Raw genomic sequence first — 57,671 nt, forward strand, 5'->3', positions numbered from 1 at the left:
GCTCTTCCGATCTTTGGGGCGCGAAGCGGCCCCAGTCAAATCGCCGCGTTTATCCAGATACACCACGGGAGCAGGTTTTGGGGCTGCTTCGCAGCCCAACGCGGGGCAAGCCCGCTCGCCACAACAAAGCCCGCTTGCCATAAGAAGCTCGCTCGTCACGACAACACCACTCGCCACAACAAGCAGTGCTTCGTTGCCATGATCAATCGTGCAGCGCCTTGGCTGCCGTGAGTAAGCCCTGGAACTTTCGGTAGCGCGCTTGCAGCACCGCTTGCTGCCTGGCATCGGGCAAATACCGCTTCTTCACAGGCAAGCCCGACCGCAACAACGCATCCCCCTCCCCGATCGCCAAAAACCCCAGCTTCGCCGCGCCAATGCATGCACTCAACTCACTGCCTTGCAGCGTAAAGATCTCCCGCTGCAGGATATTGGCCAGCAACTGCGCCCAGTATTCACTGCGAGCTCCGCCGCCCACCAGAGCGCACGCATCTATGTCGGCACCGGCAGATTGCACGGCTCGCAAAGCGTCGAGCAGGCCAAAACCCACCCCTTCCATCACCGCATACCCAAGCATCGCCGGGGTGCAGTCATGGCCCAGGTTCATGAAACCGCCACGCAGTAAGGGATCGTTATGCGGTGTACGTTCGCCTGCGAGGTACGGCAAAAACAATGGTGTATCCAACGGCACGGGCTGTGCGATCGGTAGTTGTGCTTGCACCTGATCCAGCAACGTCTGCTCGTCCGGCTGGCCGGTCAGCCGCGTGACCCAGCGCAGGCAACTGGCGCCGGCCAGCATGGCGCCCATGGTGTACCAGCGGTTGGGCAACGTGTGGCAAAAGCTGTGCACGGCGCTGGCGGGATTGCCGGCGGCATGGTCGGTGATCGCGACGATGGCCGCGCTGGTGCCCAAGGTGATAAAGCCGTCACCGGCATTGATTGCCCCGATTCCTACGGCAGCCACTGGATTATCGCCACCGCCGCCCGCGATCACCACGTCCGTCGACAGCCCCAGGCCGGATGCGGTCAGACAAGCACTCGCGGTCCCGCCTTCAATCAACCTGGGCATCTGCTGCGGCGCAAGGCCGGTGGCACGCAGCATCGGGCTGAACCATTCACGGTGTGCCACATCCAGCCACAACGTACCCGCGGCATCGGACATGTCGCTGATGCGCTCGCCCGTCAGGCGCAGGCGCAGGTAATCCTTGGGTGACAGCACACACTCAATCGCCTTGAACACCTCGGGCTCATGGTGCTGCAACCACAGCAGTTTCGGCGCCGTCAGCCCCGCCATGGGCAGGCTGCCGGTCACCCCGGAAAATTCCGCGCCCAGTTGCTCGGCCTCGGCGACAGCGCGCGAGTCGTCCCACAGGATCGCCGGGTACAACACGCAGTTGTCGGCGCCCAACAGCACCACACCGTGCATCTGGCCGGACAACCCGATACAAGCGACCCGGGCAAACGCAGCATGCCCGCGCAATTGCGCCAGCGCCTGCAGACATGCCTGCCACCAGTCTTGCGGCGCCTGCTCCGACCAGCCGCTGTGGCGCCGCGATACACTCAAGCGCACGCCGGCGTGAGCCAGCACCGTGCCATCAAGGTCCATGAGGATAGCCTTGAGTTCCGAGGTGCCGAGGTCGATGCCGAGGGAAACAGGAGTGTTCATACGCACTTTTCCAAAAATCAAATACAGCCACAGGAATGACGCAATTGCAGGGCAGGTGCCAGGCGTACGCTCTGGGGGGGCGCGCCGGGACAAGCCATGCGTTGCAACAGCAGGCCGACGGCACGCGCGCCGAGGGCCTGGACCGGTTGAGCGATCAGGGTCAGGCGCGGCTCGAAAAAATCCGCCCAGTCAAAATCGTCAAACCCGACTAGGGCCATCTGCCCCGGCACGGCGATGTGCGCGTCACGCAAGGCGTGCATGGCGCCCAGGGTCATCAGGTTGTTGCCGGCCATGATCGCGGTGGGCGGCGCAGCCAAACCCAGCAACCGCAGCGTGGCCTCCCGCGCCGGCTCAGTGTTGGAACCGCCACCCACCAGCAGGTGCGGATCAAACGCCAGCCCCGCCGCCTGCAACGCGGCGCGATATCCCTCCACCCGCTCATCGGTGGTACTGAACCCCTCGCGCCCGGCGATAAAGCCGATCCGGCGGTGACCATGAGCGATCAAGTGTTCAACAAGCGCCTGGGTGGGCTGTATGTTTTCCACCCCGACCTGGTCAAACGCCGCGCTCATCATGCGGTCCACAAGCACCGCTGGAATCTCGTTGGCCCGCAGGTACTCCAGCGCCTTTGAGCCATTCGACGGCGCCAGCACAATCCCGTCGACCCGCCGATGATGCAGCGCCGTGACCACCCGCAGCTCCTGCTCCGGGTCGTCATGGGTGTCGACAAACAGCATCATGTAGCCGTGTCTGGCGCACTCGGTTTCTATCGCGTGCACGGTTTCGCTGAAGTAATGGTTGGACAGCGCCGAGATCGCCACGCCAATCGTGCTGGTGCTCGACCGCGCCAGCGAGCGCGCCAGGGTGTTGGGGATGTAGCCCAGCGCCTGGATCGCCTGCTGCACCGCCTGCACCGTCGCCGGGCTGACCTTGCGGGTGCCGTTCAGCACATGGGACACCGTCGATGTCGATACCCCCGCCTTGCTTGCCACGTCGTCCATGGTGACCACGGCGCTGTCCTCTCAACCAATCAACGTTTGCTCGACCAGCCGCTGTACGTACCGACGTTGTCACGGGTGATCAGTTTCGGCGTGAGCAGGGTCACCGCTTCGGCCGGGGCCTTGTCGTTGAGAAGGTCATTGCCCACATTCACGGCGGTCTGCGCCATGGCCCACGGGTCCTGGCTGGCGGACGCCTGGATCTGCGTATCGGTCTTGAGTGCGTTCTCGATATCCGGCGCGCCGTCCACCGACGTGATGATGATGCCGCTGCGCTTGAGCTGCTTGGCCGCCAGGTCACTGCCGATGGCTTGCGGGTCGTTGATCGCGAACAGGCCGTCGATTTTCGGGAAGCGCGTGAGGTAACCCTGCATGGCGTTCAAGCCGCCTTCACGGGAGCCCTTGGCGTCCTGGTCATCGGACAGCACCTTGATGTCCGGCGCAGCGGCCAATGCCGCCTTGCAGCCCTTGACGCGATCGGTCACGGCGGTGACCTGCGGGCCGTTCTGGATGATCACGTTGCCCTTGCCCGCCAGCTTGTCCACCAGGTACTGGCAGGCCAGCTTGCCGGCTTCGACGTTGTCAGTCTGCACCGTGGCGTTCACCCCCTTGGCGTCCACATCCACGGCAACCACCACAATGCCGGCGTCACGGGCTTTCTTGATCGCAGAGGCCATGGCGGACGGGTCGACGGCGTTGATCAAAATCAGGTCGACCTTGGACGAGATGAAGTTGTCTATCTGCGAGAACTGCTTGCTCAAGTCATAGTCGGCCGATACCGAGGTGACCTTGACGTTGGGGTTCAACTCCTTGGCCCGCGCCGTGGCGCCGTCGGCCAGGGTCACGAAATACGGGTTGCCCAGCGAACCCATGCTGATACCGAGGGCCTTGAGCTCGCGCGCTTCGACGGCCTGGGACATCAAGGCAGCCAGGGCCATAACGGGGAAAATGCGTTTGACGTTCATGCGGTTCTCTCTCTTGTGATTGTTGTAGGAGTGAATCAGGTCCGCGCACCGGACTGGCGATAGCGATCCAGCGCCACCGCGCCAATGATCACGATGCCCTTGATGATGTACTGCCAGATATCCGATACCCCCAGCAGCACCAGGCCGTTGGTCAGCACCGCTATGATCAGCGCACCGATCAGCGTGCCGCCGATAGTGCCGACACCGCCGGTAAAGCTGGTGCCGCCAAGGATGACGGCGGCAATCGCATCCAGCTCATAGGATTGGCCCAGCTGCAGGCCGTTGGCGGCGAACAGGCGCGAAGCGCTCATCACCGCGCCCAGCCCGGCCAACGCGCCGGACATGGCGTAGACAAACAGCAGCACCTTCCACACCTTGATCCCCGACAGCCGCGCCGCTTCCGGGTTGCCGCCCACCGAATAGATCTGCACACCCATGACCGTGCGGCGCAGGATGAACCACGACAGCGCAACCACCGCCACCGCAATCACCACCAGCCACGGCACGCCAAGGATCGAGTCATTGCCGATAAAGGCAAACGGCAACTCAGGGTTGAATACGGTTTTGTCGTCCGCCAACAGGCGTGCCAGGCCGCGCATGGCTGTCAGCGCACCCAGGGTGACGATAAACGGCGGCAAGCGCATGAAGGCAATCAACCCACCATTGACCAGCCCCAACAGCAAGCCGAAGCCGATACCGGCGGCAATCCCGAACATGCCGAACTGCGGCGACATCGAGGCTTGTAACGCCACCACCGCCGACGCGGCAAGGATCGCCCCCACCGACAGGTCGATGCCCGCCGTGAGGATCACAAAGGTCATCCCCGCCGCCAGCACCACGTTCACCGACGCCTGCTGGGTGATGATCGACAGGTTCTGCATCGTCAGGAAATTCTCGCTGGCCAGGGCAAAGCCCACCAGCAGCAGGATCAGCACCGGCAACATGCCGACTGTGCGCATCAATTCACGTGCGCGTTCTGCTTTACCGATTGTCGCTACATTCAACTCAGCCATGGGCAACCACCTGATCGCCACCGGTGGCGAGGTCAATAATGCGTTCCTGGGAAATAGCGTGGCCTGAGGCCCCGCCGACTTCAGCGACCAGCTGGCCTTCGCGCATGATCAACACGCGGTCGCAGGTGCCGATGATCTCCGGCAACTCGCTGGAGATCACCACAATGCCGACACCGGCCTGGGCCAATTGATTGATGATGCGGTAGATCTCGGACTTGGAACCGATGTCCACGCCGCGCGTGGGCTCGTCGAGGATCAGCACATGGGGCTTGACCTCCAGCAGCCGGGCCAACAACACCTTCTGCTGGTTGCCACCGGACAGTGCGCCGACATTGACCTTGCCCGACGCCACGCGGATCGACAGTGACTTGATCGCATCCGTGGCGCGCTGCGCGGCATGGCCGCGATCCAGCACACCGCCGGCATGCGCATCGGGCACACAGGCGCAGACATTGATGTTGTCCGCCACGCTCATGTCCAGGAACAGGCCCTGGGCCTTGCGATCTTCGGTGAGGTAAACCACGCCGGCGCGAATTGCGTCCGCCGGGGTGCGCAGTTGGGTGACGGTCTTGCCGACCACCTCCAGGGTGCCCGAGGTGCGTGGGTCGGCGGCGAAGATCAGCCGTGCCAGCTCGGTGCGCCCTGCTCCGACCAGGCCGGCAATGCCCAGCACTTCGCCGGCGTGCAGGTCGAAACTGCAGTTGCGCACGCGCTTGCCATCGGCCATGTCGCGCACTCGCATCACCACGTTACCGGGGTTGTACGCAGCGTGTTCTTTCTTATAGAACCCCGACAGGTCGCGGCCCACCATCATCTTGACCAGCACCTCGGCCGACAGCGCTTCGCGGGTCAGTTCGCCGATGTACTGGCCGTCACGCAGCACCGAGACACGATCCGCCAGCTCGTAGATCTCGGCCATGCGGTGGCTGATATAAATGATTGCCAACCCTTGGCCGCGCAGCTGTTTGATCAGCGCGAACAAGCGGTCGGTCTCGCGGGATGACAACGGCGTGGTCGGCTCGTCCATCACCAGGACCTTGGCGTGGGCATGCAAGGCGCGGGCGATTTCCACCAGTTGGCGCTCGGCAATCGACAGGCTGCTGACCCGCGTCGCCGGGGTGAACTGCGCGCCAAGGCGTTGCAGCACTTCGATGCACCCCGCTTCCATGCCCTTGCGGTCGATGGTCCAGCCACGCCGCAGTTCACGGCCCAGGTAAATGTTCTCGGCCACGCTCAGGTTGGGGCACAGGCTCAGTTCCTGATAGATCACGGCGATGCCGAGGGCTTTGGCGGTAGCGGGGTCGAAGGTGGCGACAGGTTCACCGGCAATGCGGATTTCACCGCCGGGGTCGGCTTGGTAGGCGCCGGAGAGGATTTTCATCAGGGTAGATTTGCCGGCGCCGTTCTCCCCCATCAAGGCGTGGATTTCGCCGGGGTAGACCTTCAGGCCGACATTCTTGAGCACGCGCAAACCGTTGAACGTTTTGCTGATGCCCTGCATTTCAAGCAAGGGTTCAAGGCTCATGCATGAGCTCCTGGAATTATTATTTTTGTCGTCAGTGGGCCGACTCTAATTCAGATACATTTGCTTACGCAAGCGCTTGCCTTGAGGTTTTTCCCTTAGAAGAAACGTTTCATCAACCTACTTTATTGATTAAACACAGAAAGCATCGAATTGACCGTTTGTCTGCTATTGTCCACGCATGTCATCTCATACTCGTTGTCGCCAGGCGATCTTCAGTGAGCATGCTCTGCGTCATCGCAGGTAACGATGGCGGGTCTGAATATCATGCAAGGACGAAGCGATGGACACACCGCTACCCGAACAACCGCAATCGCGCGCGGAAAAAATCGTCGAGTTCAAGCGCCAGAAAACCCTGCTCAAGACCGGCGCCCTGCAAGACGCGATCTTCAACAGCGCCTACTTCTCCAGCATCGCCACCGACGAAAAAGGCGTGATCCAGATCTTCAACGTCGGCGCCGAACGCATGCTGGGCTATGCCGCCGCCGATGTGGTCAACCGCATCACCCCTGCCGACATCTCCGACCCCATCGAACTGGTTACCCGCGCCGCCGCCCTGAGCCAGGAGCTCGACACGCCGATCACGCCGGGCTTTGAAGCGCTGGTGTTCAAGGCCTCGCGGGGGATCGAAGACATCTACGAGTTGACCTATATCCGCAAGGACGGCAGTCGCCTGTCGGCCATGGTCTCGGTGACGGCGTTGCGCAACCGCCACGACACCATCATCGGCTACCTGCTGATCGGTACCGACAACACCGCGCGCAAGCAGGAAGAAGCCGAACGCAAAGGGTTCGAACGCGCCCTGGAAGAAAAGAATCTGGAGCTGGAGCACGCCAGCCACATGAAGTCCGAGTTTCTCGCCACCATGTCCCACGAATTGCGCACGCCGCTGAACGCGGTGATCGGCTTTTCCGAGGCGCTCAAGGACGGGTTGGTCGGCGAGATGAGCGAGACCCAGCGTGAATACATCGGCGACATCTTCACCAGTGGCCAGCACTTGCTGTCGCTGATCAACGACATCCTCGACCTGTCCAAGGTCGAGGCCGGGATGATGGAACTGGAGCTGGAAAGCGTCGAGCTGGCGGGCCTGTTGGCCAACAGCCTGCTGATCGTGCGCGAAAAGGCGGCGTTGCAGAGCATTCAGTTGAAGCTGCAAAGCCCTGAAGACCTCGGCCATCTGGAACTCGACCTGCGCAAGACCAAGCAGATCGTCTACAACCTGCTCGCCAACGCCGTCAAGTTCAGCGAACACGGCAGCTCGGTGACGTTGACGGTGCGCCAGGTAGCGCGCGAGCAGGTCGGGCAGATTTCCGGCGACTGGCCGGTATACAACTTCGCCTTGCCGGCGAGTGTGCATCAACAATTCCTCGAACTGAGCGTCAGCGACACCGGCATAGGCATCGCCGAAGACGACATGGGCAAGCTGTTCAAGGCGTTCAGCCAGATCGACAGCAGCCTGGCGCGCAAATTTGAAGGCACGGGCCTGGGGCTGGCAATGGTCAAGCAACTGACCGACCTGCACGGCGGCAGTGTCGCGGTGGCCAGCCGCGAAGGTTGCGGCGCGCGGTTTGTCGTGTGGCTGCCGCTGCATCGCACCCCGGAGGCCCCATGGCCGAGATCCTGATCGTCGAAGACAATGCAGCCAACATGCGCCTGGCGCGTTTGTTGCTGGTCAATGCCGGGCATACGGTGTTGTGGGCGGCCGATGCCGAGACCGGACTGACCCTGGCCCGCGCGCAGCAACCGGCCCTGATCCTCATGGATATCCAGCTGCCCGGCATGGACGGCCTGGCCGCCACCGCACTGCTCAAGCAAGACCCGCTGACCGCGCACATCCCGGTGATCGCCCTGACGGCCATGGCGATGAAAGAAGACCGCGAAAAGACCCGGCTGGCCGGGTGCGACGCCTACATCATCAAGCCGCTGCGTTACAAAGAGCTGTACCAGGTGATCGACACCTTGCTGCAGCCCGACAGACCCCTCACGTGAGTCCGCTCCATGGCTAGCCAACCCGCAACGTTGTTGATCGTTGATGATGACCCCCAGGTGCGCAAGCTCCTGGAAACGCTGCTGCAACACGAAGGCTACCTGACCCTGAGCGCCGGCAGCGGTGAAGAAGCCCTGCAGAGCGTGGCGAAACAGCCACCGGACCTGATCCTGCTGGACGTGATGATGTCGGGCATGGACGGCTACGAAGTGGCCAGCCGGCTCAAAGGCGATGAAGCCACGGCGGGCATACCGATCATCATGCTGTCGGCGCTCAGTGAATCGAGCGCACGGGTGAGTGGGCTCGAAACCGGTGCCGAGGAGTTCATCAGCAAGCCGGTGGAACGGGTCGAGCTATGGCTGCGCGTGCGTAACCTGCTGCGGCTCAAGGCACGCGGCGATCTGGCCGCCAACACGCCTGGCCCGGCGCCACGGCAAACCGGTATGAACGTGCATGACCTGGCTCGCCAGGACCTGGAAAACGCCTTGCGCCAGGCCGTCGAGCGCAGTGAGTTCAGCGTGCACTACCAGCCCAAGGTCGAGGTTGCCAGCGGCCGCATCTGCGCCCTGGAAGCGCTGCTGCGCTGGGAGCGGCCCAATTATGGCGCGGTGTCTCCGGCCGTGTTTGTGCCGATACTGGAAAGCCTTGGCCTGATCGTGCCCGTGGGACGCTGGGTCATCGACACGGTCTGCCAACAGATCGCCGAATGGCAAAGCGGTGACATTGGCCCCGTGGAAGTCTCGGTCAACGTCTCCGGCCACCAACTGATCGAAGGCGACCTGATTGCCGATATCGCACGTATCCTCGCGCAAACCGGCGTGGCGCCCGACTTGCTGGAGGTCGAGTTGACCGAAGGCTCGCTGATGGAAAACACCCAGCACACCATCGCCAGCCTGCAGCGCCTGCACACCATGGGCGTGAAGATCTCGATTGACGACTTCGGCACCGGCTATTCGAGCCTGGCGTACCTGCGCCGGTTTCCCATCGATACGTTGAAGATCGACATCGCGTTTATCCGCGAAGTCACCACCAACCCTCAGGATGCGGCGATCACCCGCACCATCATCGAACTGGCCCACAGCCTCAACCTGCGAGTGGTGGCCGAAGGCGTGGAAACCCAGGCGCAGTTGGCGTTCCTGAAGGAGGCCGGCTGCGATCAGATTCAGGGCTACCTGTTCAGCCGACCCTTGCCGGTGGACACCTTGAAGCGCCTGTTGCTGGAGCGCCTGTAAACCCCCGAGGGATCGGGCGCTGGCTTGTGTGGGAGCTCATAGGTATCTACACAACTTTCACAGGCTGGCAAATCTCCCTGTAGTGAGCGGGCTTGTCCCGCGCTGGGCTGCGAAGCGGCCCCAAACCAGGCGAATCGGGTTTGTCTGAAACTGCGCGGTGTCTTTATTGGGGCGGCTTCGCCACCCAGCGCGGGACAAGCCCGCTCACTACAAAAATGTGTAGATACCTATGCTATCGCAGGCAAGCCAGCTCCCACATGAATTACCTTGAATGGGTACGGTTGTCGCATTGAGCCTGCAAAAAATTGAATCCTGCGCTGCGCCAGGGTCTCAAACAGGCAATACCCACCGCACGAGTCAGCTCATGAAAAATATAGGCCAACGATTGCAGGAAGAACGTCAACGCCTGGGCTATTCGCAACAGTACCTGGCGCGGGCCGGCGGCGTGACTGCGCGCGAGCAGCAGGGATACGAACAAGGCGAAGACCTGCCCCGCGCCGACTACCTGGCGGCGCTGGCTGCTCATGGCGTGGACGTGGTGTACGTGATTACCGGCAAGCGCGCCACGGTGGTCAATATCAGCCGCGAGCAGGCCCAGACCTTGATCGACAACCGCGTGCTGGGCCAGGAGGTATCGCTGGACCCACTGCCTGAGCATGAACTGTTGTTCAAGCTCAGCGCCCCCTCTGGCCCGCCGCCGGATCAATCCTGATTTTCGGTGTTGCCGACGTCTGCCGCTTCGTCCAGATCGTTCAACGGGACTTCTGCGTCATCCATCAACGAACCCGGGTCTTCATTGCCTGGGTCGTTGAGCTCTTCATCCAGTTCTTTTGACATGACCGTCTCCTCTAACCGCCTTGGGTATCGATATCGGCATCGGTTTGCGTCTTGGGCTCAGGCTCACTCTTGAAGTCCGGGCTGTAGTCGTTTTCCTTGGCCGTGGGGTCTTTGGCCGGGACCGGGTCTTTGGGCGCGTCGGCGGCGGTAGCGGGTGCCGGTTCGTTGCGACCGCTGGCCTGGGGATCGTGGCTGGTATTCATGGGTCACCTCTTCGCAGTGTCGGGAAAATGCAGCCTGCGTAAGTCTAAGGTCGCGCGCGAGGCGCTGAAGTTCCAATTGCTTACGAGCCCGGATTGTCGAACTGAATGTACACCGCATACGCGGCGAGCAAGATCCAGAACACCATGAAGATCCAGGGCGTGCGCACGGAAAAAAGCAAGGATTTGCGGTAACCCTTGTGGGTCGACTCCACTTCGGAAAACAGCGGCGATTCATCGTAGGCCATGCCCATCACTGGTTCGCTGCGCAATAGTTCGCTCTGCTTGAAATGCCAGTGGTCAATGATGTCATAGGCCGCGCGAATCCCTGGCCAGGCGTTCAGGGAGCTGAGAATGCCCAGCAGCGCCAGAAAAAGCGGGACCACCAGCGTAAACAATTTGCCCCACTCGGGGTTCAGGTTACCCATGCCGGAGACAAAGGCGATCACCAGGAACGACTGCGCCGTCAGGTAGGCATCGGTGCGGTTGGCCAGGATCGAGGTTTCGTATTGAATCTCGCGCCGGTAAAAGTCAAGGCGATCCTTGGGCGAGCCGAAGATCTTGGCGTTGTGTTCGCTGTGATCGGTCAGGCTCGATTCCGGGGTGTCGGGTGAAATGATTCTGGGCACGTCGCTACTCCACGCGGGTTCGAGGCCTATTAGAAGATTGGGCCGTGGGCGAAGTTCAAGTTTGTTCGTGCACCTGATTGGGGCGCGCTCTGCCCTGATGACGGGCAGGCTTGTTGTGGCAAGCGGGCTCTCCAGAGCAAACCTGCCCGCCATAGGGTAAATCATCCGCGTCAAAGGGAATTCGGCACAGGCATTGCTTTATCCATTCATCTGGCCGAAAACAGGAGCATTCGTTACCCCCCGACCCAGAGCCGACCTCACAAGAAAGTAACGACCAGGCCCATTGGCACCATCAGCCACGGGCTCATAAAAAATGCGTTTTTTGAAACGGCAGTGCCACCCCCCTGCTCTGCTCGGCACTGACAAGGTACTGGAATGGCTCGATCTTTCTTTGATGAAATGAATGATGCAGACGGCGCGTGTCGTGCGCATTATCAGGATTTTTCCCGCTGGCTGGCGAATACGCCGCCGGAACTGCTGGCCCAGCGTCGCCGTGAAGCCGATTTACTGTTCCACCGCGCCGGGATCACCTTCACGCTGTATGGCGATGAACACGACACCGAGCGCCTGATCCCCTTCGACATCATCCCCCGCAGCATCCCCGCCAGTGAGTGGAGCCTGATCGAACGCGGCTGTATCCAGCGCGTCAACGCCCTGAACATGTTCCTGGCCGACATCTACCACGACCAGCGCATTATCAAGGCCGGGATCATTCCGGCAGAACAGGTGCTGGGCAACGAGGGCTATCAGGAGGCAATGGTCGGCCTGGACCTGCACCGGGGCATCTATTCGCATATTTCCGGCGTGGACCTGGTGCGTGATGGCGACGGCACCTACTACGTGCTCGAGGACAACCTGCGTACCCCCAGCGGCGTAAGCTACATGCTCGAGGACCGCAAGATGATGATGCGCCTGTTCCCCGAGGTGTTCGCCAAACAGCGCATCGCGCCGGTGGATCACTACCCCAACCTGCTGCTCAAGACCTTGAAGAGCTCCAGCCGCCTGGACAACCCCAATGTGGTGGTGCTGACGCCGGGTCGCTTTAACAGTGCGTTTTTCGAGCACGCCTTCCTGGCCCGGGAAATGGGCGTGGAGCTGGTGGAAGGCGCCGACCTGTTCGTGCACGACCTCAAGGTGTTCATGCGCACCACCGACGGCCCCAAACCGGTGGACGTGATTTACCGGCGCATCGACGACGCCTTCCTCGACCCCCACGCCTTCAATCCCGATTCCATGCTTGGCGTGCCCGGCCTGGTGGCCGCCTACTGCGCCGGCAACGTAGTGCTGGCCAATGCCATCGGCACCGGCGTGGCCGATGACAAGTCGATCTACCCCTATGTGCCACACATGATCCGTTTCTACCTGGATGAAGAACCGATATTGCAGAACGTGCCGACCTTCCAGTGCCGCAACCCCGATGAGCTATCCCACGTGCTGGCCAACCTGCCGGAGCTGGTAGTCAAGGAAACCCAGGGCTCCGGTGGCTACGGCATGCTGGTCGGCCCGGCCGCCACCGCCGCCGAAATCGAGGACTTCCGCCAGCGCATCAAGGCCAGGCCCCACGCCTACATCGCCCAGCCCACGCTGAGCCTGTCCACGTGCCCCACCTTTGTCGAAAACGGCATCGCCCCTCGGCATATCGACCTGCGGCCCTTTGTGCTCTCGGGCAAGGAAACCCGCCTGGTGCCCGGCGGCCTGACCCGCGTGGCATTGAAGGAAGGCTCGTTGATCGTCAACTCGTCGCAAGGCGGCGGAACCAAGGACACCTGGGTGGTGGAGGGCTGAGTATGTTGAGTAGAACCGCCGCGGATCTGTACTGGATGTCCCGTTACCTGGAGCGCGCCGAGAACCTGGCACGCATGCTCGAAGTCAGTTACTCCCTGTCGCTGATGCCCCAGGCCGGGCGCAGCGATGGCCTGGATGAACTGGCCATGTCGCTGCTCAGCAGCGGCACCCTGGAGAGCTACCTCGAGCGTCACACACAGTTGGATGCCGAGCGCATGCTGCACTTCTTCGCCCTTGACGAGGAGAACCCCGCCAGCATCTACAACTGCCTGCGCGCCGCGCGCGGCAACGCCCATGCGGTGCGCGGGCGCATCACCGCCGACATGTGGGAAAACCTCAACGCCACCTGGCTGGAGATGCGCAGCATCGCCGCCGGCGGCCTGGCGCGGCATGGCATCAGCCATTTCTGCGATTGGGTCAAGCAGCGCTCGCATCTGTTCCGCGGCGCTACCTCGGGGACCATCATGCGCAATGACGCCTATCGGTTTATCCGCCTGGGTACCTTTGTCGAACGCGCGGACAACACCTTACGCCTGCTGGATGCGCGCTACGAGATGTTCGGCGAAGAATCCGAAGAAGTCAGCGACTTGTCCGCGCGCGGCTATTACCAATGGAGCGCCCTGTTGCGCGCGCTGTCCTCGTTCGAGGCGTATACGGAGCTGTATCCGAATGCGCTGAATGCACGCTCGGTGTCCGAATTGCTGCTGTTGCGCAGCGATGTCCCACGCTCGTTGCACGCCTGTATCGAAGAGTTGAGCCACATCCTCGCTGATTTGCCCGGCAGTTACGGGCGCACGGCCCAGCGGCTGGCGGCGGAGTTCGAGGCACGGCTGAGGTACACCGGTATCGATGAGATTCTGGAGGACGGGCTGCACAGCCGCCTCACCGAATTCATCGACACTGTGCGCGAGCTGGCCCAAGCGATTCACAGCTCGTACCTGGAGGTGGTTTAGGCGGCGCCTCAGGTGAACGTCACAGGTCTATGGCTGAACTTCAGGTACTTCACGGGCTCCTGAAGCAAGAAGTAGGGATTGACTGCCGCGACGTGGTGTTGTGAGTTGGCATACAGAGACCTGACCATCTTTTCACCGTCCGTGCCGTAGAGCTCGTTGGCCTTGGCGAATATTTTCGACATGGGGGTGGAGCCGTGTGTCGCCGTCACGGTCCCCGCGAAGGCGTGAACGGGGCGCTGGATCAAACGCTGGAATTCCTTGGCGAAGGGCTCATTCCCCCGTCCGGCGTAACAGATAAGCAGCCGGACATTGTCATAGCGGCTTGGGTCGATCTGCTTGGCCCTGATTTTGTTCAGCACTTGCTCCGGTGAATACTCTACATCGTTGAGCAGCACGGTATGGCGGTCACCCAGCAAGACGTCAACGGTGTCCAGCTCTCTGCCGTGGGCACAAATATTCAGACGCGTGACGCCTTTTACAGTGTCTTCAAATGTGTAGAGTTCTCCGTCGATCTGAGTAATGGCTTGCATGGTGCCGCCCAAGGCAATTTCGTTGCTGCCTTTCAAATTTCGATCCAGCAGGTTCATCTTGTCGATGGCCACCTCCTGGATATGTGTCATTGCGTTACGCAGCGCGGTTGAGACTTGCGGCGTAAAGCTCGTGAGCGCCAGCCCGTAGGCATTACCGCCCTGCACATCGTAGCCATACCACTGCGCCGAAGGCTTATCGTATTGAGCGATGACGCCCACGGTTTTCGCATCGACCTGCGCATTGCCCACCGCCACATCCTCACGCTGTGACAGGGTTTCCAACTGCGCCGGCGTGACCAGATGCTGTGGGTTCAAGCCATAGCCTTGGGCCGACAATGAGCCGAATTTCTTGCCGATCGCCATGGGCATCTCCGCTTGCTGCGCGGAGGCGGCGGTGAAGCCTGCGCCCCCAAGCTTTTCCGTCGCGTCTTCTACGCTGAGCACGCCGTGCAGCCCCGGCATCAACAAACCAAACACATCCAGCTCAGCGTCGGTGAATGCCCCGGTGTAATCGCCTTCGCCGGCCTTGCGGTAGGCCGAGACGAACGGAATCAGGTTAATCAGCGTTTCTTTGACCCGTTGATCAAACTGCTGGTGTTTTTCGTAGTTCGTAGTGCCTTCAGCGGTTTTCTCCATCGCTTCGACGTCAGATAGCACAAAATTGGCGGCGGCTTGAGCAATGGCCACGGAAGACGGGTGGGCATAGCTGTCGGGCGCTCCATCGCCATTCTCGCCGCTTGCCGTTGCTGTCAGTGGCAAGCGGTCGATGATGAGATCGTCGCTGCGTGCATTCGCGCGCGGTACGGTGCCCTGCAGGTAGGCGGCATAATCGAGGCCCATCGACCGGCCAGACTCGACCCCTTGAGTCACCCCACCGGCGAAAACTTCCGGGCGCTGTGCAGCATTGCTGGGCCCCAGCTCAAAGGTATCGGGCAATTGAGGGTTTTTCCGCAGGATGCCTTGAGCCGGGAACAGTTCGTAACACGTGCTGGGGGACGTACGATGGGTGCGAATCAACAGGCCAAAATGCCCACGCCTTGCCTGCGCCTGCGCTTCATACGGCGTGCGGGAATTGACGAAAAAGCCTTCACGCACCGAGTACAGCTCGGCCTGGCCGTACGCCAGGTTCTTGCGGTCTTCAAGGGGCAATTGGGCAATCATATTCTGGACATTGACGGCGATACTGCCTTTAAACGCGGCGAGATAATCTTGAAATTCACGATGAAATCGCTGTTTGAAATCGGGCTGCTTTTCCAGCGTCTCCTTGACTTGGTCAAATTGCACGGTGGGATCCTCGCTCACCCACTTGACCGTCGGATGCGCAAACGCACCCGCCATGTACAGCTCCAGGATCGAAAACCGCTCCGCGGTGGCGTCGCGCAGCCGCTCGTACAGCCCGAAGGGCTCGAGGTAGAGGGCGATGCGGTCGAATGGTTCTTCGGACTTTATCGATGGGGTTTCTACATCGACATCGCTGCCCAGCAGTGTCTTGAGCTCTGCCAGTGCCATGTCACGACGCGAAGGCGCCTGGCTTTGTTGCACATTGCTGGCCTGCACCAGTTGCGCAAGGCGTTGATTGAAGCGAGTTCGCGCCTCTGCGAGCTGTTCCTGCGGATAGGCATCGTCCGCGCGCGGCGCGACAACCCCATTGGCTACGGCCCAGTCCACAAGGGCATTGCGCTGGGCCTGTGACTGTATCTGGCGCCCGACGGCCGTCACCGGTTGGCTCTGGCCAAATGTCATGACCTGCTTGAAGGTCATGTTGCGAGACGTCCCCGGCGCGATCTGTTCAATACGGGCCACCGAGCTGGCAAGGCTGGCCCAGGTATGGGACCCATAGACAACGCGGGTGGGGATATCACGGACCAGGAATTCGGGCCCCATGTGACCGAGCAACAACCTGGCCGCGGCCGGCGCCTGCGCTTGACGCACCTTGCCTTGGGCGACGAGGTGCCGAGCCAGGTTGTCGATAATCTGCGCTGGCGGTCGGCCCCAATTGTCGCTCTGGGCCAGATCGTAGCCCGCGACATGGTTGCGTCGGGTACCCGCAGCCGGATCCAGGTCCAGCACCAGGGCCGTCAGGGTCCAGTCAAGAGCGCTGGTGCCGCTGGATTTGCCGTTCAGCGCCGCTTCCAGCGCCTTACCCAGTTTCTCGGCTGCCGGGTTTGAAAGCATTCGCTCCAATACCTCATCAGGCGCCAGCGGCAGGCCTGAAGAGATGTCGGGACCTGCCAGCGCCTGCCAGACATTGCCGCCCTCCTCCACGCCCGCCGCTCTGGCAGCCTGCTCAATCTGGGCGCTGACCTGCGTGCGTTGCTGTGTCGTCAGCAGTTGTTTACCGAGCAACGGCCAATAATCGCCCCGCGTGCCAGGTTCCGGCAGTTGAAATGACAGGACCTTGAGAAGATTCATCAACTGCTCGCGGGTGCTCGGCAGCTCGAAGCCACTACCCTGCAGAAATTGCTTGAGGCTCACTTGCGTCGGCCCACCGGCCAGCCTCTGCTGAGCGAACCCGGCGTGTGGGTGCACCTGCATCGACGTGCTGTCGAGCAACCCACTGACCGACGCCATCGGGCCGGCGGCCGCAGCCTGTTCAACCGCGCCAAGCGCCTGGATCAGGTTGAACCGGTCTTGAGCCACACCCAAGGCCAGGCGCTGCGCGGCCAGGCGCGAAGTTGAGCGCGGGTCCGGCTCGGTGAACGCGCGATTGAAAGGAGCCTGGTTACGCGCAAGCCGGTCGGCGTCGATTTTTGCCTGCGCCTTACTCAAGGCGCGGGTGTTCTCACCGTAAAACGCCCCGACCAGCATCAGCGGCGGGGCGTTCTCCGGGAACCCGATCGGTGGGCGGAGGAAGTTGAAGCGCGGGTCTGGTGCTATCGCCGCGCCTGCAGCAAGGATCGGCCCCGCTACACTTGACCAGCCCGAGTCATCCTTCAAACTCAGTGAGCGGGGACGACCGTTGAACGTGCCGACCACCGAGCCGTCGCGCTGGCTCACCACCATGGTCTGGAGGTCCAAGCCACTGGAGGCTGCCCAAGCGAGAAAATCCGGACTTTTGAACGTATCGCAGTACACCTGCCACCATTGCCCGAACCGCGAATGTGCGGACACGTCCGGCAAGCGTGTGCCGTAGCCCAATGCCTCGCCCCACGCTTGTTCGCGCAGCATGTCGCTGTAGTGCAAGGCCAGCGCCCGGTCGGCGGTGGCCTCGGACGACTGCAGGGGATCGCCAATGACAAGGCTGTAACGGTCACTGATATCGGCAAGTCGTTGGCGATGTTCGGCCAGTGCGTGAGTGCCTCGGGCCATTGGCGATCGCTGCATGTCGCTGGAAGGAGTCGGCGCAAAGCCACCGGCTTGCTTCAGTGCCTGCGCCCTGGCCCGAGCTTGCTCCGCGGTTTCAGGGGGGTGGGTCTCACCATAAAAGTTGCCGACCACCGCCAAAGGAATTCCCGCAGTGGGCGCTTCCAGCACCAGCTTGTGACCTTCTCTGGCCGGCACCAGCACTTTCGCAGCCTCTAGAATGGGCGCCGAAATCGCCTTCCATCCCGCGTCGGATTCAGGGCGTAAATAACCTTGTTTGCCATGGAAGGAACCCGACAGGAAGCCACTGTGGGGTTCGAGCACAATGCTGAAAATATCCAGGCCGCGCTGCTCGCACCACAGCAAAAAAGCCGGGTTCTGCACGGCGTCCCGGTACTGCTGCCACCATTGGCCGATGGAGGAATGCCGAGGGATATTATCCATATGAGTGTCTTCATAGCCCTCGGCATGCGTCCACTGGGCGCTTTCCAGAGCCTGGATATAGTGCTGCAGCACCGCCTTGTCGGCGGCGGCTTGGGAGAATTCCTGCTGATCGAATTCAGGCGCCCGTGAATGCCCGGCCTGAGACAGTGGCTGGGTGGACGGCGGCAGGCTTGCAGCGTTCGGTTCGGTGTAGGCGCGACTGGAAATGAGCATGGCGATAACCACGTGGCAGGTGACCGCATGTGAGTGGCCATGTGTCTCGTAGGCGCTGCACACATTTGATAAGTAAATATTACCGTTTTCGTGCGCGATTCGGCGGTGCAGCGCCGTTATTGCGCGTCGAAGTTCAAACGTCCCACCAACGTGGCAGCAATTGGCGCACCCGCGCCTCGCCGAACCGATCATCGATCAACATCACCACGCCGCGGTCCTGCTGGCTGCGGATCACCCTGCCCGCCGCCTGCACCACTTTCTGCAGCCCGGGATACAGATAGGTGTAGTCGTAGCCGGCGCCGAAGATCGCGCCCATGCGCAGTTTCATCTGCTCGTTGACCGGGTTCAGTTGCGGCAAGCCCAACGTCGCAATAAAGGCCCCGATCAAACGGGCGCCCGGCAAATCGATGCCTTCACCGAACGCGCCGCCCAGCACGGCAAAACCGATGCCCTGGCTGTGCTCGGTGAATTGATCGAGAAAGGCTTGGCGCTCGGCCTCGGCCATGCCGCGTGACTGTTGCCACAACGCGATCTGCGGGTGTTTCTCGGCCAACAGCCGGGCCACTTGCTGCAGGTAATCAAAACTTGAGAAAAACGCCAGGTAGTTGCCGGGCTGTCGGGCGTACTGGCGAGCGATCAACTCGACGATCGGCTCCAGCGAGGCGTGCCGATGGACGAAGCGCGTGGAGATTGCGTCGACGATGCGCACCTGCAACTGCTCGGCCTTGAACGGCGACTCCACGTCGATCCAAGCCGTATCCGCCGGCAGCCCGAGCAAGTCGGCGTAATAGTGCCGAGGGCTTAGGGTCGCCGAAAACAGCGTGCTGCTGCGGGCGGCGGCCAGCCGTGGGCGGATGAATTCGGCGGGCACCACATTGCGCAGGCACAGGGTCGAGCTGCTGCGTTTGCCCATGAGCTGACGCTTGCTGATATCGAAAATAAAGTGTTCGTTGAACAGTTCGGCGACCTTGGCGAATTGCAGTACCTCGAAATAGAACGCCTGCAGGTCACCACTCAGGGTTTCGGGATGGTCATTGAAATACTCGCCCATGGCGCTGGCGCACAGGCTCAGGGCCTGCAATAGTTTTTCAGGCCGCGCGGCATAGGCCTGGTATGGCGCGAGCTGGTCCTTGTGCAGCGCGTTCCACTCGCGGTTGAGGCGCTGCAAGGGTTTCTTCAGGGGGTCGGGTGCGGTGTCGCGCAGGGTCTTGAGGCTGTACTGGTCGAGGCTGGCGCTGTACATCGAACGGGCGCGTTCGACCAGGTTATGCGCCTCGTCCACCAGCACTGCAACACGCCACTGGTTGAGCTGGGCCAGGCCGAACAGCATGGCGCCAAAATCGAAGTAGTAGTTGTAGTCGGCGATCACCAGGTCGGCCCAGCGCGCCATTTCCTGGCTCAGGTAGTAAGGGCACACGTCATGGGCCAGGGCCACATCGCGCAGGTTGCGCTGGTCGAGCAGGCGCACCTTGGACGCGGCGACGCGCGCGGCGGGCAACCGGTCGTAGAAACCCTTGGCCAAGGGGCAGGCATCGCCGTGGCAGGCTTTGTCCGGGTGCTCGCAGGCTTTGTCCCGCGCCACCAGCTCCAGCACGCGCAGTTGCAAGCCGGGGCTGGCGGTATACAGCACCTGCGCGGCGTCCAGGGCAAGTTTGCGACCGGGCGTCTTGGCGGTCAGGAAGAACAGCTTGTCCAGTTGCTGGGGCGCGAGGGCCTTGAGCAGCGGAAAAATCGTGCCGATGGTCTTGCCGATCCCGGTTGGCGCCTGGGCCATCAAGCAGCGCCCGGTGCTGACGGCCTTGTACACCGATTCGGCGAGCGAGCGCTGGCCGGGACGGAAACCGGCATGGGGAAACGCCAGGGTTTGCGCGCTATTGTTGCGCGCTTCGCGGTGCTGCATTTCCTGCCGGGCCCAGCCCAGGAACAGCGCGCATTGCTGGTTGAAGAACGACTCGAGCTGCGCGGCTGGAAAGCGTTGGTTCAGCAGCGTCTCGCCTTCACCGACGATATCGAAGTACACCAGCGCCAGGTCGATCTCCAGCAGGCCGAGTTTGCGGCACATCAGCCAGCCGTACACTTTGACCTGGGCCCAATGCAGTTGTCGATGGTTGGCCGGCTGGGCATCGAGATCGCCGCGATAGGTTTTTACTTCTTCAAGGCGATTGGCGTCGGGGTCGTAACCGTCCGCCCTGCCCCGAACCTTGAGTTGCTGGTATTCGCCTTCAAGCGCGACCTCACTCTGGTAATGCGCGCTGCGCCGCGAGGCGACAGTGCGGTGGCCGACAATGCCCTCCTGCGCGCTGGGGGACGGGGTAAAGCGCAGGTCCAGGTCGCCGACCTTGGCCGTGAACTCGCACAATGCACGCACTGCAACGCTGTAGCTCAAAGGGACTGCGCCCAGCGCACATAGCAGACCGTTACGGGCATCTGGTATTCGCCGCAGAACTCCAGCCAGCGCAGTTGGTTGTCTTGCAGGCGGTCACCGGGGCCCTTGACCTCGATCATGCGGTAGGTCTTCTGCGCCGGCCAGAACTGGATCAGGTCAGGCATACCGGCGCGGTTGGCGCGGATATCCAGCAGCAGCCGCTCGAACCAATAGCGCAGATGTTCGGCGGGCAGGCAGGTCAATGCCTGGTCGAGCAGTTCTTGATTGAGCAGGCTCCAGAACACGAAGGGCGACTGGATCCCCCACTTTTCGTCGTAGCGCCGGCGGATGGTGGCTTTGTAGCGCTCGTCCTGCAGTTGCTCGAAACACGCGGCGAACAGCGGCGCGCGACGCAGGTGGAAGTCTTCGCTGTGCAGGTCCACCGGCCCCCGCTGGAACGGGTGGAAAAATGCCCCCGGCAACGGCGCAAAGATCGCGTCCCAGCACAGCAGGCCGAACAGCGAATTGATCAGGCCGTTTTCCACGTAGTGCACCGGCGCATCGGGTTCGCTGAGGTGAGCCTGCACGCAGTACTCCACCGACATCAGCGGCTCGGGCAGCGCCAGGTCCAGGTCCAGGCGCGTAACGGGGCGTGGCTTGGCCCGGGGCACGGCCGGCTCGCCCAACTTGCGGCGCAGGCGAGGCAATACGCGCTGCAGGTGCTGCTGCTCGGCGGCGCTTTCCGGCGCCTGTTGCGCGGTGTACACCAAGGCCATGGCCTGGGCGTAATCCTCCTGGCGTTCGAGCACGCGGATCAGTCGCGAGCGGGCGCCTGGGTAGGCGCAGTTGCGATAAATCCGTTGCGCCAACGCCAATTCGGCGGTGCGCTCGCAATACTGACCCACCTGGAACAACAGCTTGGCCCGGCGGTTTTCCAGCCAGGGGTTATCGGTACTCAGGGTGGCGATCCGGGCCAGGACGTCCTCCAGCGCTTCACCGGTTTCAAAGGCCTGCTGGCACTGATGCAGGAACAGAAAACCATGCACGTCCTCGCGGCTGCGCAGGCCACGGGATTGTGCACAGAACTCGACTTTTTCGTAGGTGTGGATGCCAAGGTCGGCCAGCACGAACTCCGACCAATCCTGGTGCAAATTGCCGAAGAACATCAGGCGCAGGCGATCGCACAGCTCCATCACCGTGAGGCTGTACAAGGCATCAGCAAGGTCGGGGCACCAACCGGCAAAGCTGCGACTGTCGGTGAATTGCGTCGACAGGCCTTCCAGCCAATCGGCTTTCTTGCCCTTGGGCTGCTCGATCCAGGGCTTGAACGCGCCGAGAATCTCGCTTTTTTGCAGCAAGGCGAACAGCGCTTCAAAATTCAGCAGGCACTGGGCGTCAACCCAACCCAGTGCCTGCAACGGTACGGCGGCGGCGTGGGGGCAGCCGATCTCCTGGTAGGTGAGTTTACTTGCACGAAAATGCGCACCCTTGCGCATCACCATTCGCACCAGCAGTGCCTGTGAGGCTTGGGGCAACCTGTCAAATTGCTGAATGAAATGCGCTTCTTGCGGGTCAAGCAGATCCGCATAGCGTTGCCCCAGCCAATGCAGGACCTGGCGGAAGTTATGCAGGTAATAGAGCGGGTCGTCGAGGGGGTTGGCCATGGCGTGCAGCAATCAAATACTGGTTATGCATACAGAGTGCCGTTGCGCATGCCAGGTTGCAATCGGTAATAGATAAATGGCGCCTGCAACTTTTTGCATAAAAGTGATCAGATGGAGGAATCAATGGCGTAACATTTGTTCCCCCGCGGCCTCTGGCGTGGGACTTTCCAAGGTTAAGGTAAGGGTTATGAACATGAAGAATCTGGGGCTGCCACTGGTTGCACTCACTGTTCTGCTATTGGCCGGTTGCGCGACGCAAACCGTAGTGACGCTGCAAAACGGCACACAGTATTTGACCAAGGACTCGCCAAAAACCAAAACCGTCGACGGTTTCTATGAATTCACCGACATCGCCGGCAAACGCATCCGCGTCAAGGCCGATGATGTGGCCACCGTCCGCAAGGAAGACTAAGCATATCCATCCCTGTAGTGAGCGGGCTTGCCCCGCGCTGGGGCGCGAAGCGGCCCTAATACAGTCACCGCCCAGTTACAGATAAAACCGTATCGCCTGGGTTGGGGCTGCTTCGCAGCCCAGCGCGGGACAAGCCCGCTCACTACAAACGCGGTCCGAACGCTTCGTCTACCTTGGCCAAGTCGGTATCGCGCAGATTTCCCGCGTAGTAATGCAACTTGGTCCAGGCCATCAGGTAGTCGTAACGGGCCTGGGCCAGGTCGCGACGGGTGCTGTACAGCTGTTGTTCGGCATTCAGCGCATCCAGGTTGACCCGCTCGCCGCCCAGGATGCTTTGCCGGGTCGACACCACCAGCGCTTCGGCTGAGGCCAAGGCTTTCTGGTAAGCGCGCAACTTGCTCACGCCGGACAGACAGGCACTGAACTGGCGACGCAGCTCGATCAGGGTCTCGCGGGTCTTGCCCTCCAGTTCGTACTCGGCCTGCTCCATGGCGCGGCTGGCCTGGCGCGTGGATGCCGAGACACCGCCACCGGCATACAACGGCACGCTGACCTCCACGCCAATAGTGTTGGTGTCATAGCGCTGGTTGTAGGTGTTGCCGCTGTCGGATTCCTGCTGGCGCGAACTGGCGTAGGCCGTGACCTTGGGCAGATGCCCGGCGCGGTTGCGCTCCACTTCATAGCGCGCCACTTCCAAGGCCTGGCGCTGGGAGGCGAGCGTGGGGTTATTGCTGATCGCCAATTCGTGCCACGTGTCGTAGTTGGCCGGGCTCAAGGTGAACGCAGCGAACCCCTGGTTCAGCGGCGCCAGGTCGTGGATGTTGACGCTCTGCACGCCGATCAAGGCGCCCAGCTCCCTCAATGACGCGTCCTGTTCGTCCAGCGCCTCGATCTCTTCGGCGGTGGCCAGCTCATAGCGCGACTCGGCTTCGAGAATATCGGTACGGGTGCCCTCGCCCTGCTGGAACAAATGCCGGTTCTGCTGGAATTGCTGCTCAAAGGCCTTCTTCTTGGCGCGGGCGATGTCGATCTGGTCCTGGGCGAACAGCGCCTGGGTGTAATAGGTCAGCACCCGCACCAGCAGCGCCTGGCTCTTGTCGCGAAAGCTCTCATCGGCAAACAGCGCCTGGGCCACGCCTTTGCGGTAGTTGGCATAGGCTTCGTAGTCGAACAACGGCTGTTGCAGACTGAAGGTGGAGCCGTAGCTGTTGTAGTTGCGGTCGTCGCGATAGCTACCGCCGCGCCCGTCCGGCAAGTGCGCCTCGGAGTTGTTGCGACCCTTGTTGTAGTTGTAGGAAAGCTTGGGCAGCAGGCCGGCGCGGCCGATGGTGCGGTTTTCCAGGCCGGCGTCGCGTTCCTTGATGGCACCCAGGAACACCGGGTCGTTGCGCAGGGCTTGCTCGTACACGTCGAACGGGCCCATGGCGGCTTGGGCGCTGGCGCAAGTCAATAGCAAGGCGAAGAACACTGGCTTCATGCTCATTGCTCGGTCAGCGCGGAGCCGGCGCGATCGAGCAGCGGCTTGAACAGGTAATTAAGCAGCGAGCGTTCGCCGGTGCGCACGAATATCTCGGCGGGCATGCCGGGCCTGATCACCAGGCCGTGGAGTTTCTCCAGGTCGGCGTCACTGACCGTGGTGCGCAGCACGTAGTACGGCGCGCCGGTTTTCTCGTCGAGCATCTGGTCGGCGGAGACCAGGCTGACCTCGCCCGGTACCCGCGGGGTGCGGCTCTGGTTGAAGGCGGTGAAGAGGATGTCGACCGGCAGGTGTGTGCCGACCTTGTCCACCAGATGCACCGGCAGGTGCCCTTCGACTTCCAACCGGGTGTCCTGGGGCACGATCTCCAGCAGGGTTTCGCCCGCACGCACCACGGCGCCCTCGGTGTGTACGCCGAGGTTGACCGCAATGCCATCGGCCGGCGCGTTGATTTCGCTGTGTTGCAGGTCGAACCCGGCGGAGGTCAGTTGTTGTTCCAGGGTCAGGCTGCGCAGTTGCGCGTCGGCCAACTGGCTGCGCACTTCCTTCTGATATTCCTCGCTGTGCTGTTGCAATTTGAGGCGCGATTCGAGGATGCCCTGCTCCACCCGGCCGCTTTCGCCGGTGTTCTGCGCCAGGTCCTGTTGCACCTGGGACAATTGGCGCTGGTACTCCATCAGGCGGTTGCGTGGGATGTAGCCGTTGTCGGCCAGCGGTTGCAGGTTGCTCAATTGGTCGCGCAGGGATTGCGCCTGGGCGGTCAGGTCGCTGCGGGCGCGGCGCATGCCGTTGAGCTGCGCCGTGGCGCCGTCGATATTCGCGCGGATACCCGCCTGCTCGCGGGCAAAGGCTTCGCGGCGGCTGCTGAACAGTTGGCGCTGGCCTTCGAGTACCAGCGCCAGGGCCGGATCGGGGTTGGCGCTCAGCTCGGCCGGGAAGGTAACGCTGGTCTGGTTGTCACGCTCGCTCTGCCAGCGTGCCACGCTGGCCCAGGCCATGCGGTACTGGGCTTGCAGCGAGTGCACGTCGGCCTGGTTCTGGGTCTGGTCAAGGCGAAACAGCGGCTGGCCTTGTTTCACGGCCTCGCCTTCACGCACCAAGATCCGGCTGACCACGCCGGGGCTGAGGGTTTGCACAGCCTTGCGCTTACCCGACACCACCACAGTGCCTTGCACTGGGATGCCTTGATCGAGCGGCGCGAGGCTGGCCCAGAGGAAAAACCCGCCAGCGCCGACAACGGTCAGCAGCCAGCCCATGCGCGCGAAGAACCGGGCGTCGCGCTCTTTGAAGGGTGGTTCGAAAGTGATGCTGCTCATGCGCCTGGATTCCTTCCGGCTTGGTACTGACGGCTGAAACTCACACCGGGCTTATCCTTCGGTGTTTCCGGCTGGCCGGACAAGGCCCGCAGTACCTCCTGGCTCGGCCCGAACGCCTGCAAACGGCCTTCGTTGAGCACCAGCAATTTGTCCGCCTGGGCCAATGCCGACGACCGATGGGTCACCAGCACCACGCTGCTGCCTTGGGCCTTCATCTGTACGATGGCGCTGGCCAAGGCGGCTTCGCCCACGGTGTCGAGGTTGGAGTTGGGTTCATCCAGCACAATCAAGCGTGGCCCGCCATACAGCGCACGGGCCAGGGCTACGCGTTGTTTCTGGCCGCCGGACAGGCCGCCGCCGCTGTCGCCGAGTACCGTGTCGTAGCCTTGGGGCAGGCGCAGGATCAATTCATGCACGCCGGCTTGCTGCGCAGCCTGCACCACCCGCTCGGGGTCGGCCTCGCGAAAGCGGGCGATGTTGTCGGCGATGCTGCCGCTGAACAGTTCAATGTCCTGGGGCAAGTAACCGATATGCGGGCCCAGGTCGTCGCGGTCCCAACGATGGATGTCCGCGCCATCCAGGCGCACGGTTCCGGCCAGGGTCGGCCACACGCCCACCAGCACACGGGCCAGGGTGGATTTGCCGGAGCCCGAGGCGCCAAGCACGCCCAACACTTCGCCGGCGCCGAGGTTGAAGCTGACCTGATGCAGGGTGGGCATGCGTCGCCCGGGCGGGCCGGCGCTGACCTGTTCGAAGCTGATCTGGCCCTTGGGTGCCGGCAATTTCATCTGCTCGACTTCCGGCGGGAACTCGCGCAGTAAGTCATCCAGCCGCTGGTAGGCCAGCTTGGCCGAACTCCATTGCTTCCATACCGCAATCAACTGGTCGATGGGGCTCAGCACGCGGCCCATCAGGATCGAGCCCGCGATCATCATCCCGGCCGTCATATCGCCCTTGATCACCAACAGCGCGCCCAGGCCCAGCACCAGGGACTGCAAACACAGGCGCAAGGACTTGCTCAGAGAGGTGATCACCGAGCCGGTATCGCTGGCGGTGTTCTGCAAGCCGAGGAACTGCGCATGCACGGCAAACCAGCGTTGGCGCAAGGCGCCGAGCATGCCCATGGCCTGGATGGTTTCGGCGTTGTGCAAATGGCTGGTGGCCAACTGGGTCGATTGCTGGGAAAAACCGCTGGCCTCGCCCAAGGGTTTCCTGGTCAGGTATTCGTTCAGGCACGCCAGGCCGATCAGCAACACCGCGCCGGCGGTGGCCAGCACTCCAAGCCAGACGTTGAAGAGGAAAATCACAAACAGGTAGATCGGAAACCACGGCGCATCAAAAAACGCGAACAGCGCAGGCCCGGTGATGAATTGGCGGATATGGGTCAGGTCGCCTAGGGATTGCCCGGCATGCCCCTGGCCGCGTTGCAGGTTGCGCTCGAACGCGGCCTTGTACACACGCAAGTTGAAACGCCGTTCCAACTGGCTGCCAATACGGATCACGATAAAACTGCGGATCACTTCCAGCGTGCCAATAAAGGCAAAGAAGCCCACGACCATCAGCGTCAACATCACCAGGGTGGTTTCGTTCTGGGAGGACAGCACGCGGTCGTAGACTTGCAGCATGTAAATCGACGGCACCAGCATCAGCAGGTTAATCAGGGCGGTGAAGCAGCCAACACTGATCAATAGACGCTTGTATTCACCCAAGGCCTTGAATAAAGGCACAGCGGCAGTGGGCTTGGCCATATGTTTGATCTTCCTTGAACCGAAATGCACGCATATGCTGCCCGAGCCCTTGATAAAGGCCGGCAACTAATAAAGTTGAGTAATACGCTTATAACGGCAACTAAGGCATCCGTTTTAATTCAACGACAGCACCGGATGGGGTGCGCGCCTGGTAGTCACCGTTCTTCTGGCGGTTCAAGTGCGTGATGCCACTGCCTTGTGCATTGAACAGCCAGATGCCGTCCGGTGTGGGCGACCAGGAAAGCGGTTTTTCTCCCAGCCATTGCTCGGCACAGGCCACGTCGCCGCCCAAGGCGTTGGCCGGCTCAAGCAGATCAAGGGCGCACATCTGATCCTGCTGGTGCAACTGCCAATGCCCGGCCAATTGGGCCGTGGTGGGTAATACAAGACTGCTCGCCATTGCGTGGGCTCCTGCCGACACGAACATCACCTGCAACGCGCAGGTGAACACTTTGAAAAAACGCTGCATCTTCATGCTCCATCGTAGGCGCGGCGTCGAAACGCCGCGCCCTTGCCTCACGCGACGATGTCGCTGACCGCTGCCTGGCCGACGGTGGTGACGAGGAAATCCGCCACCCCTTGCCCGGAGAAGTCTACCGCCAGGGTACCCAGGTTGGTGCCTGCCGCGTAACTCAGCACCGCGTCGCCGGCATGCCCGGTAAACGCATTGACAAAGGTCAGGCCGGCGCCTTTGGTGATGCCGCTGAGGTCGATCTTGTCGGAACCTGAGGTGAAGTCAAAGATCTTGTCCGCCGCCCCTGGCCTGGAATCGGAACTGGCCCCGAACACAAAGGTGTCGCTGCCCGCGCCACCCCACAGTTGGTCGGCGCCACCGCCACCGTAGAGCAGGTCGTTGCCGGCCCCGCCCTTGATCAGGTTGGCTGCGTTGTTACCGATGATCAGGTCGTTGCCCGCGCCACCGAACGCGTTCTCGACCGTGACGCCCTTGGCGATGGACACGTTGCCCACCAGGCCGCCCACGTCGGAGAACGCGGTTTCATTGAGGTTGATCTTCTGGTTTTGAGTGAAGCCGGAGAAGTCCAGGGTGTCGTTGCCACCACCGTCCCATACCGAGAACACCAGTTTGTCGGCATTGGAGCTGGCGCTGAGGAAATCACGCCCGGTGTTGGAGTTGAAACCGTAGGTGGTATCGCCCGCTCGGGTGGTGTAGTTGGCGCCGTAGAGCTTCTGGATCGCGGCAATGTCGTCGATCAATGGGCCGGAGGCATAGGCTTCGACCCCGCCTTTGCTGAAGTTCTGGTTGGTGTTGCTCTCGCTCCAGTAGCTCATGAGGCTGTAGCCGCGCGTGTCCTGTCCATAGGTCGCGTCGTTGTAGCTTGGGGCGCCTTCGCCGGCGTTGTAGTCGCCGGGGTGAGCCAGGCCCAGGGTGTGGCCGATTTCGTGGGTCAGGGTCTGCCGGCCATAATTGTTCAGGTCCGGGGTCTTGTTCGGCGTGTAGCTGTTGTTGGTCAGGTACCACGAGGTACCGTCGTAGCCTGCGCCGGTGCCGGGCAGGTAGGCGAAGGCCGCCGCGCCATCCTGGCCGCTGCTGTAGTTGCCGAAGGTCATGTGGCCGTCGCCGCCGGTGGCTTTCTCGGTGAAGGTGACCTTGGCCACGTCCGCCCAGGATTGCATGGCCAGTACGGCCTGGGCTTTCTGCTGCGCGTTGAACTGGCTGAAGCCCGAGATACCATGCTTGTTCAAGGTGCTCGAGGAGGCCGAGGTGAGGAAGGTGTAGGTCAGGTCGATCTTGCCGTTGCCGTCAAAGTCGCGGTACGCGGCGCCGTCGCGCAGCAGCTGGGTGGCTGCCTGGTCAACGGTGTAGGAGGGTTTGCCATTGACCGTGAGGTTGCCGCCCCGGTCATACTGATGGCTGAAGCTATCGATTTGCGAGTAAGCGGTGCTGGCTTGCGCCGCCGACACGATAGCCTTGTCTTTTACTTTTGACATAAACGTACTTCCTTGTGTGCATGTGCATCAGTTTTTGATCGATAGGAACCCCGCGGGCGAGATCGTCCTATCACTCGCCTCTTTTGAAGGCGTCATGAAACTGACACAAGTTTAAATCGTTCGTCTACTTCTATTTCCACGGTGACTACGTCGTGATCGGGCAACTAGCGCAGGCTTTACACCGTATTTATTGGCGTCTTGGGATTTTGTCCGACAAAAAACAAGCGCCTCTTATTTAAATATTAAATAGCGCTAAATCCGCTCAACTTGAGCGGCACACTTGATAAATGGATCCAATATATTGCCACAGTGGCATTGGCAACATTAAACAGCCACTATTTCAACTAAGCCCTCAACGTTTTCTGCACTACCGCCACATCCGCCAGCCCGTGTCATGCAATGCATGCACCAGCGTATCGCCGGTCAGGCCGGAGACTTGCACGCCGTCATCGGTGCTCATGTCCTCTCCCGCCAGGAGCGCGTTGATGATCGCCTCCTCCACCGCCTCGGCCGCGGCGCTGAACAGAGGCGAGATATGGTCGTTGTTGACCATCTGCAACGCGCTGCTCAACGGCAGGCCTTTGCGCCCATAGTCGGCGGGGGGCAGGTCCTGGTTGCCGGTGGCGAACGCCAGGAACAGGTCGCCGCTGGAGTCCTCCGTGCCGCCGCCGGTACGGGCGATGCCAATGGACGCACGTTGTGCCAGGCGCTGGCATTGGTGCGGCAACAGCGGCGCATCCGTGGCGAGGACCACCACGATCGACCCCATCCCCGGCGTGCCGCGCTCGGCAAACGGCGAAGGGATGCCCGTGAGCCGGCGGCCCACCGGGTAGCCATCCACCCGCAATTCTTCGCGCTTGCCATGGTTGGCCTGCACCAGCACGCCGACGGTCCAGCCACCCTGCTCCGCCGGCAATCTGCGCGATGCCGTACCGATGCCTCCCTTGAACTCATGGCAGATCATTCCGGTGCCGCCGCCCACTGAGCCTTCCTGCACCGGGCCGGTTTCGGCGTTGTCGACGGCTTCGCGCACATGTTCGGGCCCCACGTGCTGGCCCCAGATGTCGTTGAGCAGGCCGTCATAGGTTTCCATCACCACCGGCATGCACCAATACACCGCCGGGTCCGCCAGGCGCTCGCGCTCCAGAGCGATCAGGCTGTCGCGCACGATGCCGATGCTGTGGGTGTTGGTGATGGCCAGTGGTGTGGTCAATAATCCGGCTTCGCTGATCCACTCCAGGCCCGTGGCATCGCCATTGCCGTTGAGCACGTGGTAACCGGCGAAACACGGCTGCTGCCGTGCCTCCCCGCCGCGCGGCTGGATCACACTGACGCCGGTACGCACGTGTTTGCCATCGATACGCGTCTTGAGCGTGCTGTGACCGACCCGTACCCCAGGCACATCGGTGATGGCGTTCCACTCGCCGGGCGTGCCCAGCCCCAACGTGATGCCCAATTGACGTGCGCGCATAGCCCCTCCTTACAGTTTCTGGAAGACCGGACTCAACCGGCCACTGATGCAATACAGAATCACCGACAGCGCCAGCAAACCGATGATGATCATGATGTCGCGGGTCGAGGCTGCCGCCACCAGGGTGACCAATAGATAGCCCGCGCCGAGCACCGCAAGCAATGCCGGCAGCGGCCACAGCGGCATGCGATACGGATGCTCGCGTTCGCGCAGCAGCACACGGCTCATCAACGCGCTCAGCGCCACCACCAGGTACACCAGCATGATCAGCAACACGCTGAACGACGTCAGTTCGGCCAGGTTGGAGCTGAAACTCAGCAGCGCCGAAGGAATCGCCAGGAACAACGTCGCCAACCAGGGCGAATCCCAACGCGGGTGGATGCGCGTGAACAGTTTGTTGATGCCCGGCGTCCACAGCGCATCGCGCCCGCTGCTGAACACGACGCGGCCGATCTGGATCACGATGGCGACGATGGCATTGAACACCGACAGGAAGATCCCTGCGCTGACCAGCCGCGACAGGGTTTCACTGCCATGGCTGCTCAACAGATAGCCGATGGGGTCCGGGCTACTGATCATCTCGCTCAGGGACGGCGCGCCGATCAGCAGCGCGGTGATCGGCACCAGCTCGATGATCACCACCAGCCCCAGGGACCACAGCACCGCCTTGTGCACGCCCCTGCCGCCGCATTTCATGTCCTCGGCCAGCAACACCGCAGGGCCGTAGCCGTTATAGGAAAACAGGCCAATGCCCACCGCGCCGATCACCAGGGCCCAGGGCGCCAGGTGCAGCACGCCGTTTTCCACTATCTGCGGTTGGAACAGTACGCTGGCCGGCTGCACCGGGTTGCCGAAGCCGATCACCACGATCACCAGCAGCGCAGCGACTTCCAGCAGCAGGCAAGTGCCGGTGATCCAGGCATTGAGTTTGATATTGAGGATGCCCAGGGCGTAACTGCCCACCACAATCACCAGCGCGACGGTCTGTGAGTCGAACCCTGTGCCGAGGGCGTTGTTCAGGTATTTGGCCGCGCCGGTAGCGAGCACCGGCGGAATGAACAGCAACATCACCAGCACGGTCAAGAACGTCGCATAGCCCGCCATGCCACCGAACACGCGCTTGGCGTATACATACTCACCACCGGCGCTGTTATGGGCGCGGCCCAGTTCGGCATAGCAAAAGGCGAACATCAGCGCGAGCAAGCCAGCCATTACAAACGCCAGGAACACGCCGCTGCCGGCCTGCTGGATGGCAAAGGGCGCGATCACGAACACGGAACTGGCCGGCGTCACCGCCGACACGGTAATGGCGACCACATCGAAGACGCTCAGGGTGGGTTTCAGCACGCCGTCGGGCGTGGGGGAAGTGCTCATATCGTTATCCTCTGTCGTTGTTCTTGGTATGAGGCAGAAACGAAAAGTCTGATAGTCACGGGATATGTTTCCCGTTGAATGATGGCGAAGATAGACAAGGGATTCACGTCAGCCAATTCCCCTATTGGCGTACTCCCCTTGACGATGCCGGGCAAAAAACCAACCCTTGGGCACTATTTCGCTGGCGGGAGCCGTTTATATGAGCCTGTTTCGGGAAATCGGCATGCACGCGGGCCTGGGGCGTACCGTCGCGCACATCGGCACCGAGCGCTTCTGGAAACAGTTGGTGTTGTTGCTGCACCAATGCCTGCCCTTCGATAATGCCCTGGCGATCTTCTATCCCCAGGAGGGCCCGCCCCTGGCCCTGGAAGAATACGACGCCCAGCCCAGCAGCAAACCGGCGTCGATGCTGGTGTACCTCAATGGCCTGTATTTGCTCGACCCGTTTTTCCAGGCGTGTCGCGAGGGTTACGCCAGCGGTGTGTACCGCCTGGAGGAAGTGGCGCCGGATCATTTTCGCCAGAGTGAGTACTTCCTCAATTACTTCCACGACAACGTGCTGGAAGACGAGGTGCAATTCATCCTGCAACTGCCTGGCGCGGGGACGTTATCGCTGTCGTTGGGCATGCAGCGGCGCTTCAGCCTCGATGAGACCGGGCTGATGACGACCGTAGCTGCCTGGGTATTGCCGTTGATGCAGCAGCACTGGCAGCAGAGCACCCGGCGCGCGCCGGCGATGGACTCTCAGATCAGGGATGCGTTGAGTCAATTCGGCTGCGGCGTCCTTTCCGAGCGCGAACTGGAAGTTGCCCGCCTGGTGCTGCGCGGGTTTTCGTCCAAGGCCATGGCTGAGCGGCTGAACATCTCCCCGGATACGGTGAAAGTGCACCGTCGGCACTTGTACGCCAAGCTGGATATTTCGTCACAGCCGGAGCTGTTTTCGTTGTTTATCCAGTCGTTGGGGCACGATCTGGAGAACCCCTGATCCCATCCTGCTTCAGCTGTGGGAGCTCCCGAGCTTTAGCGAGGCTGCGATAGCGGTGGGTCAGTAGGAGCAATGCCAGCAGTACCGCCGCCTTCGCAGCCTCGCTGGGGCTCGACAGCTCCCACAGTTGATCTCTGTCGTCGCCGGGATTGTGCTCGCAGGTACAACCCAACTCCACCTGAAACACCCGATCCCCCTGTGGGAGCTCCCGAGCTTTAGCGAGGCTGCGATAGCGGAGTGTCAGTCAGAGCAAATGCCAGCATTACCGACGCCTTCGCAGCCTCGCCGGGGCTCGACAGCTCCCACAGGTTGATCTCTGTTGTTGCCGGAATTGCGCTCACAGGTGCAACCAATCCACCTGGCACAGCGAGTCTCCCTGTGGGAGCTCCCGAGCTTTAGCGAGGCTGCGATAGCGGTGGGTCAGGCGGAGCAAATGCCAGCAGTACCGCCGCCTTCGCAGCCTCGCTGGGGCTCGACAGCTCCCACAATTGGGCGCCATCGCTGCCGGGATTGTGCCAGCCGCCACACCGCAAATCCCACTTGCCACAGCCGATTTTGCATGGCTATTAGCGGCCGGTGCGAATGGTATTCCACACCCGCGTACGCACCCGGTCGACATTCAATGGCATCGCCTCCAGGGCAAACAGCTTGCCCATCATTTCCGGGCTTGGGTACACCTTGGTGTCCGCCTTGATCGCCGGGTCTACCAGGCTGTCCGCCGCGGCGTTGCCATTGGCGTAGTGCACGTAGTTGGTGATGCTGGCCATGACCTCCGGGCGCAGCAGGTAGTTCATGAAGGCATAGCCGGCCTGTTCGTTCGGCGCGTCGGCGGGCATGGCGACCATGTCGAACCAGATCGCGGCGCCTTCCTTGGGAATGTTGTAGCCGATGTTCACGCCGTTTTTGGCTTCCCTGGCACGGCTTTCGGCCTGCAGGATGTCGCCCGAGAAGCCTACCGCCACGCAGATATCGCCGTTGGCCAGGTCCGCGGTGTATTTCGAGGAATGGAAGTACGCCACAAAGGGCCGCACTTTCATCAGCAGTGCTTCAGCCTTCTTGTAGTCCTCGGGCTTCTTGCTGTGGTGCGGCAAGCCCAGGTAGTTGAGTGCGGCCGGGAGCAGTTCCGGGCCGTCGTCGAGAATCGCCACGCCGCATTTCTGCAACTTGGCCATGTTCTCGGGCTTGAAGATCAGGTCCCAGGAATCGACCGGTGCATTGTCGCCCAATACGGCCTTGACCTTGTCGATGTTGTAGCCGATGCCGGTGCTGCCCCACAGGTACGGGAAGCCATGGGCGTTGCCCGGGTCGTTGTTTTCCAGGGCTTTGAGCAACACCGGGTTAAGGTTTTTCCAGTTGGGCAACTGGCTCTTGTCGAGCTTCTTCAAGGCGCCGCCCTGGATCTGCCGCGCCATGAAATGGTTGGACGGAAACACCACGTCATAGCCGGATTTACCGGTCATCAACTTGCCGTCGAGGGTTTCATTGCTGTCGTATACGTCGTAAGTGAAACCGATGCCGGTTTCTTGCTGGAAGTGCTTGGTGGTGTCCGGCGCAATATAGTCCGACCAGTTGTAGATCTTCACTGTCTCGGCGGCCTGGCTGATAGAGGCCAACAACATCAAGGGCAACAGGGCAATGGCTTTCATGGTTCGATTCCTGGCGGTTTTAGGGCTGTTGTTATGGCAGGCGATCAAGGATCAAAGCGTTACAAAATCAGTACATAGGTCTTGCGCACGGTTTCCTGGATATCCCAGACGCCCGTGCTGTTGGCCGGCAACATCAGTGCGTCGCCGGCTTCTATATGAACGGTTTCCCCGGTGTCCGGGGTGAAAGTGCAGCGGCCCTGGATGAAGTGGCAAAACTCCTGGGAGGTGATCTGGCGACGCCATCGGCCCGGGGTGCATTCCCAGATGCCGGTTTCGACACCGTCGCTGCGCTCGACACTCAGGGTCGAGGCCACGGCGATGGGTTCCCCCAGCGGCACCGCCACGGGCGATGAGTCCGGCAGATGGGCGTTCAAGGTGTCTTTGAATTGAGTGATGCTCATGGCTTTTCCCGTGTGAATGAAACAATTCAGCGCATCAAGCTTTCCATGAACCCGGCCACGCCGGTCGCCAGCTTGCGGCGCCAAGGGGCGGTGTTGGGGCTGGCCAGCACCTGGTCTTCATGGACGAAACTGCGAATGATCGCGTTGTAACCCAGCCAGCGGCACGGCTCGGGCTCCCAGGGCCGGAGCGCATCCAGGCCGCGCTCGCGGAGCACCCAGGGTTGGTGGGTCAGCGCGGTGTCACGCCCCAGGATCAGATCGGCCAGGGTGCGACCGCCCAAGTGGGTGGCGCCTACGCCTTCCCCGCCATAACCACCTGACAGCGCGATACCCGTCTTGGGGTCGCACAGCATGTGCGGTCGGAAGTTGCGCGACATACCCAGGTTGCCGCCCCAGGAATGGGTGATTCTTACGTGCTTGAGCTGTGGGAAAAGCTCACCGAACAGGTAGCGACGCAGTCCCACTTCGCTGTCGGTCAAATCGAAGTCGTGGCGCAGTTTGCCGGCGAACTGATAACCGCCGCGCGCGCCGAATATCAGGCGGTTATCCGCTGAACGCTGGCCGTAGGTCACTTGGCGGCTGCTTTCGCCAAATGCCTGACCATGGCTCAAGCCGATTTCATCCCAGGTACTGGGCGGCAGCGGCTCAGTGGCGACGATCAGGCTTTGTACCGGCAGTTGGTAACGGCCCAGAGGCGCCAAGGTGGTCGCATAGCCTTCCACCGCCGGCACCACCCAGGCGGCGCGCACACTGGCCTTCGCCGTGCGCAGGCTGCCGGACTGCCACTGGGTGACCGGGCTGTTTTCGTAGACGACCACGCCCATGGCCTCAACTACCCGCGCCAGGCCGCGCACCAGCTTGGCCGGGTTGATGGTTGCGACGTGGGGCGCGTAAATGCCGCCGTAGGGCTTGGCGATGCGGACCTGTTCGGCCAGTTGCTGCGGGCTGAGCCAACGGTAGTCGGCCTCGGTCAGGCCCTGGGCATAGAGTGTGTCCAGGTAGCGGCGCAGGCTGCCTTCCTGCTCGGGGTAACGGGCCGCGCAGTACAGCGCGCCTCCCTTGCGGTAGTCACAATCGATGCCTTCACGCGCCAGCACCTGGGCCACTTCGTCGGGGATGGCGTGCAACAGGTCGAACGAGGCACGTCGCTGTTCGGGATTCAGGCCGGCCAGCAAGCGGTCTTCACCCAGCAGGTTGCCCATCAGCCAGCCGCCGTTGCGACCCGAAGCGCCGAAACCGGCGGTTTGCGCTTCGATAATCGTGATTTTCAGCTCGGGGGCCTGGCGTTTCAGGTAATACGCGGTCCACAGCCCGGTGTAGCCGGCGCCGATAATGGCCACGTTGACGTCCAGGTCATGCTCCAGGGCCGGCCGCGCGCGCAGCGGGTCGTCCAACTGGTCCATCCATAAGCTGATGTTGCGCCATGCCGGCATGCCGGGTTCTCCCCTACCTGGTTTTGATAGGGTGGATCCTAGAGCGCGCGGTCAGGGACTGTCTTGCGCGCGTGCACGCAGGGAAATGTGTTTGACGTAGGCCTTGGGCGACTGGCCGGTGTGCTGGCGGAACGCGCTGTAGAACGCCGACAGCGAGTTGAAACCGGCCGCGAACGCCAGGTCGTCGATCTTTATCGGCGGCACGGCCTTGTCCAGCGCGGCCAGCAAATGCTGAAGCCTGGCCTGGTTGACGTAGCGATAGAAGCTTTGCCCCAGTACCTGGTTGAGCAGGTAGGAAATCTGATTGCGGCTGTAGCCGCACTCCCTGGAAACCCGCTGCAGGTCCAGCTCGGGGTCCAGGTAGGGTTGTTTGCCTTCGAAATACTGCTGCAGGTCGTTGGCCATGTGCCCCAATTGCTGGGGCGACAGGCCCAGGCGGCTGAACGAAGGCCGCGCGGCCTCGGCCGGCCGCTCATGTACCAGGGACGCGTACTCGTTGACCCGCCAGATCAACCCGTCGCGCACGGTGATGGCTTCGCTGGTGCGAAACGACACCAGGCCTCGGCCGCCCCGCAAGGTAATGCGGTACTGGATAAACGCAGTGTTGCCGTCGGCACGGATGCGGTCAGTGTGTTCAATCGCCTCGTCCGCCTCTCGTGGCATGCTGGCCTGCAGGTATTGGCGCAACTGCGCGAAACCGACGACACGGTTCTGGAAGAAATCGTGGTACTGGATGTCCGGGTGGTAGTAGGACATCACGCCCTCCAGGTCCCGATGGCGCCAGCACAGGTGGTGGCGTAGCACCAGCTCGCGTGTGGCTTGGGATTGCTGGGCATCATCGTCTGCAGCGATGTCTGGCATGGCAGGCTCTGTGGCGAAACAAACGGAGGAGATTGCCGAATTTTGCCGGCGCGTACAATCGCCGAATGGCGGTGCTGACTAATGGCCTTTCGCCTTGTTACGGGCGAGACATGATCCATGTCAAGACAACTGCCGAACGGGGCCAAAAAAGTCACCTGCCAATTGCGAACGAATGCTATTTTTTAAGCTCTACGACGCCACGACCATTGACGGTCCTGGCCCCCCTTCCGCGAGCTAAAGGAAGCGCTCAATGAACAAGGTGGGCAACATGAACAAAGTGACGTTCCCCAACGCATGCCAGCTGATGCGCTGGCACTTTCATCCGATAGGCTTCGAAGGCAGTATGGACGCGCCGGGCAGCATGATCGTGCGCCTGTTCGACCGCGCCAGCGGCGAGACCCTGATCGCCATTGCCGGCATTCCCTGTGCCACGGTGATGAATGCGGCCGATGTGGAGCGCATTATCGAGGCGGTGGAGGATGAGCTGGCGTCGTTTGTGCCGCCGCAGTCCTTGCGGGCCTGAGCACAATCTCCCGGACATAGGAGATCCAATGTGGGAGCTCATTAACCGCGTTGATCATCGAAAAATGCCTTTTTACCGTCCACTCGCTCCGACGCCCTGGGCACATTCACGGCCTGGCCTTCAGGCTTTTCCACATACCAGTAGCAATGGCTCACCGCCCGGGTAATGCCCACATACGCCAGGCGCAACACCTCATCCTTCTGCGCGTTGTCATAGGGCTCGCTGTCACCGTCCTTGCCCAGGCCCGCCATGCGGTACACCTGGTTTTTATAGGGTGAGCGGGTGACATGCTGGCAATCCCCAAGCAGGAATACCGCGTCTGCTTGCAGCCCCTTGGCACTGTGGTAAGTCAATTGTTTGAGTCTGCGCGCCTCGCGCGGCAAGCTAGAATCCGCATTAACTACAGCCTGAATATGCTCTTGAATCAATAGTTTATCGCTGCTTTTTCGATAAAGCATCAAGACTGAATCACCCTTTTGATAGTGCTCCAGCAATTGCTGCCCCATTGCCGCGTCGGACCTTTCCAGCACCTTGACCGGCACCAACGCCTTGGGCGCCCCGCTGGCCTTGGCCTTTTTGCCAGGGATCGTCGGCGCGGCGCGCACAATGTGCTCGGCCGCGTCGATGATGTGCTGATGGCTGCGGTAGTTCTCACCCAGCATCACGCGGGTGGTGGCTGGAGACGGAAACTCTTGGTTGAACGCCATGAAGTATTTGGGCGAGCTGCCACGCCAGCCGTAAATCGACTGCCAGTCATCCCCCACGCACAGCAGCGATGACTGCTGTGCGCCACGCCCAACGTGCATTGCCGGGCCACGGCTGCGGATCTCCCGCAGGCTGGCGCGAATCCACGAGACGATTTGCGGCGAAACGTCCTGGAATTCGTCGATCATCAGGTGCGACAACGGCCGCAACAGCGGGTCGCTGAGCAGCTTGAGGTTTTCCGGGGTATTTTCGCCGAACAGCGAAAACATGCGGTTATACGTCATGATCGGTGGCGACTGGTCGAGCAGATGATCTTCCAGGGCCTTCCAGTAAATGCCCAGGGCTTCAAAAAAGAAACGGTCCGGATCATCCTTGGCGAAGCTCATCTGCCCCACGGCGTTCGGCACGTCGAGCCCAAGGTTCTCGATAAACCCGGCTGCCATCACGAAACTGTCCAGCAACGGCGCCGAGGACAACTCGCCCTTGACCCTGTAATCAAAGCCCGGCCCGGCGCTGGCGTCACCGGCCAAGCTGCTTAACAAGCGTTTTGATGATTCATAACTATCTAGCCATATCAGTGGCTTACGGCAGAAAGCTTGAAACAGGGTGCGTTTTACGGCCCATTCCGCACGCACCGACAGTTTCGAGTTCGGCCGGCTGATGCCGGCGTTTTCCCGCGAGTCGAAGCCCAGTACCACCCAGGCGTCCAGCTCGGGAATATAGCCATGGCAATGAAACTGCGCGCCGTTGATCTCGACGGTCTGGCGATTGGGCTCAATGCCATTGATCGGCCAGGCGCCCGCGCGAAACCACAGGTCTTCGATCACGTCGCAGAGTTCTTCATCACGCTTGGCGGCCAGTTCGGTCACGGCCACGCGTTTTTGTACGTCGGGATGATCCCGTTCCAGCGCCTTGAGCTGCAGCCCGTGGCGCGCCAGCGGCGCGATCAGCTCCCGGAACCGCGCATGTTGCCCGTAAAGCCGGTGGTAACAGGTGTTCATCTGTTGGCGCTGGGCTTCGTTGATGCGCAGGTCAAAGGGATTGCTGTCGGCGTCTTCAAAGTCCGAGCTGAGGTTTTCGAACGCTTGCAGACGCTCAAAACCCGGCAGGCTGCGTACCATCGGCAGGATGCGCGAGTGGAAGGTGCGCACCACGGCCTGGGCTTCTTTCAACCCGAGGGGTCTACCCCAAAGGTCAAGAATCTCCATGAGCTTGTTGATGAAGTCTTTACGGGATTCGCGGGTAAAGGTCACCACCGTCATGGAACTGAGTTCGAAGCCCAGGTAATGGGTGAGCAACACAATCCGCAATACCAGCGACGTGGATTTGCCCGCCCCGGCGCCAGCGATGACCGAGGTCGACGGCGTGTCGCTGAAAATCATCTTCCATTGCGCCGTGCTCGGCTGAGCGTGGGCGGGCAGCAAGCGCGCGACATCCGCCTTGATACGCTTCTTCAATTCGGCGGTAAGCGGCAGGCGCCAATCATCGAACAGATTGTCGTCGATACCCGGCGCACGGTGCTCATCCGGGCGCAAATCGCGGATCAGCAGAACCTGCCGGCCTTCCTCGATGCCCTCGGCCTTACCCTCGCGATAGCCGTACTCGACGCCCGCTTCATGCCCGCTGCGAAAGCCATCGGCTTGCCCATGCAGCCAGGAAAACCGGTGCTGGGCGCGCAAACGCGTGAGGCCATGGCCAAACAGGCGCGCGGCCAGGCGTTTGAGCCAAGGCATTTCAGCCAGCGGGCGCAGCTCAACGGGAAGATCAGTGGGTAAATCAGGCGGTTGTAGCGACACGCGGACTCCTGCGATGAGTGTGAGGCTGACACAGGCGCCATGGTCGCCGGAATCGACGCTCAATTCCAGCCAATTGCTTTGCGTTCATGCAGTTAGGCGATGAACTGAAAGTCAAAACGCCAGCAACCAATCTAATAGACTGATAGGAATCAGGCAGTTTTTACGCTTTTTATCGATCATCAGCTGCAGGATCATAACTGCCATCCACAGGAGACAATCATGCTTGAACTTCGACCTTTCAATTCCCTGGGCGGCGCCCATCATGGCTGGCTTGACGCCCATCACCACTTCTCGTTTGCCGAGTACCACGACCCCAAGCGCATGCACTGGGGCAACCTGCGGGTCTGGAACGACGACATCATCGCGCCAGGCACCGGCTTCCCGCAGCACTCGCATCGCGACATGGAGATCATCACCTACGTGCGTGAAGGTGCGATCAGCCATGCCGACAACCTCGGCAACAAGGGCCGCACCGAGGCAGGCGATGTACAGGTGATGAGCGCGGGCACCGGGATCGCCCACAGCGAGTACAACCTGGAAGACACGCCGACCAAGATTTTCCAGATCTGGATTATTCCCAACGAAGCCGGTCTGCCGCCGTCGTGGGGCGCCAAGCCGTTTCCCAAAGGCGGTCTGGAAGGCTTTGTGACACTCGCCAGTGGCAAGGCGGGAGACAGCGAGAGCCTGCGCATCCGTGCTGATGCACGCTTGGTGGCGGCGAACCTGAAGGCTGGGGAAAGTGCCGAATATCGACTTGAGAGCGGGCGTCGCGCCTACCTTGTGCCTGCGACGGGAGTGATTGAAGTCAATGGCTTGCGTGCACAAGCTCGAGACGGTGTCGCGGTTGAAGATGAGCAGGTGTTGCGGGTGACCGCGATTGAAGACAGCGAGATCGTGCTGGTGGATCTGGCCTGAAACTGTAGTGAGCGGGCTCGCCCCGCGCTGGGGGGCGAAGCCGCCCTAAAACCAGGCACCGCGTTCTGTCTGACAGACCGCGGTATTTTATTGGGGCGGCTTCGCCCCCCAGCGCGGGGCGAGCCCGCTCACTACACAGTACATTTCAGCGTTATTGGGTGATAGCGCCGTCCACCAGCACCTGCGCCTCTTCCACCAACTGCTTGAGGTGATCTTCACCGATAAAGCTCTCGGCGTAGATCTTGTAGATGTCCTCGGTACCCGATGGCCGCGCGGCGAACCAGCCGTTTTCGGTCATCACCTTCAGCCCGCCGATCGCCTGGTTGTTGCCCGGCGCGTGGCTGAGAATCTGCTGGATGCTTTCGCCGGCCAACTCGGTGGAGGTCACCTGGTCGGGCGACAACTTGCCCAGCAAGGCTTTCTGCGCCGGAGTGGCCTTGGCATCCACGCGAATCGCGAACGGCTCGCCCAGGGCGTCGGTCAGGCCGCGGTAGATCTGGCTGGGGTCCTGGCCTTTGCGCGAGGTCATCTCCGCCGCCAGCAGCGCGGGGATCAAACCGTCCTTATCGGTGCTCCAGACCGTACCGTCCTTGCGCAGGAACGATGCGCCGGCGCTTTCTTCGCCGCCGAACCCCAAGGAACCTTCGAACAGGCCGTCGGCGAACCATTTGAAGCCCACCGGTACTTCGTACAGGCGACGGCCGATGCGCGCGGCCACGCGGTCGATCAGGCCGCTGCTGACCACGGTCTTGCCCACGGCCGCGTCGGCGCGCCAATCGGGACGGTTCTGGAACAGGTAGTCGATGGACACCGCCAGGTAATTGTTGGGTGCCAACAGGCCACCGGACGGGGTGACGATGCCGTGGCGGTCGTGGTCCGGGTCGCAGGCGAAGGCCACGTCAAAGCCTTCCTTGAGGCCGATAAGGCCTTGCATGGCGTAGCTGGAGGACGGGTCCATGCGGATCTGGCCGTCCCAGTCGACGCTCATGAAGCGGAACGTGGCGTCGACTTCAGTATTTACCACCTCCAGATTCAACCGGTAGTGCTCGGCAATCGCCGACCAGTAGCGCACGCCGGCGCCACCCAATGGGTCCACGCCCAGGCGCAGGTCTGCGCTGCGGATGGCGTCCATATCGATCACATTGACCAGGTCAGCCACGTAGCTGTTGAGGTAATCATGGCGATGGGTGGTATCGGCCTTGAGTGCCTGGGCATGGGGCATGCGCTTGACCCCGGCCAGTTGATTGGCCAGCAGTTCATTGGCCTTGGCTTCGATCCACTTGGTCACGTGGGTATCGGCCGGGCCGCCGTTGGGCGGGTTGTATTTGTAGCCGCCACTCTGCGGTGGGTTGTGCGACGGCGTGATCACGATGCCGTCGGCCAAGCCACGGGTGCGACCACGGTTGTAGCAGATGATCGCGTGGGAAATCGCCGGGGTCGGCGTGTATTCATCGCCTTCGGCCAGCATCACGTGCACACCGTTGGCGGCGAGTACTTCCAGGGCGCTGGCACCGGCAGGCGTGGACAGCGCGTGGGTGTCCAAACCGACAAACAAAGGGCCGTCAATGCCCTGGGCTTCGCGGTACAGGCAGATGGCCTGGCTGATGGCCAGTACGTGCCACTCGTTGAAACTCAAATCGAACGAGCTGCCACGGTGCCCCGAGGTACCGAAAGCGACGCGTTGAGTGGAGATGGCTGCATCAGGCCGGCCAGTGTAATAGGCCGTGACCAGTCGCGGGAGATCCACCAGCAACTGGGCTGGCGCCGGCTTGCCCGCAAAAGGACTGATTGTCATGCATGGACCTCGCAAAGAAGAATTCAGAAATGAAGGCAGTTTACTGAGAGTTCGACTGCTGCGCGACGTTATCGATCCTACAAAGTTAAGAGAAACTTCGGGCAATCATTCCGTCTGTGCCTGACGTAGCGCCTGGCTTATCGCCGCCAGGGCAATATCCAGGTTGGGCTGCCCGTGGAAGGTGTGGCTCAGGCGTAAATGCTGCTGATGCAGGCCGCTGACGCTGAACAGCTCACCCGGTGCAATCACCACCTGCTGGGCGAGCAAACGCTGGAACACCTGGCGCATATCCACCGGCCTTGTGGAGCCCAGCCAGAACGTCGCCCCGGCAGCCGGCGCACGGTAGGCCACTTGGTCGCCCAGGTGCTGATCGAGGCGTTGCTGCATCTCCTCCGCCTGCTGGCATAGCTGCAGGCGCAGCGCGCGCAGGTGCTGGTCGATGCGCCCGCTTTGATAGAGGCGGGCAATCGCGCGCTGGCGGATCGACGACAGACGGAAGGAGCGCAGCAAAAACTGGCGCTGCAACTCGCTGCTCATGCGCCGAGACAGCAGATAACCATAAGGCGCTTCCGACCCCAGCACTTTCTCGAATGAAGAAAACACCATCAATCGCTCAGGGTTCACCAGCTCATGCAGCGCCGCCTGCGGTTCCTTGAAGCCCAATTCGCCAAAGGTGTCGTTTTCCAGCAGCCAGCAACCGTACTGATCGAGCATCTGCGCGACGGCAAGGCGGTCCTGGGTCGGCATGGCTGCCCCTGCCGGCAGGCTGACTTTGGAGGACAGCAACACCAGATGCACCGATTCATTGCACAGCAATTGATCCAGCATCACCAGGTCCAGGCGGCCCTGGGGCGTCAAGGGCAGCTCGATGATACGCACCCCGGCATCCTGGAACAGGCGCAGCACCAGCCAGTCGCACGGTGATTCAACAATCACCGTGGTGCCCTTCAGGTTCAGGACTTCAATGAGAATGTCCAGCACGCCCCGCAAGTCGGCACCGATGTAGACGTCGTCGGCATGCCAGCAGCGCGTGGCCGACGAGGTATAACGCGCCGCCAGCGCCGCGCGCAGCTCCCACACACCGCAAGGCTGGGCCCAGGGTTGCAGTCGCTGCGGGTATTGGCGCACCAGCTCGCGTTCCAGGCGCAGCAAATTGCTGTCCAGCGATGCCAGCAGCGAAGGGTCGTCCCCGCTGAGCACCACCATGCCAGGGCGCCGCGCCGCTGCGTAGAGCCGGTCAAGCAGATCCCCCCCTGCCCCCGCCAGCGGGTTTGCCGACAGAGGCCAGGCGTAATAACCCGACTTGGCCACTGAATAGACCCTGCCTTCCTTCTCAAGCAACGAGTAGGCGTACTGGACCGTCGAGATCGATACGTTCAGGCGCCCCGCCAACTGCCGAAGGGATGGCAGCTTTACCCGCGCATCGGTACTGACGTCATTGATCAGGTTGATCATGTAGCGGTAAACCGCCTGATACGCAAAATCCACCCGCCGTTCGCCGCGCAGCGTCATCGCCCGGACAATTGACAGGCCTGCCCGCTGCCAGGGGCAGTGACGCCGGCACTGCGCAATTTGCCGCCCGCACTGGCCAGCGGACGCTTGCGATACAGGTGCTGCAACAAGGGCAACGGCAAGCCGCTGGTGTCAGTGGCCCATTGTTGCAGCATGTCGGCGGATAGCTGGCCCTGCAGGACCTTGTGCAGCTCAGGCAAAGCAACCAGCATGCCCGGATGGCATTGGCGCAAATAGCCTTCCAGTCGTTCACCGTGGTGGATAAACGGCGAAAACAGCAGGCAGATCAATTGGGTCTCGTCCAAGCCAAAAAACTGCTGGGCACAGGCGCTGGATTCGACCCGCCCTTCACGGGTTCCCGCCTGCGCGAGAAACGCCTGCGGCAAATGCCTGGCCGACTGCTGGATAAAACCCTGCACCCCTTCTTCGTAGGTCAGGTCTCGCAGGCACTCGGCCTGGAGCCCGCGTAAATGGGCCATCAGCCGCGGGCTGGAATAGCCTGGATGGCTGAAGTGAAAACCCATCGGGTCGGGGGCAAAGGCCATGAACTCGGTGAGCATGGTCGAGGTTCGCAGGTCTACGTCGTCCAGCAAATCGGCGACGCTGATGTAGGCCAGGTGGCGATGGCTGGTTTTGCTGGGCCGTTCACTCTCGACATAATGTTCGCCGTATACATCGCGGTAATAACCTGTACTCCATTCGTCCATGCGGGCAAACAGCCCCGTGAGCGAAGACGGCCACGCATCAGGCATGGCCACACCCGCACCGTTTGCCATGTTCTTGAGCCAGGCAAGAAAATGACTTTGCTTGCGCGGTGAGTCACCACTGACCAATGCATGCACCCCGCCATGCCAGCAGGTGACACGCTGGTAAAAGTCCCCCAGCGCCAGGTAGGTGTCGCTGCACAATGTGGCGCGGCAGTCGCCGGAACTCAGGTGCCCCATCATCAGCATGTTGCGCTGGCTGATTTCCCGGCCGATGGTTGAGGCGGGCCGCAAATGGTTGAAGGGCAATACTTCCTGGTTTTCCACCATCAGCAGCTCAACCCTTGGATCGTCGTGCAGAAACAGGCGGCCATAGCCCTGATTGAGGCCGTCGAGCGTGCTCTCGGTCATTCCCGCATGCCTCAATGTCGCGACCCGCAAGTGGAAGGTGCGCGGGGCTCGGCCAGCGATGCTCAACTGTGCGGCACGCAACAGCGCCAATGTGTAGTTGCTCACTTCGCCGCCGCCGTGGGCCACCAGCACTTTGTACCCGCCTACTTGCTCCATGCCTCCGGCCGCGACAATGATTCGCTGGACCAACAACTGCAGGGCCGTTCGCTCTTCGCGAGTAAAATGCCCGATCAGACGTTGCAGAACTTGCTGATAAACATAAGTCATTGCCTGCTCGTGAATAGTGCTCATCATTCTATTACCTGAGTTCAAATATCAATTCCAAGCAACTGCTGACAGTATTTGCTCGACCTGTTACGCGTGTAAGAAATGTGCACGCAGCCTTGTGCGCCGATGACTAGACACTAGCACCCCACAACACACCGGCATGGACGCCTTGCGTGCAGAGCCGTCCCCGCAAAAATGCTGCTATGCGCCGTTTTTACTGGGCTTGAAAGAGCCCACACCTAGTCCTAGGATCTTTCCGACCTGCTCTTACACGCCGTTAACCCACTATTAAAAGAAGCGTCTTACAAGTAACCACGACAAACTTTCCCACTTATTGTATTGACGCCGCTCACGAGCTCGCCTATTTCCCTGGCGCCCCAGTAACATCGCAACATTAGTTTCATACGCTCGCGACGCAAGTGTCAGACAGTCGATCATTGCTCAATCCTTGAGATGAAAGTGAAGGCGCAATTATCGGTGCTGGAATAATGATTAATAGATACAGAACCCTGCCGAAAATCCATGCAGATGAATAACGTCCGCTCGGTAAATCACGCGCACACAAAGACGCCGCGCTGGAATTCAGGGCGGCGTCAGTGAAAAACTCAGGATTCAGGGGTTAAAGTGCCAGCTTGGCACCTGATGGGCACTCTAAGTTAAGCCCTGTCATATGGCGCATTTGCCCCCTGTGCCAGCGACGAGGAATGCTCATTTGAGAACATTCCTACGCCCTAAACAGCTTCAACCTGCAAGGCAACACGCTCGCGACACGGGCATTCGTCCATATAGCGGTGCGCTTCGACGAACTGATTGAAGGGGAACACGGTGGTTTTCAGCGGCACCAGCACGCGGTCGGCTGTCAGTTGGTTGATATCCCGCAGGGCCCGCTGCAAGGCCACTTGGTCCTGAACGATGCCGAGCTCCGGTTTGCCGGTGAAATTACCGATGCAGTGCACGAAGAACTGAATATTCTTCTGAAACGCCGCACAGGCAGGGAATGGCGTCTGGTTGCCGCCTTGCAAGCCATACAGCACCAGGCTGCCGCGCGGCGCCAGTACATCGCCGAGTAACGACATCTGTGGGCCACCCAAGCCATCGAACACCACATCGACACCGCGGTTGTCGGTGAACTTGTTGATTTGCATCAGCAGGTCCTGCTCTTCGGTGACGATGACTTTTTCGGCACCCAGCGACAGCAGGTACTCGCGCTCGGCGCTGTCCTTGGTGGCGGCAATCACCCGCGCCCCCAAGGCCTTGCCCAATTGCACAAAGGACGGACCGGCGCAGTGGCTGGCGTCAGTCACCAAGGCAAATTGCCCAGGCTTGACCCGTGCCAGGTCCATGTACGCGAAGTAGGCAATCAGCAGCGGCGTGTAATGCACGCTCGCCTCGATAGGGCTCAAGACATCCGGGTAACGGGTCAAGGCCGAACGGGGCAGAACGATCTGCTCGCCATACACCGGATAATCATTGGGGCTTTCGGCCGGAAAACTGGCCACTTTATCGCCCACGGCCAGGTCATCCACACCGTCGCCGACAGCGACTACGATCCCGGCCATCTCATGGCCAAGGCCGGACGGCAAGCGAGCATGGGACGACGCCAGGTTCTGGCGCCACAAAATGTCATACCAACTGATGCCTATCGCCTCGACACGCACCTGCACTTCGCCCGGTGCGGGCTGCGCGGCTGCATGCTCTTCGCATTTGAGCACCTCGGCCGGACCAAACTTGTGAAAACGAATCGTGCGGGACATCGCAAACCTCGTCAAAGTAACTTCTAATGCCATGAACTCTATCTGGGCTTTGCGGGTAAGACCACCGGTCGCCGTTAATAGTCAACATGTCCATCATTGATTCCGCCTCTGCGGAATAGCCTTCATGTATCGTAGGAAAACTCAATTTTCCGGTGCAGAGTAACAGCCTTTCCCCGTAAGATTCATGCCGGTCATGCTTCCAGATGGAATCTCCGGGGTTCTTATATGATCGCTTTCGTCAAGTCAGCTGACTCCTCCAGGACACAAGATGAACCGTAACGACCTGCGTCGTGTCGACCTAAACCTGTTGATCGTATTCGAAACCTTGATGCATGAGCGCAGCGTGACCCGCGCCGCCGAGAAACTGTTCCTCGGCCAGCCGGCCATCAGCGCGGCGTTATCACGCCTGCGCGGGCTGTTTGATGACCCGCTGTTCGTGCGCACCGGCCGCAGCATGGAACCGTCGGCCCGGGCGGTGGAAATCTTCGCCCTGCTCTCCCCGGCCCTGGACTCGATTTCCACCGCCGTCAGCCGCGCCGCCGAATTCGACCCGGCCACCAGCACGGCCGTGTTCCGCATCGGCCTGTCCGATGACGTCGAATTCGCCCTGCTGCCCCCGCTGCTCAAACGCCTGCGCGCCGAGTCCCCCGGCATCGTACTGGTGGTGCGGCGCGTCAACTACATCCTGATGCCCGGCCTGCTCGCCTCCGGCGAAATCTCCATCGGCGTGAGCTACACCGCCGACCTCCCGGCCAACGCCAAGCGCAAAGTGCTGCGCCGCAGCCTGCCCAAACTGCTGCGCGCCGACAGCGTGCCGGGCTCCCTGAGCCTGGACGACTTCTGCGCCCGCCCCCACGCGCTGGTTTCGTTTGCCGGTGACCTGAGCGGGTTCATCGATGAGGAACTGGAAAAGCTCGGCCGCAAACGCCACGTGGTATTGGCCGTGCCGCAGTTCAACGGCCTGGGTACGTTGCTGGCGGGCACCGATATCCTGGCGACCGTGCCGGATTACGCGGCGCAGGCATTGACCTCGGCCGGTGGCCTGCGAGCGGAAGACCCGCCGTTGCCGGTGCGCAGTTTCGAACTGCACATGGCGTGGCGTGGGTCGCAGGATAATGATCCGGGCGAGCGGTGGTTGCGGTCGCGGATTCAGATGTTTTTTGGCGATCCTGAGAGTCTCTAGAAGTCGTCGAGCAGGCTGTTTATCTGATCATTTTTGGCTTTCCACAAACCATGAAGCTCCATTCACTTCCAGTGGATTGCTACATTGGGGGCACATTTGAGGGCATGCATTGGATGCTTCGAAAAGGATGCCCCCAGCCTGAGGCATCGCGGGCGCGGCGCACAAACCAATTGAGCCTGCCTGGCCGACCAGGTAAAACCACGGGCTTGCGCCTCGAAAGCAAGCCCGTATCCCGCGCGCTTGCGCCTTAACGCCTCAATCAGGCCCGGCAAATGATTGGGCGTAGCCAAGCATCGCGGTTTCTGGTGCGCAACCACAGGTGGACCTGCGCGTGATCGGCGTGTTGTGGCTCGGCATCGACAGCAATCAGGCAGTTCCCGGCATCAATCGATTTACCCATCAAAATATCTCGTTTGATCAGTACCGTGTCACCATCCCCCGGTAGTTCGTAGCAACCGTCGAGGGTCGACACGAACCACTGGCGCTGGAACCGGATGATGCCCAGAGGCTCACCGGGTACTTGTGCAATGGTGCGGGTCACATCACCCGCAACGCTGACGACCGAACCGCCCGCCGCAATGGCCCACAATTCCCCTCTCGGACCTTCGACACCGGCAATCATATTGATGAACGCGCCGGCCTCAGTCGGCCATGGTCCATCAATTCGCTGCCAGGTCCCGCCCACCGGCCGACGCAGGATCAGGCCCGCATACCCCAGCGCGTATATTGCGTCTTGCGTCTGGACAATGTTGTTGACACCACCCAGCGTTCCGACAATGTGATCGTCGTGTTCAAGGCGAGCAACATCGCCCGATGTCCAACGATACAACCGGCGGCTGAACGTACCGATCAACAAGCCATCGCTCGCCCAACACAGGCATTCAGCAAGCTCGACGTTCTGGCCATCCGTGGCCACATAACCCAGTGTGCGGGAGTACCACTCATCGCGCGGGTTGAGCTGTGGATGGGGCGTAACCTGCCGCCATCCAGCCACCTGTCCAAGGACGGTGTTGGTGATCAGTTCATCTTCGCTAGTGATCGCCCAGACTTGGCCGTCGCTATCATTGACGATGGCCTGGATGGCATCTGGCACCCAAACCTGTGGTTGCAGGCGTAAATGCTCACCGTCCAGTTCCCCCCTGATAATCCAGGACGATGTATGACCGCTTTCGTCCGACACGTGCACGGCAAACCAGGGCACACCGGCGGCCATTGTCAGGTCGGCAAGCTGGTAGCGCCGGGCGCCATGGGCGGGTGTTGATGGGTTTATGTTGTCGCTCATGTCACAGGCACCGGTTGTTGGGTCACTGTAGAAGGTACGTCGTAGAACAAAGGCAACTCCCTGTCCATGGGCCAGCCGGCCGCCGTGTAGAACTCACGCGCCTCAATCAGGAGCACCATGGCGACAGCGCGGCCGACACTTTTGCGTTCATTCCACGTCATGAACCCTGCCTGCGCCAAGGCAAAACCTTTGACGTTGAAACGTTTGAATTCATCCGAGTTGGCAAGGCCACTGTTCCTGACGGCCACATCCACACCCAGATCCGCGGTGGTATAGACATGGGTCATCCACTCAAGCACATGCTCCAGGTACTCGCCAGTCGTTGGGTTTTTCGCGGGCAGTGTCGGATCGCCGCGCAGCCGTTTGCGTGTGTGTTTCTGGGCGTCCGTCACAAATTTATGCTGCGATCCTCTGTTCTGTGAATCCTGTATAAACGTCGCGTAGCTCTGGTCAAGGCTGAAAGACTGCCCCCTGTGCAGTGACCCTCGCAGTGCCTTGTCGGGGATCAAGTGATCGGCATCGTAGCCACGGTAGATATTCAACACCTGGGCGTTGGCCGCGGACTTGACCTGGGAAATGATTTTGTAGCCGCCCGCCAAGGTGGGCATGCGTAGCAGTTCACGCATCGCTTGCTTGGTGCTGGCATCGAGCGCGTCGGTTCGCCAGTTGAGCCCATTGATTTTATTGGCCAGCGCGACCGTGGCTTCGATTTCCGCACGCAGCACGTCTGCCTGTAGCGGGTAGGCCGCTTCAATGACGCTGGGCCGCAGGTCCGATACGCTGTACGCCGGGTTGGACAGGATTCTGGAAATCACCTCGCGCGCTTCACGCTCACTCAGTGTGTGCCCATCAGTACGCGGGTAGGTAATGCCCGCGACGTCGAATGAATCAACGAACGTGTGCTGTTGCGCTTGGTGCGCAGCGACGAACGCTGCCTGGGCAACTGCGTCCGAGGGGTCGCGCAATGCAGCCTCATAGGCGTTTCGCATCAGGGTCATGGCGGCAAAACTGCTATTCATCGGCAGTGCCCTCCGCGCACGCGTTCGACGTATTGCCACGTACCAGATCATCGATGTGCTTGCCGAATGTCGAGGGCCTACCGTGTCCACGCGCTTGCATCCACGCCAATAAATGATCGACTGTCGGCTCAAGCAGTGAGCGGGTGCGTATGCCGTGGTCTTGCACTATCACTTGCAAGCGAGGGCTTTGCTCATCGAGCACTGCCTCCATCTCTGCCGACGCCCAATTGCGCGTGTGCTGGTGCAGGCCATCGGGGTCCAGCGTAAACCAGCCTGGGTAGCTGCCCGGCTTGCCTGTTATCACCTCGACACCAATTTCAACCTGCCGGACAGCCGGTTTACCCGGCCACGTCAGGGTGTAAATCCGGCGTACAGTCTGAAACTGTCCGTCTCGCAGGGAAGAGGCCAACATCAGTTTGGACATTAGGTCGTAAAGTTGCCGCTGCCTCGGGGTAAGCGCGGCCATTTTGGGGTTGTCGGCCTCCAGGCTGATGTCCAGAGGCACCAGTGCTCCGTGGGCACCGCTGCGGCCGCCGTCCGAAACCGGGTGGGTTTGCGCACCAGGCGCGGGATCATCGTCGTGCTGCTCGGCCTCAGCGGGTGAAGGCGAACCGGCAGGCGCGCCCCACGTATTCAGCTCGACGGCGGGCTGCAGGGAAAACAGCGCGACCTCAGCGCCTTGCGCATCGACCGTTGGTGCATGGGGGCCCGCAACCGGCTGCGCGCCGCACTGATCATCAAACTGCGCCGCCCAGGTGTGCACGAACGCAAGGTAGTCCGCCTCCCCTGCATCCGGCAATTGGGACAGGTGAGTCAGCGCATCGTCGAAGGCCATCAACAACGCATTGGCGCTGATTGTGTTCAGCCAAGGGTTGTTCAGCACCTTATCTGCCTGGCGCCGTCCGGACTCGGTCAGGAACAGGCGCCCCTGCGCATCCAATGCAGCCCAACCATTGTCGTTCGGTGTTGACTCGGGCTCGTCCTGCCCCTCGCGCATCTCATACAGTTTTTGCAACGTGCTCATGGTGCTCGACGGCATCCAGCCAAATCGCCTGAACGCCTCTTGCAGGACCAGGTTAGTGCCCAGGCTTTGAGCAGGTGCCAGCAGCAAGTCCTCATGCTCGAGCAGGCAAGGTGTCGGTGAAACCACCGCGTCGCTCAGTTGGTCGATCAAGGTGTGAACGCTCTCTGTACGGTCACTGCCCCACGAGCGCCAGGCTTCGCTGCCGCGCCGCACCATCAAGCGAGCCGGCACGAGGGTATCGTTCACTTTCAGGTTTATCGCGACACCCAACCGTTTACCGGGTAACCCCGGGGAGTCACCATGGCCCGCCAGTACCCTGAGCAAGGGCCCCTTGACCCGTCCGCCCCCGATAATACCGTGACGCATGTAGACCGAGCCGATGAGGTTGTCGAGCACCCGCTGGGCAATGGCTCCATATGCCAAGCCCATATTCAAGGCCCGGCAAGCGCTGCCAGCTCGCTCGTCGGCGGTAGCGCCCTCGACCTGTATACACCGCCCCTCCTCAAATGACCGGGCCATTTCGGGGGTGGTCAATGCATGAAACCTTACCCGACGCACCCTCTGGATATGCATGAACCACGGTGCTTCCTTGAGTACCTGGATCATGTGCCAGGCGATAGCTTCGCCTTGGGCATCATCGTCCGTCCCCAACACCAGCTCAGTGCATTGCAGTAAACGGCTGCCGGTATTGCGTAGGGACGCCGCCAGGTCACTGCCCTCGCGCTCGCTCAATTGCCAGTGCGGTTTTAACCCATCACGCCAACTGATCGCACCGGGGCCCGGAAGGTCACGAATATGACCGCCACAGCCGAACACCTGAGTACCGCCAGGTACCAGTTCTTGAATGATTTTCGCCTTGTGCAAGGATTCGACAACCATCAGCGTGGCGGGACCGAGCTTGCACGCTGGCACCCGCGGGGCGCAGGTGAGCCGCTCATGCTCTGGCTCACGCACACCGGCCAAGCATCGTCCTACCACAGCCGAAGGCAAATCGTTGTTCGGGTCCATCGCCTGCTGGGAAAAAAACAGATCGGAATGGCCAAACATAATGAAGCTTTTCTGCGCACGACTGATCGCTACGTTGAGCAGGCGCCCATCGTCACGATCGATAAACACCCGCTCACGATGATTGGTATCGGTTCGACGGCTGGCGCGGCTTTCCCGATTCACGGCACTGAACAACACCACAGGTTTCTCCGCCCCTTGAAGGGTATGAACCGTGCCGATGGTCAAACGCTCACTCAGGTCAGCGTCATCAGGGTCGAGTTCTTCGCGCACCCGACGCTTTATCGCTTCGACCTGGCCTCGAAATGGCGTGACGACCGCGACAAGTTTTTCCAACCCTATCGGTTGCTCCGGGTGGCCTTCGACCCTGGCGACCCATTTCGCCAGGCGCGGTCCGTGCTCTTTAAGCCAGTCCACGATGGCCTTGGCTTCTCCAGGGTTGGACCATGAGTCGCCTTTGCAGGGCTCATCGTTCGGGCCACCGGTCTGATAGAACCCGAGCGGCGGCAGCGGGAACGTTGCCTTCATGCGTTTGCGCAACTGCATTTCAGCTTCGCCCTCGAGCAAGGGCAACTCGGCATCCGCGAACAGCCCTGCCAGCGGGTTGGGCACTTTGGGTTCCAACTCTTTGCTGAGCAACCCGCCCTCGGCATCACGGTCGTGATCGTGGTACAGCAAATCGATACACACATTGATGATCGACTCTGCACAACGGTAGTGCTCCCGCAGGAGCAGCCCGTCCCGTAGCCGTCCGTCCGGCATGGCCTCGGCAAACGATGCCCCGGTTGCGGCAAGCTTCATGATTGAACCCGTGGCGGAGTCCGCGCCACGCACGAGCAAGGCGCCCAAAGACGACGGATCGGCCCAACGGTCCTGCACCTGGCGCGCATCGACCTCGGGTGTTACCGAAGACACGGGGGAGAGCTGCTTCATATCGCCGACCACCACGGCTTTTTTAGCCAGGCTAAGCACCGGCACACCCAGCTCCGGCGCAGCTTGCCCCGCCTCATCAATAATCAGTAAATCCAGGAACGCGAACAGCGGCCTACGGCCCTCTCCCAGTAACCGTGGGGCGCTGTGCAAGGTGGCGACAATGCACGGAAACAGCATGGCTGCGTGCCTGAGTGCCTTCTTTCGGCTGCCAGGCTCGGGGGTTGCGATCACACTGGCCAGCCAACGCGTCTCCCAGTAACGCGCGGCCAACTGGAAAATAATCGGCCGCCACACCACGTCCAGCAATTTCTGCTGCTGCGCCTGGCGCGCCTCGGGGGTTGCGGCCACACGCAAATCCGCGAGGATGTCGATGGCCCAGGAAGATGCCCATGCCTCACTGGGAAAGCGCGCAGCCAGTTCACCGGGCTCGATCAACGCGTCGATGTCAGCCTGGCGCTCGATTGCTGAGGCCAACCCACTGCGCAATACCTGGGTCAGCGTGTTCAAGTGCTCGCAGAGGGTCGACGCCGTAGGCGTTGTCGAAGCGCTCTTCTGCATGAGATAGATAAAACGCGTGGCATCACTGACCTGATGTTTCTGCTCAACGCTAAACAACGCATTGAACAACTCTGGCAGCTCGCGGAAGGCATTTTCAAAGTGCCGCGCCAAAGCAAGGGCTGCCGCAACACCGTCTTCGTACGATTGCTTGAGGCTGGAGGACCCGACGCCCAAGATGCGCAACTGCTTTTGCCGGATCTCAAGCGTGGTGAACTTGCTGCGATGGGTTTTCCCCTTGGCCTTGGACGGTGCGCTGGCGGTGAAACCCAATAGTGGCTTGCCCGTAGGGTCCAACCAACGACGTGCCAGGGCATGCTTCCTGCCTACGGCACCATTGAACGTGCCCATCACATTCTCGACACTCTGGTTGGTCGCCCCGCACACAAACGTGACGGGGCAATGTTCGCGGTTATCGTAAGCCGCCAACACCCATTGGTTGGCGATCATCGCACGCAGCAAGGCCGTCTTACCGGTGCCCGGCGGCCCACTGACCGCAACCACCCCGACCTGTTCACCCAACCGGCCGAGGGCGTGCAATGCGCGGCGCTGCGATTCGTTCAAGGGGTCTGCGCCGCGATTGACGTCTGGCTTGTCGAGGTGTGTGGCCTTATCGACCATGGCCACGTGCCGGATCGTCACCTGCGCCGCTGCCATGCCGCCTGCCTGGACAGCCAAACGGTTTCGTCCGGCGCCTATGAGCTGCTCCAGTGCGCCGATGGACGGCGCATTGGGGATCGCTTCATACACGTTGGCGAGCGCACGTGTTGCATAGCCAGGCTGTCGCGGCACCGCAACCCATTGCCCCGTGATCGGCGCCATTCCCGTCTCAACCCCATCCGCTTGAACGCGGGCGAACAAGGCAAAACAGGCGTCGACATAACCGCTCAAATTGGCGCTTTGGCTCAACGTCGCGAGAAATAGCTTGAGCTCGTCGCGATAGCAATCGAAGTGGCCAATGGCCGGCGGCAGGTCGTTGGCCGCCATCAATGGCTGCGGTTCAAGCCATTGGCGGACCACACGCGGCCGGCAATCGTTGGGGTCGCGTGGTAGGCATATTTGGTTTTTGTCGTTCAGGTCGAAAGGAAACCAGAACGCGATATTCAGCCGGTCGGGCTTGAGGCGGTTTTTTTTCGCGCCCGGCGCAGGCTTTTTATCCGGGTCGGGCCACGTGACCTGGACCTCATCGCTTGATGAGGTGGTTTGATGGAACACCAGCGCCATGGGAATACGCGGATCGTCATCCAGCTCGTCCGCCTCCTGCGCACCCTCTCCGTCGTCCTCTGAGGCCTCAAGCGCCTGCGCTTGCTGTTTTCGCCGGGCCTCTGCGGCACGCTCAGTGAGAATGCCCAGTGCCAGCGCCCGACGCTTGCCGAAACCGAGATTGAAGTTGGGCCAGGCCAGCCCCGCGAAATTCGTCACCGGGATGCGGACATCGGTGGCTTGCAGGCCACCCAAATCATCGGCAATCAGCGCTCTGTGCCAGTAGTCCAGCACATTCGCGGGCAAACACCCGACGGGTCCTGCCTGAGGGTCCACCTCCATCGAGTGCAGGACCTGCTCCTTGGAAACCGCTACAGCAGCAAAATCCTTGCGCAACCGCTTGCTCAAGTCCATGAGACGCCTAAACATTTCTTACACCCTATAAATCCGAACGGCATACGAAGAATGGCTCGTAGCGGCCAACAATGAGGGCCTATTGCCTTGGTCGCTGCAATTCAAACCGGGCACGTATAGTTAACGAGTGGCCTGTTCAATGCTATACAACTCGTGTTTAGGTCAAACGCACCGTCAACCACCCGAGACTTTCCCCGCCCATGCACGGACGCCCCCTCCTCATCGCCCTATTCCTCACCGGTACTGCCATGGCCGCAGAACCCTCCCGCTACACCTACGACGAAGCCCCCACCGATGGTTTCATGTACGCCGTGCGCTATCAACAAGCCAAACTGGCCTGTGGTTCGCTGCCCGAAGATCTCGAGGCGGACTATGCTAAAGCGATGCGGCTGACTGGCGAGGCCAGCCCTGCGTTTAAAGCTAGCTATGCACAGCGCTTGGCAACCCAGCCAAAGTGGAGCAAACCGGCGTCGCCTGAAGAACAGGCGCTTGCGTGCGAACAAAGCCAGCACACCTTGCGCGTAACGGTGCAGCTCGCCCGGCAATGGTTTCCCGGTGGCTGGTAGCCACGTGTTTTAACCCATTGATCGGCCCATTGATCGGCATAGGTATCTACACAACGATTGGACCTGACCAATCCAGCGGCGCAGAGCCGTAGGCCCAACGTCCATCGATGCACAGACGTCGGGAACTGAGCAGCTATCATCAAGAACCATGCTTGCAGCACGTTGCTTGAACTCGCGGGTGTAGGTCTATCGCTCTTGCATGGAACCTCCTGATTGGGCGAATCATATCGCCCTTAAGACGTGTCCGGGATCATTAGGCCAGTTCAAGCACAGAAGCGATACGAATTCCTGTAGTACTACGCGCTCAAGCCTCCGTGTTACACCATCTGCTGGACCTGATCTGCTTCAGGCTCTAGCGCAACCACTGTCGCGACATGGTTGGTGATGCCGAAAGGAATGTGCACGGATGGAGCAACTGCGCTAGTCGATTTAAGGTGCCCTGATTGGTCATCGAAGAAGATGTGCGGTTTCAATACACCTAAAATTTTGCCTTTCTCGATGCCACCCAGGAAGAATGCGTCATTGGTCATGACACCCCAACTCTTGAGTGTATTCATCGCACGCTCATGAGACGGAGCATTGCGGGCTGTGACGATCGAGACGCGTATGCGGTTTTCGTATTCAGGATTGAGCTTTTTGTGCTTCTCCTCGACCGACTGGATTTTGGATATCCGCACCATGAATTCCTTCAGCGGCCCAGGGTTATGGGGCTGCATGACGTTCTTCAC

43 protein-coding genes and 1 pseudogene (1 of these 44 running past the window's edge) are annotated in these 57,671 nt (G+C 61.1%); 12 read left to right on the forward strand and 32 right to left on the reverse strand.

The window, feature by feature from the left end; translation table 11 throughout:
* Positions 1 to 202 precede the first annotated feature (202 nt).
* From xylB to BLL36_RS27960, 5 genes are read right to left on the reverse strand one after another with little or no spacing between them, the layout of a single operon-like run.
* Positions 203 to 1,663, reverse strand: coding sequence for a xylulokinase (gene xylB, locus BLL36_RS27940; RefSeq protein WP_076954826.1), 1,461 nt, complete (start codon positions 1,661 to 1,663; stop codon positions 203 to 205).
* Between the two features lie 17 nt (positions 1,664 to 1,680).
* Positions 1,681 to 2,673, reverse strand: a complete 993-nt coding sequence (locus tag BLL36_RS27945; RefSeq protein WP_076954827.1) for a LacI family DNA-binding transcriptional regulator — start codon at positions 2,671 to 2,673, stop codon at positions 1,681 to 1,683.
* Positions 2,674 to 2,693: 20 nt separating this feature from the next.
* Positions 2,694 to 3,626 carry an ABC transporter substrate-binding protein gene (locus BLL36_RS27950; RefSeq protein ID WP_076954828.1) on the reverse strand — a complete coding sequence of 311 codons (933 nt, stop codon included), beginning with the start codon at positions 3,624 to 3,626 and terminating at the stop codon, positions 2,694 to 2,696.
* Between the two features lie 35 nt (positions 3,627 to 3,661).
* Positions 3,662 to 4,639, reverse strand: a complete 978-nt coding sequence (locus BLL36_RS27955; protein ID WP_076954829.1) for an ABC transporter permease subunit — start codon at positions 4,637 to 4,639, stop codon at positions 3,662 to 3,664.
* Positions 4,632 to 6,164 carry a sugar ABC transporter ATP-binding protein gene (locus tag BLL36_RS27960; protein ID WP_076954830.1) on the reverse strand — a complete coding sequence of 511 codons (1,533 nt, stop codon included), beginning with the start codon at positions 6,162 to 6,164 and terminating at the stop codon, positions 4,632 to 4,634. Before BLL36_RS27960 ends, BLL36_RS27955 begins: the two co-directional genes overlap by 8 nt.
* Before the next feature lie 280 nt (positions 6,165 to 6,444).
* Here BLL36_RS27960 and BLL36_RS27965 point away from each other — a divergent pair, with 280 nt between their 5' ends.
* The 4 genes from BLL36_RS27965 (at position 6,445) to BLL36_RS27980 (ending at position 10,092) form a co-directional block, all read left to right on the forward strand.
* Positions 6,445 to 7,785, forward strand: a complete 1,341-nt coding sequence (locus tag BLL36_RS27965; protein WP_076954831.1) for a sensor histidine kinase — start codon at positions 6,445 to 6,447, stop codon at positions 7,783 to 7,785.
* Positions 7,770 to 8,150, forward strand: a complete 381-nt coding sequence (locus tag BLL36_RS27970; protein ID WP_076954832.1) for a response regulator — start codon at positions 7,770 to 7,772, stop codon at positions 8,148 to 8,150. Before BLL36_RS27965 ends, BLL36_RS27970 begins: the two co-directional genes overlap by 16 nt.
* Positions 8,151 to 8,159: 9 nt before the next feature.
* Complete coding sequence (locus BLL36_RS27975; RefSeq protein WP_076954833.1) at positions 8,160 to 9,380, forward strand: GGDEF/EAL domain-containing response regulator; 1,221 nt, start codon at positions 8,160 to 8,162, stop codon at positions 9,378 to 9,380.
* Positions 9,381 to 9,744: 364 nt separating this feature from the next.
* Positions 9,745 to 10,092, forward strand: a complete 348-nt coding sequence (locus BLL36_RS27980; RefSeq protein WP_076954834.1) for a helix-turn-helix domain-containing protein — start codon at positions 9,745 to 9,747, stop codon at positions 10,090 to 10,092.
* Here BLL36_RS27980 and BLL36_RS31515 read toward each other — a convergent pair.
* The 3 genes from BLL36_RS31515 to BLL36_RS27990 all read right to left on the reverse strand — a co-directional run bounded on the left by BLL36_RS31515 (position 10,083) and on the right by BLL36_RS27990 (position 11,046).
* Positions 10,083 to 10,217, reverse strand: coding sequence for a hypothetical protein (locus BLL36_RS31515; RefSeq protein WP_003191171.1), 135 nt, complete (start codon positions 10,215 to 10,217; stop codon positions 10,083 to 10,085). The genes BLL36_RS27980 and BLL36_RS31515 overlap by 10 nt on opposite strands.
* Before the next feature lie 11 nt (positions 10,218 to 10,228).
* Positions 10,229 to 10,420, reverse strand: a complete 192-nt coding sequence (locus BLL36_RS27985) for a hypothetical protein (protein ID WP_076954835.1) — start codon at positions 10,418 to 10,420, stop codon at positions 10,229 to 10,231.
* An 80-nt stretch (positions 10,421 to 10,500) separates the two neighbouring features.
* Entirely contained in the window at positions 10,501 to 11,046 is a 546-nt protein-coding gene (locus tag BLL36_RS27990; protein ID WP_076954836.1) for a hypothetical protein, read from the reverse strand.
* A gap of 375 nt (positions 11,047 to 11,421) precedes the next feature.
* On the opposite strand from BLL36_RS27990, the gene BLL36_RS27995 reads away from it, so the two are divergent.
* Both BLL36_RS27995 and BLL36_RS28000 read left to right on the forward strand, forming a co-directional pair.
* Entirely contained in the window at positions 11,422 to 12,831 is a 1,410-nt protein-coding gene (locus BLL36_RS27995) for a circularly permuted type 2 ATP-grasp protein (protein ID WP_076954837.1), read from the forward strand.
* A 2-nt stretch (positions 12,832 to 12,833) separates the two neighbouring features.
* Entirely contained in the window at positions 12,834 to 13,784 is a 951-nt protein-coding gene (locus BLL36_RS28000; RefSeq protein ID WP_076954838.1) for an alpha-E domain-containing protein, read from the forward strand.
* Between the two features lie 8 nt (positions 13,785 to 13,792).
* On the opposite strand, the gene BLL36_RS28005 is transcribed toward BLL36_RS28000, so the two are convergent.
* The 3 genes from BLL36_RS28005 to BLL36_RS28015 all read right to left on the reverse strand — a co-directional run bounded on the left by BLL36_RS28005 (position 13,793) and on the right by BLL36_RS28015 (position 22,303).
* Positions 13,793 to 18,274, reverse strand: coding sequence for a hypothetical protein (locus BLL36_RS28005; protein ID WP_076954839.1), 4,482 nt, complete (start codon positions 18,272 to 18,274; stop codon positions 13,793 to 13,795).
* Between the two features lie 133 nt (positions 18,275 to 18,407).
* A complete protein-coding gene (locus BLL36_RS28010) occupies positions 18,408 to 20,660 on the reverse strand; it encodes an ATP-dependent DNA helicase (protein WP_076954840.1) in 2,253 nt (750 codons plus the stop codon).
* Positions 20,657 to 22,303, reverse strand: coding sequence for a VRR-NUC domain-containing protein (locus BLL36_RS28015; protein ID WP_076954841.1), 1,647 nt, complete (start codon positions 22,301 to 22,303; stop codon positions 20,657 to 20,659). Before BLL36_RS28015 ends, BLL36_RS28010 begins: the two co-directional genes overlap by 4 nt.
* Before the next feature lie 187 nt (positions 22,304 to 22,490).
* Between BLL36_RS28015 and BLL36_RS28020 the strand changes: the two genes are divergently transcribed.
* Positions 22,491 to 22,715 (forward strand): YgdI/YgdR family lipoprotein, encoded by a 225-nt coding sequence (locus tag BLL36_RS28020; RefSeq protein ID WP_076954842.1) that lies wholly within the window; start codon positions 22,491 to 22,493, stop codon positions 22,713 to 22,715.
* Positions 22,716 to 22,857: 142 nt separating this feature from the next.
* Here BLL36_RS28020 and BLL36_RS28025 read toward each other — a convergent pair whose 3' ends face one another.
* The 7 genes from BLL36_RS28025 to BLL36_RS28055 form a co-directional block, all read right to left on the reverse strand.
* Positions 22,858 to 24,192, reverse strand: a complete 1,335-nt coding sequence (locus tag BLL36_RS28025) for a TolC family outer membrane protein (protein ID WP_076954843.1) — start codon at positions 24,190 to 24,192, stop codon at positions 22,858 to 22,860.
* Positions 24,193 to 24,194: 2 nt separating this feature from the next.
* Positions 24,195 to 25,508, reverse strand: a complete 1,314-nt coding sequence (locus BLL36_RS28030; RefSeq protein WP_076954844.1) for an HlyD family type I secretion periplasmic adaptor subunit — start codon at positions 25,506 to 25,508, stop codon at positions 24,195 to 24,197.
* Positions 25,505 to 27,256, reverse strand: coding sequence for a type I secretion system permease/ATPase (locus BLL36_RS28035; RefSeq protein ID WP_076954845.1), 1,752 nt, complete (start codon positions 27,254 to 27,256; stop codon positions 25,505 to 25,507). Before BLL36_RS28035 ends, BLL36_RS28030 begins: the two co-directional genes overlap by 4 nt.
* Positions 27,257 to 27,356: 100 nt before the next feature.
* The gene (locus tag BLL36_RS28040) at positions 27,357 to 27,731 is read right to left on the reverse strand and encodes a protease inhibitor Inh/omp19 family protein (RefSeq protein ID WP_090219989.1); all 375 of its coding nucleotides are present in this window, start codon (positions 27,729 to 27,731) and stop codon (positions 27,357 to 27,359) included.
* Positions 27,732 to 27,772: 41 nt separating this feature from the next.
* Positions 27,773 to 29,206, reverse strand: a complete 1,434-nt coding sequence (locus BLL36_RS28045) for a serralysin family metalloprotease (protein ID WP_076954847.1) — start codon at positions 29,204 to 29,206, stop codon at positions 27,773 to 27,775.
* Positions 29,207 to 29,573: 367 nt separating this feature from the next.
* Positions 29,574 to 30,677, reverse strand: a complete 1,104-nt coding sequence (locus BLL36_RS28050; protein ID WP_076954848.1) for a DmpA family aminopeptidase — start codon at positions 30,675 to 30,677, stop codon at positions 29,574 to 29,576.
* 9 nt (positions 30,678 to 30,686) lie between these two features.
* Complete coding sequence (locus tag BLL36_RS28055) at positions 30,687 to 32,051, reverse strand: APC family permease (RefSeq protein WP_076954849.1); 1,365 nt, start codon at positions 32,049 to 32,051, stop codon at positions 30,687 to 30,689.
* 199 nt (positions 32,052 to 32,250) lie between these two features.
* Here BLL36_RS28055 and BLL36_RS28060 point away from each other — a divergent pair, with 199 nt between their 5' ends.
* Positions 32,251 to 33,036, forward strand: coding sequence for a helix-turn-helix transcriptional regulator (locus BLL36_RS28060; RefSeq protein ID WP_076954850.1), 786 nt, complete (start codon positions 32,251 to 32,253; stop codon positions 33,034 to 33,036).
* A gap of 566 nt (positions 33,037 to 33,602) precedes the next feature.
* On the opposite strand, the gene BLL36_RS28065 is transcribed toward BLL36_RS28060, so the two are convergent.
* From BLL36_RS28065 to BLL36_RS28080, 4 genes are read right to left on the reverse strand one after another with little or no spacing between them, the layout of a single operon-like run.
* On the reverse strand, positions 33,603 to 34,682 hold the full coding sequence (locus BLL36_RS28065; RefSeq protein WP_076954851.1) for a polyamine ABC transporter substrate-binding protein: 1,080 nt from the start codon (positions 34,680 to 34,682) through the stop codon (positions 33,603 to 33,605).
* A gap of 59 nt (positions 34,683 to 34,741) precedes the next feature.
* Complete coding sequence (locus tag BLL36_RS28070; RefSeq protein WP_076954852.1) at positions 34,742 to 35,083, reverse strand: cupin domain-containing protein; 342 nt, start codon at positions 35,081 to 35,083, stop codon at positions 34,742 to 34,744.
* Positions 35,084 to 35,109: 26 nt separating this feature from the next.
* A complete protein-coding gene (locus tag BLL36_RS28075) occupies positions 35,110 to 36,516 on the reverse strand; it encodes an NAD(P)/FAD-dependent oxidoreductase (protein WP_076954853.1) in 1,407 nt (468 codons plus the stop codon).
* A 51-nt stretch (positions 36,517 to 36,567) separates the two neighbouring features.
* Complete coding sequence (locus BLL36_RS28080; RefSeq protein WP_076954854.1) at positions 36,568 to 37,377, reverse strand: helix-turn-helix transcriptional regulator; 810 nt, start codon at positions 37,375 to 37,377, stop codon at positions 36,568 to 36,570.
* Positions 37,378 to 37,627: 250 nt separating this feature from the next.
* On the opposite strand from BLL36_RS28080, the gene BLL36_RS28085 reads away from it, so the two are divergent.
* Positions 37,628 to 37,900, forward strand: coding sequence for a DUF1652 domain-containing protein (locus BLL36_RS28085; protein ID WP_076954855.1), 273 nt, complete (start codon positions 37,628 to 37,630; stop codon positions 37,898 to 37,900).
* Positions 37,901 to 37,941: 41 nt separating this feature from the next.
* Here BLL36_RS28085 and BLL36_RS28090 read toward each other — a convergent pair whose 3' ends face one another.
* Positions 37,942 to 40,401, reverse strand: a complete 2,460-nt coding sequence (locus tag BLL36_RS28090) for a UvrD-helicase domain-containing protein (protein ID WP_076954856.1) — start codon at positions 40,399 to 40,401, stop codon at positions 37,942 to 37,944.
* Positions 40,402 to 40,620: 219 nt separating this feature from the next.
* On the opposite strand from BLL36_RS28090, the gene BLL36_RS28095 reads away from it, so the two are divergent.
* Positions 40,621 to 41,316 carry a pirin family protein gene (locus BLL36_RS28095; protein WP_076954857.1) on the forward strand — a complete coding sequence of 232 codons (696 nt, stop codon included), beginning with the start codon at positions 40,621 to 40,623 and terminating at the stop codon, positions 41,314 to 41,316.
* 151 nt (positions 41,317 to 41,467) lie between these two features.
* Here the strand turns inward: BLL36_RS28095 and pgm are convergent, their stop codons facing one another.
* The 4 genes from pgm to BLL36_RS28115 form a co-directional block, all read right to left on the reverse strand.
* Positions 41,468 to 43,111 carry a phosphoglucomutase (alpha-D-glucose-1,6-bisphosphate-dependent) gene (gene pgm / locus BLL36_RS28100; protein ID WP_076954858.1) on the reverse strand — a complete coding sequence of 548 codons (1,644 nt, stop codon included), beginning with the start codon at positions 43,109 to 43,111 and terminating at the stop codon, positions 41,468 to 41,470.
* Positions 43,112 to 43,216: 105 nt separating this feature from the next.
* Complete coding sequence (locus BLL36_RS28105) at positions 43,217 to 44,623, reverse strand: aminotransferase-like domain-containing protein (RefSeq protein ID WP_076954859.1); 1,407 nt, start codon at positions 44,621 to 44,623, stop codon at positions 43,217 to 43,219.
* Positions 44,620 to 46,029: a hypothetical protein gene (locus BLL36_RS28110; protein ID WP_076954860.1), complete on the reverse strand. Its 1,410-nt coding sequence runs from the start codon at positions 46,027 to 46,029 to the stop codon at positions 44,620 to 44,622. Before BLL36_RS28110 ends, BLL36_RS28105 begins: the two co-directional genes overlap by 4 nt.
* A 707-nt stretch (positions 46,030 to 46,736) precedes the next feature.
* The gene (locus BLL36_RS28115; protein WP_076954861.1) at positions 46,737 to 47,759 is read right to left on the reverse strand and encodes a zinc-dependent alcohol dehydrogenase family protein; all 1,023 of its coding nucleotides are present in this window, start codon (positions 47,757 to 47,759) and stop codon (positions 46,737 to 46,739) included.
* A 268-nt stretch (positions 47,760 to 48,027) separates the two neighbouring features.
* Here BLL36_RS28115 and BLL36_RS28120 point away from each other — a divergent pair, with 268 nt between their 5' ends.
* Positions 48,028 to 48,942, forward strand: coding sequence for a LysR family transcriptional regulator (locus tag BLL36_RS28120; protein WP_076954862.1), 915 nt, complete (start codon positions 48,028 to 48,030; stop codon positions 48,940 to 48,942).
* A 259-nt stretch (positions 48,943 to 49,201) separates the two neighbouring features.
* Here BLL36_RS28120 and BLL36_RS28125 read toward each other — a convergent pair whose 3' ends face one another.
* Genes BLL36_RS28125 through BLL36_RS28135 form a run of 3 tightly spaced genes read right to left on the reverse strand, consistent with a single transcriptional unit; the run spans position 49,202 to position 56,392 of the window.
* Positions 49,202 to 50,224 carry a hypothetical protein gene (locus tag BLL36_RS28125; protein WP_130926004.1) on the reverse strand — a complete coding sequence of 341 codons (1,023 nt, stop codon included), beginning with the start codon at positions 50,222 to 50,224 and terminating at the stop codon, positions 49,202 to 49,204.
* Positions 50,221 to 51,222: a hypothetical protein gene (locus BLL36_RS28130; RefSeq protein ID WP_130926005.1), complete on the reverse strand. Its 1,002-nt coding sequence runs from the start codon at positions 51,220 to 51,222 to the stop codon at positions 50,221 to 50,223. The genes BLL36_RS28125 and BLL36_RS28130 overlap by 4 nt, the downstream gene beginning before the upstream one ends.
* Positions 51,223 to 51,235: 13 nt before the next feature.
* A complete protein-coding gene (locus tag BLL36_RS28135; protein ID WP_083735349.1) occupies positions 51,236 to 56,392 on the reverse strand; it encodes an AAA domain-containing protein in 5,157 nt (1,718 codons plus the stop codon).
* A 233-nt stretch (positions 56,393 to 56,625) separates the two neighbouring features.
* Here BLL36_RS28135 and BLL36_RS28140 point away from each other — a divergent pair, with 233 nt between their 5' ends.
* Positions 56,626 to 56,943, forward strand: coding sequence for a hypothetical protein (locus tag BLL36_RS28140; RefSeq protein ID WP_057010989.1), 318 nt, complete (start codon positions 56,626 to 56,628; stop codon positions 56,941 to 56,943).
* 9 nt (positions 56,944 to 56,952) lie between these two features.
* On the opposite strand, the pseudogene BLL36_RS28145 reads toward BLL36_RS28140, so the two are convergent.
* Positions 56,953 to 57,114, reverse strand: a pseudogene (locus BLL36_RS28145) (transposase); the annotation flags it as partial.
* Positions 57,115 to 57,260: 146 nt separating this feature from the next.
* Positions 57,261 to 57,671, reverse strand: the final stretch of a protein-coding gene (locus BLL36_RS28150; protein WP_076954866.1) for a 5'-nucleotidase. 573 nt of this gene lie beyond the right edge of the window; 411 of the gene's 984 nt are visible here — the last part of the coding sequence; its start codon lies off the right edge, out of view; it ends in the stop codon at positions 57,261 to 57,263.

The sequence above is a fragment of the Pseudomonas cedrina subsp. cedrina genome (assembly GCF_001983175.1).
GTDB classification, from domain to species: Bacteria; Pseudomonadota; Gammaproteobacteria; order Pseudomonadales; family Pseudomonadaceae; genus Aquipseudomonas; species Aquipseudomonas cedrina.

What these genes read in the sequence shown, in the direction of transcription:
- xylB (WP_076954826.1), bottom strand. Translation starts at nt 1,663, where the DNA reads ATGAACACTCCTGTTTCCCTCGGCATCGACCTCGGCACCTCGGAACTC.
- BLL36_RS27950 (WP_076954828.1), bottom strand. Translation starts at nt 3,626, where the DNA reads ATGAACGTCAAACGCATTTTCCCCGTTATGGCCCTGGCTGCCTTGATG.
- BLL36_RS27955 (WP_076954829.1), bottom strand. Translation starts at nt 4,639, where the DNA reads ATGGCTGAGTTGAATGTAGCGACAATCGGTAAAGCAGAACGCGCACGT.
- BLL36_RS27960 (WP_076954830.1), bottom strand. Translation starts at nt 6,164, where the DNA reads ATGAGCCTTGAACCCTTGCTTGAAATGCAGGGCATCAGCAAAACGTTC.
- BLL36_RS27965 (WP_076954831.1), top strand. Translation starts at nt 6,445, where the DNA reads ATGGACACACCGCTACCCGAACAACCGCAATCGCGCGCGGAAAAAATC.
- BLL36_RS27970 (WP_076954832.1), top strand. Translation starts at nt 7,770, where the DNA reads ATGGCCGAGATCCTGATCGTCGAAGACAATGCAGCCAACATGCGCCTG.
- BLL36_RS27975 (WP_076954833.1), top strand. Translation starts at nt 8,160, where the DNA reads ATGGCTAGCCAACCCGCAACGTTGTTGATCGTTGATGATGACCCCCAG.
- BLL36_RS27980 (WP_076954834.1), top strand. Translation starts at nt 9,745, where the DNA reads ATGAAAAATATAGGCCAACGATTGCAGGAAGAACGTCAACGCCTGGGC.
- BLL36_RS31515 (WP_003191171.1), bottom strand. Translation starts at nt 10,217, where the DNA reads ATGTCAAAAGAACTGGATGAAGAGCTCAACGACCCAGGCAATGAAGAC.
- BLL36_RS27985 (WP_076954835.1), bottom strand. Translation starts at nt 10,420, where the DNA reads ATGAATACCAGCCACGATCCCCAGGCCAGCGGTCGCAACGAACCGGCA.
- BLL36_RS27995 (WP_076954837.1), top strand. Translation starts at nt 11,422, where the DNA reads ATGGCTCGATCTTTCTTTGATGAAATGAATGATGCAGACGGCGCGTGT.
- BLL36_RS28000 (WP_076954838.1), top strand. Translation starts at nt 12,834, where the DNA reads ATGTTGAGTAGAACCGCCGCGGATCTGTACTGGATGTCCCGTTACCTG.
- BLL36_RS28005 (WP_076954839.1), bottom strand. Translation starts at nt 18,274, where the DNA reads ATGCTCATTTCCAGTCGCGCCTACACCGAACCGAACGCTGCAAGCCTG.
- BLL36_RS28015 (WP_076954841.1), bottom strand. Translation starts at nt 22,303, where the DNA reads ATGGCCAACCCCCTCGACGACCCGCTCTATTACCTGCATAACTTCCGC.
- BLL36_RS28020 (WP_076954842.1), top strand. Translation starts at nt 22,491, where the DNA reads ATGAACATGAAGAATCTGGGGCTGCCACTGGTTGCACTCACTGTTCTG.
- BLL36_RS28025 (WP_076954843.1), bottom strand. Translation starts at nt 24,192, where the DNA reads ATGAAGCCAGTGTTCTTCGCCTTGCTATTGACTTGCGCCAGCGCCCAA.
- BLL36_RS28030 (WP_076954844.1), bottom strand. Translation starts at nt 25,508, where the DNA reads ATGAGCAGCATCACTTTCGAACCACCCTTCAAAGAGCGCGACGCCCGG.
- BLL36_RS28035 (WP_076954845.1), bottom strand. Translation starts at nt 27,256, where the DNA reads ATGGCCAAGCCCACTGCCGCTGTGCCTTTATTCAAGGCCTTGGGTGAA.
- BLL36_RS28040 (WP_090219989.1), bottom strand. Translation starts at nt 27,731, where the DNA reads ATGAAGATGCAGCGTTTTTTCAAAGTGTTCACCTGCGCGTTGCAGGTG.
- BLL36_RS28045 (WP_076954847.1), bottom strand. Translation starts at nt 29,206, where the DNA reads ATGTCAAAAGTAAAAGACAAGGCTATCGTGTCGGCGGCGCAAGCCAGC.
- BLL36_RS28050 (WP_076954848.1), bottom strand. Translation starts at nt 30,677, where the DNA reads ATGCGCGCACGTCAATTGGGCATCACGTTGGGGCTGGGCACGCCCGGC.
- BLL36_RS28055 (WP_076954849.1), bottom strand. Translation starts at nt 32,051, where the DNA reads ATGAGCACTTCCCCCACGCCCGACGGCGTGCTGAAACCCACCCTGAGC.
- BLL36_RS28060 (WP_076954850.1), top strand. Translation starts at nt 32,251, where the DNA reads ATGAGCCTGTTTCGGGAAATCGGCATGCACGCGGGCCTGGGGCGTACC.
- BLL36_RS28065 (WP_076954851.1), bottom strand. Translation starts at nt 34,682, where the DNA reads ATGAAAGCCATTGCCCTGTTGCCCTTGATGTTGTTGGCCTCTATCAGC.
- BLL36_RS28070 (WP_076954852.1), bottom strand. Translation starts at nt 35,083, where the DNA reads ATGAGCATCACTCAATTCAAAGACACCTTGAACGCCCATCTGCCGGAC.
- BLL36_RS28075 (WP_076954853.1), bottom strand. Translation starts at nt 36,516, where the DNA reads ATGCCGGCATGGCGCAACATCAGCTTATGGATGGACCAGTTGGACGAC.
- BLL36_RS28080 (WP_076954854.1), bottom strand. Translation starts at nt 37,377, where the DNA reads ATGCCAGACATCGCTGCAGACGATGATGCCCAGCAATCCCAAGCCACA.
- BLL36_RS28085 (WP_076954855.1), top strand. Translation starts at nt 37,628, where the DNA reads ATGAACAAGGTGGGCAACATGAACAAAGTGACGTTCCCCAACGCATGC.
- BLL36_RS28095 (WP_076954857.1), top strand. Translation starts at nt 40,621, where the DNA reads ATGCTTGAACTTCGACCTTTCAATTCCCTGGGCGGCGCCCATCATGGC.
- pgm (WP_076954858.1), bottom strand. Translation starts at nt 43,111, where the DNA reads ATGACAATCAGTCCTTTTGCGGGCAAGCCGGCGCCAGCCCAGTTGCTG.
- BLL36_RS28105 (WP_076954859.1), bottom strand. Translation starts at nt 44,623, where the DNA reads ATGACGCTGCGCGGCGAACGGCGGGTGGATTTTGCGTATCAGGCGGTT.
- BLL36_RS28110 (WP_076954860.1), bottom strand. Translation starts at nt 46,029, where the DNA reads ATGAGCACTATTCACGAGCAGGCAATGACTTATGTTTATCAGCAAGTT.
- BLL36_RS28115 (WP_076954861.1), bottom strand. Translation starts at nt 47,759, where the DNA reads ATGTCCCGCACGATTCGTTTTCACAAGTTTGGTCCGGCCGAGGTGCTC.
- BLL36_RS28120 (WP_076954862.1), top strand. Translation starts at nt 48,028, where the DNA reads ATGAACCGTAACGACCTGCGTCGTGTCGACCTAAACCTGTTGATCGTA.
- BLL36_RS28125 (WP_130926004.1), bottom strand. Translation starts at nt 50,224, where the DNA reads ATGAGCGACAACATAAACCCATCAACACCCGCCCATGGCGCCCGGCGC.
- BLL36_RS28130 (WP_130926005.1), bottom strand. Translation starts at nt 51,222, where the DNA reads ATGACCCTGATGCGAAACGCCTATGAGGCTGCATTGCGCGACCCCTCG.
- BLL36_RS28135 (WP_083735349.1), bottom strand. Translation starts at nt 56,392, where the DNA reads ATGTTTAGGCGTCTCATGGACTTGAGCAAGCGGTTGCGCAAGGATTTT.
- BLL36_RS28140 (WP_057010989.1), top strand. Translation starts at nt 56,626, where the DNA reads ATGGCCGCAGAACCCTCCCGCTACACCTACGACGAAGCCCCCACCGAT.